Origin of the sequence: Roseburia sp. AM23-20, assembly GCF_003470905.1 — a bacterium.
Lineage (GTDB): Bacteria > Bacillota > Clostridia > Lachnospirales > Lachnospiraceae > Roseburia > Roseburia rectibacter.
In genome coordinates this window covers 115,343-168,932 of record NZ_QRHS01000004.1, presented here as the reverse complement: position 1 = coordinate 168,932, position 53,590 = coordinate 115,343, and the positions used below count along the sequence as shown (strand labels likewise).

General features: G+C 42.5%; 45 protein-coding genes, 4 tRNA genes and 2 pseudogenes (1 of these 51 only partly in view). 42 read left to right on the top strand and 9 right to left on the bottom strand.

The genetic code is table 11. From position 1 onward, the window contains the following. The first annotated feature begins 156 nt into the window (after nucleotides 1-156). From DW650_RS05735 to DW650_RS05700, 8 genes are all read left to right on the top strand, one after another. Nucleotides 157-229: transfer RNA gene (locus DW650_RS05735), tRNA-Asn, on the top strand. A 48-nt stretch (nucleotides 230-277) separates the two neighbouring features. After that, nucleotides 278-349: transfer RNA gene (locus tag DW650_RS05730), tRNA-Glu, on the top strand. A 15-nt stretch (nucleotides 350-364) separates the two neighbouring features. Further along, nucleotides 365-435 (top strand) — tRNA-Cys (locus tag DW650_RS05725). 199 nt (nucleotides 436-634) lie between these two features. Continuing rightward, nucleotides 635-2,782, top strand: a complete 2,148-nt coding sequence (locus DW650_RS05720) for a methyl-accepting chemotaxis protein (RefSeq protein WP_118209299.1) — start codon at nucleotides 635-637, stop codon at nucleotides 2,780-2,782. A 177-nt stretch (nucleotides 2,783-2,959) separates the two neighbouring features. Beyond that, complete coding sequence (locus DW650_RS05715) at nucleotides 2,960-3,472, top strand: RNA polymerase sigma factor (RefSeq protein WP_118209298.1); 513 nt, start codon at nucleotides 2,960-2,962, stop codon at nucleotides 3,470-3,472. A 58-nt stretch (nucleotides 3,473-3,530) separates the two neighbouring features. Beyond that, a complete protein-coding gene (locus DW650_RS05710; protein WP_243102864.1) occupies nucleotides 3,531-5,726 on the top strand; it encodes a beta-propeller domain-containing protein in 2,196 nt (731 codons plus the stop codon). Nucleotides 5,727-5,855: 129 nt separating this feature from the next. After that, nucleotides 5,856-5,926 (top strand) — tRNA-Cys (locus tag DW650_RS05705). A 130-nt stretch (nucleotides 5,927-6,056) separates the two neighbouring features. Next, on the top strand, nucleotides 6,057-6,878 hold the full coding sequence (locus tag DW650_RS05700) for an alpha/beta hydrolase (RefSeq protein WP_117920872.1): 822 nt from the start codon (nucleotides 6,057-6,059) through the stop codon (nucleotides 6,876-6,878). A gap of 4 nt (nucleotides 6,879-6,882) precedes the next feature. Here DW650_RS05700 and tyrS read toward each other — a convergent pair whose 3' ends face one another. Next, the gene (gene tyrS / locus DW650_RS05695; RefSeq protein WP_117920871.1) at nucleotides 6,883-8,109 is read right to left on the bottom strand and encodes a tyrosine--tRNA ligase; all 1,227 of its coding nucleotides are present in this window, start codon (nucleotides 8,107-8,109) and stop codon (nucleotides 6,883-6,885) included. Nucleotides 8,110-8,879: 770 nt separating this feature from the next. Between tyrS and DW650_RS05690 the strand changes: the two genes are divergently transcribed. The 11 genes from DW650_RS05690 to DW650_RS05640 all read left to right on the top strand — a co-directional run bounded on the left by DW650_RS05690 (nucleotide 8,880) and on the right by DW650_RS05640 (nucleotide 18,912). Then, entirely contained in the window at nucleotides 8,880-9,368 is a 489-nt protein-coding gene (locus tag DW650_RS05690) for an RNA polymerase sigma factor (RefSeq protein ID WP_015561507.1), read from the top strand. A 2-nt stretch (nucleotides 9,369-9,370) separates the two neighbouring features. Continuing rightward, entirely contained in the window at nucleotides 9,371-10,849 is a 1,479-nt protein-coding gene (locus DW650_RS05685; protein ID WP_118209296.1) for a DUF4367 domain-containing protein, read from the top strand. A 226-nt stretch (nucleotides 10,850-11,075) separates the two neighbouring features. Then, complete coding sequence (locus tag DW650_RS05680; RefSeq protein ID WP_117920868.1) at nucleotides 11,076-11,525, top strand: MarR family winged helix-turn-helix transcriptional regulator; 450 nt, start codon at nucleotides 11,076-11,078, stop codon at nucleotides 11,523-11,525. Continuing rightward, entirely contained in the window at nucleotides 11,518-12,852 is a 1,335-nt protein-coding gene (locus DW650_RS05675; protein ID WP_118209295.1) for an MATE family efflux transporter, read from the top strand. The genes DW650_RS05680 and DW650_RS05675 overlap by 8 nt, the downstream gene beginning before the upstream one ends. Nucleotides 12,853-13,021: 169 nt before the next feature. After that, nucleotides 13,022-13,852: an HAD family hydrolase gene (locus DW650_RS05670; RefSeq protein ID WP_118209294.1), complete on the top strand. Its 831-nt coding sequence runs from the start codon at nucleotides 13,022-13,024 to the stop codon at nucleotides 13,850-13,852. A 73-nt stretch (nucleotides 13,853-13,925) separates the two neighbouring features. After that, the gene (locus DW650_RS05665; protein WP_117920865.1) at nucleotides 13,926-14,765 is read left to right on the top strand and encodes a hypothetical protein; all 840 of its coding nucleotides are present in this window, start codon (nucleotides 13,926-13,928) and stop codon (nucleotides 14,763-14,765) included. A 187-nt stretch (nucleotides 14,766-14,952) separates the two neighbouring features. Further along, nucleotides 14,953-15,510 carry a biotin transporter BioY gene (locus DW650_RS05660; protein WP_117920864.1) on the top strand — a complete coding sequence of 186 codons (558 nt, stop codon included), beginning with the start codon at nucleotides 14,953-14,955 and terminating at the stop codon, nucleotides 15,508-15,510. A 41-nt stretch (nucleotides 15,511-15,551) separates the two neighbouring features. Then, nucleotides 15,552-16,547: a biotin synthase BioB gene (bioB, locus tag DW650_RS05655; protein WP_118209293.1), complete on the top strand. Its 996-nt coding sequence runs from the start codon at nucleotides 15,552-15,554 to the stop codon at nucleotides 16,545-16,547. An 82-nt stretch (nucleotides 16,548-16,629) separates the two neighbouring features. Then, the gene (gene bioD / locus DW650_RS05650; protein ID WP_118209305.1) at nucleotides 16,630-17,313 is read left to right on the top strand and encodes a dethiobiotin synthase; all 684 of its coding nucleotides are present in this window, start codon (nucleotides 16,630-16,632) and stop codon (nucleotides 17,311-17,313) included. A gap of 71 nt (nucleotides 17,314-17,384) precedes the next feature. After that, nucleotides 17,385-18,575 carry an adenosylmethionine--8-amino-7-oxononanoate transaminase gene (gene bioA, locus DW650_RS05645; protein WP_118209292.1) on the top strand — a complete coding sequence of 397 codons (1,191 nt, stop codon included), beginning with the start codon at nucleotides 17,385-17,387 and terminating at the stop codon, nucleotides 18,573-18,575. Nucleotides 18,576-18,696: 121 nt separating this feature from the next. Then, nucleotides 18,697-18,912, top strand: a complete 216-nt coding sequence (locus tag DW650_RS05640) for a hypothetical protein (RefSeq protein WP_117920861.1) — start codon at nucleotides 18,697-18,699, stop codon at nucleotides 18,910-18,912. A 3-nt stretch (nucleotides 18,913-18,915) separates the two neighbouring features. Here the strand turns inward: DW650_RS05640 and DW650_RS05635 are convergent, their stop codons facing one another. Both DW650_RS05635 and DW650_RS05630 read right to left on the bottom strand, forming a co-directional pair. After that, nucleotides 18,916-21,297: a transketolase C-terminal domain-containing protein gene (locus DW650_RS05635; RefSeq protein ID WP_118209291.1), complete on the bottom strand. Its 2,382-nt coding sequence runs from the start codon at nucleotides 21,295-21,297 to the stop codon at nucleotides 18,916-18,918. After that, nucleotides 21,297-22,418 carry a 2-oxoacid:acceptor oxidoreductase family protein gene (locus DW650_RS05630; RefSeq protein ID WP_243102863.1) on the bottom strand — a complete coding sequence of 374 codons (1,122 nt, stop codon included), beginning with the start codon at nucleotides 22,416-22,418 and terminating at the stop codon, nucleotides 21,297-21,299. The genes DW650_RS05635 and DW650_RS05630 overlap by 1 nt, the downstream gene beginning before the upstream one ends. A 217-nt stretch (nucleotides 22,419-22,635) precedes the next feature. On the opposite strand from DW650_RS05630, the gene DW650_RS05625 reads away from it, so the two are divergent. From DW650_RS05625 to DW650_RS05550, 16 genes and pseudogenes are all read left to right on the top strand, one after another. Beyond that, nucleotides 22,636-23,763 carry an SLC13 family permease gene (locus DW650_RS05625; RefSeq protein WP_118209289.1) on the top strand — a complete coding sequence of 376 codons (1,128 nt, stop codon included), beginning with the start codon at nucleotides 22,636-22,638 and terminating at the stop codon, nucleotides 23,761-23,763. Between the two features lie 7 nt (nucleotides 23,764-23,770). Continuing rightward, nucleotides 23,771-24,637 carry a DMT family transporter gene (locus DW650_RS05620; RefSeq protein ID WP_243102862.1) on the top strand — a complete coding sequence of 289 codons (867 nt, stop codon included), beginning with the start codon at nucleotides 23,771-23,773 and terminating at the stop codon, nucleotides 24,635-24,637. Between the two features lie 192 nt (nucleotides 24,638-24,829). Beyond that, nucleotides 24,830-25,657: a glycerophosphodiester phosphodiesterase gene (locus DW650_RS05615; RefSeq protein WP_118209287.1), complete on the top strand. Its 828-nt coding sequence runs from the start codon at nucleotides 24,830-24,832 to the stop codon at nucleotides 25,655-25,657. Next, on the top strand, nucleotides 25,654-26,631 hold the full coding sequence (locus tag DW650_RS05610; RefSeq protein WP_243102861.1) for an alpha/beta fold hydrolase: 978 nt from the start codon (nucleotides 25,654-25,656) through the stop codon (nucleotides 26,629-26,631). The genes DW650_RS05615 and DW650_RS05610 overlap by 4 nt, the downstream gene beginning before the upstream one ends. A gap of 5 nt (nucleotides 26,632-26,636) precedes the next feature. Continuing rightward, a pseudogene (locus tag DW650_RS20595) lies at nucleotides 26,637-27,535 on the top strand (MFS transporter). Continuing rightward, nucleotides 27,516-28,211 (top strand): GTP pyrophosphokinase, encoded by a 696-nt coding sequence (locus tag DW650_RS05600; protein ID WP_199654204.1) that lies wholly within the window; start codon nucleotides 27,516-27,518, stop codon nucleotides 28,209-28,211. The pseudogene DW650_RS20595 and the gene DW650_RS05600 overlap by 20 nt, the downstream one beginning before the upstream one ends. 159 nt (nucleotides 28,212-28,370) lie before the next feature. After that, entirely contained in the window at nucleotides 28,371-29,384 is a 1,014-nt protein-coding gene (locus DW650_RS05595) for a substrate-binding domain-containing protein (RefSeq protein ID WP_118209286.1), read from the top strand. Between the two features lie 134 nt (nucleotides 29,385-29,518). Continuing rightward, nucleotides 29,519-30,373 (top strand): phosphate ABC transporter permease subunit PstC, encoded by an 855-nt coding sequence (pstC, locus tag DW650_RS05590; protein WP_118209285.1) that lies wholly within the window; start codon nucleotides 29,519-29,521, stop codon nucleotides 30,371-30,373. A gap of 15 nt (nucleotides 30,374-30,388) precedes the next feature. Continuing rightward, a complete protein-coding gene (gene pstA, locus DW650_RS05585; RefSeq protein WP_117920854.1) occupies nucleotides 30,389-31,282 on the top strand; it encodes a phosphate ABC transporter permease PstA in 894 nt (297 codons plus the stop codon). 38 nt (nucleotides 31,283-31,320) lie between these two features. Beyond that, complete coding sequence (gene pstB, locus DW650_RS05580) at nucleotides 31,321-32,073, top strand: phosphate ABC transporter ATP-binding protein PstB (RefSeq protein ID WP_118209284.1); 753 nt, start codon at nucleotides 31,321-31,323, stop codon at nucleotides 32,071-32,073. Nucleotides 32,074-32,165: 92 nt separating this feature from the next. Then, the gene (gene phoU, locus DW650_RS05575) at nucleotides 32,166-32,822 is read left to right on the top strand and encodes a phosphate signaling complex protein PhoU (RefSeq protein ID WP_118209283.1); all 657 of its coding nucleotides are present in this window, start codon (nucleotides 32,166-32,168) and stop codon (nucleotides 32,820-32,822) included. Nucleotides 32,823-33,000: 178 nt separating this feature from the next. Beyond that, nucleotides 33,001-34,761: a Na/Pi cotransporter family protein gene (locus DW650_RS05570; protein ID WP_117920851.1), complete on the top strand. Its 1,761-nt coding sequence runs from the start codon at nucleotides 33,001-33,003 to the stop codon at nucleotides 34,759-34,761. Between the two features lie 88 nt (nucleotides 34,762-34,849). Then, a complete protein-coding gene (locus DW650_RS05565) occupies nucleotides 34,850-35,521 on the top strand; it encodes a response regulator transcription factor (protein ID WP_117920850.1) in 672 nt (223 codons plus the stop codon). Then, entirely contained in the window at nucleotides 35,518-36,831 is a 1,314-nt protein-coding gene (locus DW650_RS05560) for an ATP-binding protein (protein ID WP_118209282.1), read from the top strand. Before DW650_RS05565 ends, DW650_RS05560 begins: the two co-directional genes overlap by 4 nt. Nucleotides 36,832-36,924: 93 nt before the next feature. Continuing rightward, complete coding sequence (locus DW650_RS05555; RefSeq protein WP_118209281.1) at nucleotides 36,925-40,224, top strand: DEAD/DEAH box helicase; 3,300 nt, start codon at nucleotides 36,925-36,927, stop codon at nucleotides 40,222-40,224. Nucleotides 40,225-40,288: 64 nt separating this feature from the next. Further along, nucleotides 40,289-40,519, top strand: a complete 231-nt coding sequence (locus DW650_RS05550) for a hypothetical protein (protein ID WP_118209280.1) — start codon at nucleotides 40,289-40,291, stop codon at nucleotides 40,517-40,519. Between the two features lie 186 nt (nucleotides 40,520-40,705). Here the strand turns inward: DW650_RS05550 and DW650_RS05545 are convergent. The 6 genes and pseudogenes from DW650_RS05545 to DW650_RS05520 all read right to left on the bottom strand — a co-directional run. Beyond that, nucleotides 40,706-40,948: pseudogene (locus DW650_RS05545) on the bottom strand (CNNM domain-containing protein); the annotation flags it as partial. A gap of 286 nt (nucleotides 40,949-41,234) precedes the next feature. After that, on the bottom strand, nucleotides 41,235-41,933 hold the full coding sequence (locus tag DW650_RS05540) for a response regulator transcription factor (protein WP_117920846.1): 699 nt from the start codon (nucleotides 41,931-41,933) through the stop codon (nucleotides 41,235-41,237). Further along, nucleotides 41,926-43,896, bottom strand: coding sequence for a DUF4118 domain-containing protein (locus DW650_RS05535; protein ID WP_158576207.1), 1,971 nt, complete (start codon nucleotides 43,894-43,896; stop codon nucleotides 41,926-41,928). Before DW650_RS05535 ends, DW650_RS05540 begins: the two co-directional genes overlap by 8 nt. 73 nt (nucleotides 43,897-43,969) lie before the next feature. After that, a complete protein-coding gene (locus DW650_RS05530) occupies nucleotides 43,970-44,503 on the bottom strand; it encodes a hypothetical protein (protein WP_118209277.1) in 534 nt (177 codons plus the stop codon). Between the two features lie 37 nt (nucleotides 44,504-44,540). Next, the gene (locus DW650_RS05525) at nucleotides 44,541-45,188 is read right to left on the bottom strand and encodes a potassium channel family protein (RefSeq protein WP_118209276.1); all 648 of its coding nucleotides are present in this window, start codon (nucleotides 45,186-45,188) and stop codon (nucleotides 44,541-44,543) included. 18 nt (nucleotides 45,189-45,206) lie between these two features. Further along, complete coding sequence (locus DW650_RS05520; RefSeq protein WP_241070816.1) at nucleotides 45,207-46,535, bottom strand: TrkH family potassium uptake protein; 1,329 nt, start codon at nucleotides 46,533-46,535, stop codon at nucleotides 45,207-45,209. Between the two features lie 238 nt (nucleotides 46,536-46,773). Here DW650_RS05520 and DW650_RS05515 point away from each other — a divergent pair, with 238 nt between their 5' ends. From DW650_RS05515 to DW650_RS05485, 7 genes are all read left to right on the top strand, one after another. Further along, the gene (locus tag DW650_RS05515) at nucleotides 46,774-47,865 is read left to right on the top strand and encodes a recombinase zinc beta ribbon domain-containing protein (RefSeq protein WP_118209275.1); all 1,092 of its coding nucleotides are present in this window, start codon (nucleotides 46,774-46,776) and stop codon (nucleotides 47,863-47,865) included. Next, nucleotides 47,828-48,244: an O-antigen ligase family protein gene (locus tag DW650_RS05510; RefSeq protein WP_158570868.1), complete on the top strand. Its 417-nt coding sequence runs from the start codon at nucleotides 47,828-47,830 to the stop codon at nucleotides 48,242-48,244. Before DW650_RS05515 ends, DW650_RS05510 begins: the two co-directional genes overlap by 38 nt. Nucleotides 48,245-48,681: 437 nt before the next feature. Beyond that, nucleotides 48,682-49,260 (top strand): manganese efflux pump MntP, encoded by a 579-nt coding sequence (locus DW650_RS05505; RefSeq protein WP_117920841.1) that lies wholly within the window; start codon nucleotides 48,682-48,684, stop codon nucleotides 49,258-49,260. Between the two features lie 44 nt (nucleotides 49,261-49,304). Further along, nucleotides 49,305-50,261 (top strand): calcium/sodium antiporter, encoded by a 957-nt coding sequence (locus tag DW650_RS05500; RefSeq protein ID WP_118209273.1) that lies wholly within the window; start codon nucleotides 49,305-49,307, stop codon nucleotides 50,259-50,261. A gap of 374 nt (nucleotides 50,262-50,635) precedes the next feature. Further along, nucleotides 50,636-51,376 (top strand): S8 family serine peptidase, encoded by a 741-nt coding sequence (locus DW650_RS05495; RefSeq protein WP_118209272.1) that lies wholly within the window; start codon nucleotides 50,636-50,638, stop codon nucleotides 51,374-51,376. Nucleotides 51,377-52,007: 631 nt separating this feature from the next. Next, on the top strand, nucleotides 52,008-52,394 hold the full coding sequence (locus tag DW650_RS05490; RefSeq protein WP_118209271.1) for a zinc ribbon domain-containing protein: 387 nt from the start codon (nucleotides 52,008-52,010) through the stop codon (nucleotides 52,392-52,394). A gap of 11 nt (nucleotides 52,395-52,405) precedes the next feature. Beyond that, nucleotides 52,406-53,590 carry the 5' portion of a hypothetical protein gene (locus DW650_RS05485; RefSeq protein WP_118209270.1) on the top strand. It continues 210 nt past the right edge of the window, so 1,185 of the gene's 1,395 nt are visible here — the first part of the coding sequence; the start codon lies at nucleotides 52,406-52,408; its stop codon lies off the right edge, out of view.

The following is a 53,590-nucleotide window of genomic DNA, read 5'->3' as shown; positions in this document are numbered from 1 at the left end:
GGAAGCACGGTAACGTGTGGAGCTGACTGTTACTAATCGATCGAGGGCTTGACCAAATAGAATCGGAGTTCTGTATGAAGTTTTGAAGGTACTAACTTTTAATACATATGATAAAAATGACGTATCAAATACGTCGTTTTGTTATATATTTAATATTCCTCGATAGCTCAGTTGGTAGAGCACGCGGCTGTTAACCGCGCTGTCGTAGGTTCGAGTCCTACTCGGGGAGTTTTTTTATCCGGTAAATCATAGTTTGTGTTTATCTGGATCATACTCCGGCTCCGTGGTCAAGCGGTTAAGACATCGCCCTTTCACGGCGGTAACACGGGTTCGATTCCCGTCGGAGTCACTTACAATATTATATGGCGACATAGCCAAGCGGTAAGGCACGGGTCTGCAACACCCTTATCATCGGTTCGATTCCGATTGTCGCCTCTGAAAAGTAGAGAGCTTTAGGATTTTCTAGAGCTCTTTGTTGTATTTATAAATATAAACAGAACAAAAAGCGCAATAAAAAGTAAAAATTTACAAAAATTGACTTTTTAAAACTCATTTTTTGTGATATTCTAGTATATATTCTAAATATTATTATGTTGGAGAGGCAGCAGAAGATTCTGCTCAAGAGGGTAGTGTTATGGCCAATAAGAACAAAAAATCACCTGTAAAAGGTGTAAGATCACAAAGGTCAAAAAAAGTTCCGAAACAGACAATGGTTCAAAAAAAGGAACAGAAGAAAGGCGTACTGTTTAGTATACGTGCGAAGATTTTTTTATGTTTTCTGGTTCCGATCCTATTTTTGATTTTGGTTGGGGTATTTTCTTATAAAAAAGCAGCTGCTGGTATGTATGATACATTCCGGGATTCAAATGAACAGACAATCAATATGGCAAACCAGTATATTGATGTAAGTAACTCTTTTATTGAGGCAGAGGCATTAAAGTATGCATTTCAGTCAGATCTTGGAAAATATATGATAGGTCTGTATGAGACTGATTCCACGCAGAAAAAATCTGTTATTAACAGTGTGGGATCAAGTATCCGTGCATCTCAGGCAGGAAATGAGTTTATCAGCAATATACATATTGTGACAATTGAAGATATCCAGATGTTATCCACAAGGGCAGGCGGAACTGCAATGGGTATCTACAAAGAGTATAAGGATGAAATGCTTGGATATTCTGATAATGAAAAAAAATTACCAGAATGGGTTGATTATCATAAGACTTTAGACGAAACCCTTGGTTTAAAACAGTCAGATTATATTATGGCATATCAAACAACGCCACAGTCTGGTAAAGGATTTATTGTAATTGATATCAAAGCATCTGCTATTCAGGAATTTTTAGATAGCCTTGATATGGGAGAAGGTAGTATCATTGGTTTTGTTACTAAGTCAGGAAGGGAAATTATTTCCGAAAAACTTCCGGAAGGTCAGGAGAGTACCAGAGCGGATGGTGAGACAGTATTCTATGGACAGGATTTCTTTAATAATATTGAAGACCAGCAGACTACCAAAGAGGTCAGCATAAATGGAAAGAGCTACCTGTTCTTTTACAGCCGGATGGAGCGTACAAATGCTGCGGTATGTGCACTTGTACCAATGGAGATTGTCAATGGACAGGCAGATGAGATCCGCAATGTGACGATCGCAGTAGTAGTAATTGCATGTATTGTTGCAGTAATGATCGGTATTATCATCAGTACCGGAATACAGAAGAATATGATACGTATTTCCGGAAGACTTGAAGAGGTTGCAGAGGGAAATCTTACAACTAAGGTCAGCGTTAAAGGTCATGATGAATTTAACAATCTTGCAGTTGTTGCAAATAATATGATCAATAATAATAAAAAGCTGGTTCAGAAAGTAAGTGGAGCAACTGACACATTAGAGTCATCTGCGCAGGAAGTAAGACAGGCATCAGATGTTATGAAAGATTATTCTGCGAACATTATCCAGGCGATAGATGAGATTAATGATGGTATAACAAAGCAGTCTGAACATGCAGAAGAGTGTGTAAGAAAGACAGATACGCTTTCAGAGGAAATTCAAAATGTCAGCAGCATTGTAGGCCAGGTCGAGAAACTTGTCTCTGAGGCAGAAAGTATGATTAGTCATGGTATGGAGATGGTTCAGACGTTGGGTGAACGTGCAACAAAAACAACAGATGTAACCATAAAGGTAGAGACCAGTATTGAGGAGCTCAAAAAGGAATCTGAGATTATCAATGAGTTTGTGGAAACAATCACAGATATTTCTGAACAGACGAATCTGCTTTCTTTAAATGCTTCTATTGAAGCGGCGAGAGCAGGAGAGGCAGGAAGAGGATTTGCAGTGGTTGCTGAGGAGATCAGAAAGCTTGCAGATCATTCTGCAGAGGCAGCCGGAGAAATTCAGAACAATGTAACTCATATCAGTGACCAGACGGTAAACAGTGTAGAAAATGCAAAACAGGCACGAGACATGGTTGCACTTCAGACAGAAGCTGTACAGGAAGTTGTTGGAGTTTTTGATGACATGAATCAGTGTATGCAGAAGCTGTTTGATGGATTGAAAGAAATCGTATCCAGTACAGAGCAGGCGGATAAAGAGCGTGAAGATACTTTGGCTGCAGTAAAGAATATTTCGGATATTATTGCAGAAACAGCAGAGGGAACAAAACTGGTTCAGAGTGTTGCTGCAAAACTTCAGGAGAATGTAGATACCATGAATCAGACGGCTCAGTCACTGGGTGATAATATGAATGATCTGAAATCGGAGATTTCAGTATTTAAAACAGAATAAAAGAAATTATGTTAAATGGGGAAAGTATAGAGTGCTTTCCCCATTTTTATGTCGTAAGCGGCGTACTAATCAGCAGGCGGCTTTTTTTATTTTCTTGCAACAAAACCTGCCTTTATTTAGACTATATATATGACAGAAAAATAAGTATCTAATGAAAATCCCATGGAGAAAATATTTATGGAAAATTATCTGAAGCTTGTGTGGCGGGCAAAACGCGGAGACGTGGATGCATTTGCCCAACTGTATGCCGGAATATACGAGGATATGTACCGCTTTGCATTGTATACGTTGCGAAATGCAAGTGATGCGGAGGATGCGGTAAGTGATGCCGTTACTGACGCGTTTGCATCAGTTAAAAAGCTGCGCAGTGAAGAAGCATTTAAGAGCTGGATATTTCGGATTTTATCCAATAAATGCAAGGATCAACTGCGTGAGTATGCGGGCAAAAATGAGACAGGGATTGAGGATACAGAGGAGATTGCGTGTGATTCCGGACCAGAGATGACAGAATGTATACAGATCAGGAAGCTATTTTTTGAACTTGCGGATGAAGAGCGCCTGATCATCAGCTTGCATCAGTTTGCAGGTTATACGAGCCGTGAGATTGCTGAAATATTACATATGAATGAAAATACCGTGCGTTCCAAAGAAAGCCGCGCTTTAAAAAAAATGGAACAGCAGTTGCAATGAATGGTTATCAGAGGTAAATGCAGTAGTGAAAATTTTTCATTACAGAATGGAGGTGCCTATGTCAGAAAAAGAAATCTTAGACAAAATAAAGAAATCTGCCGAACAGGAAGAAATTCCAGAGAGTATTCATCCGGAAAAGATGAAAAGAAAATTAAAGGAGAACCAGAAAAATAAGGTAAAACGAAGAAGCGGGATCACTTATTACGGGGCTGTCGCAGCGGCGGCACTTGTGCTAGTCGTAGGTGTGGCAGGAGGAATCCATGCAGTTACCGGGGGAGAAACAGGGTTTATGACGGCGCCGGTGGGTATAGAAAAAGCGGCATCCGGGCAAAAGTCAGATGAAGGATCAGAAGGCAGCAGCGAATTAAAAGATGGAGCGACTGCAGGCGTAGAGAAAAATGCACAAAAAAAAGATGCAGGATCTTTGTATACAGTCGCAAAAAATTATGGAGAGGTCTATGATGCAATTTGCTCTGGCAGTGGTCAGGAAAAGGAAGCAGACGGAATAGCGGTTGCGGAGGGAGAAAATTCAAGTTCCGGTGATGTTACAACATATATTATGGGCGACACGGCAGATACAGCAGGTGCAGTAGTAGATGGTGTGGAAGATATAGGCAGTACACAAATGATAAAAGGTGCCGGAGCACAGTCAGGGAAGGAAACCGCAGATGTGTCATCTGATACGGCAGAACAGCGGTATTCCGGGACAAATCTGCAGACGCAAGGCGTGGATGAGAGCGATTTTGTCAAAACAGATGGTTCTTATATTTACACGGTAAGCCACAATGAAATATTGATTACGGATATCCGGAAAAAAGCATTAAAACAGACCGGAAAAATACAGATTTCTGAAACTTCATCCGACCGTGTGCTTGAGATGTATGTGGATGGTGATATTTTAAGCGTGATTGTGGAAAGTGAAGATTCCGGACTGGAAATGCAGGCAGATGATACAGAAAATTATACGGAAGACTGTATTTATTATTTCAGGGATGGAACAAAAACGAGGGTGATCACTTATGATATCAGTAATCCAAAAAAGCCTGTAAAGACCGGGTGTGTGACGCAGGATGGAAGGTATCAGACATCAAGAAAGGTCGGAAATATCATTTATCTTTTTACCAATAAAAGAATCAGTATGCCACAACAGACAAAAGAAGAAGCCGTTACGGAAGAAAATGTAAGTGGATGGATTCCGTTAGTCAATGATAATGCGGTAGATGCAGAAGATATTTACGTGGACAATGGTGGTGGAGGAAGCAACAGTCTGCTGATATCCTCAGTAAATGTGAAAAATCCGGATCAGGTTGTGGATAATACCATGATTTTAAGTCAGTATGTGGATATCTATGTGAGTGAAAGTGCGTTTTATGCGTATCAGATAAAAGGTTCCTGGAATGATGCGGTAACACAGATTGCAAAATTTGGGCTTGTTGATGGGAAGATGGATGCTGATGGAGCAGTTTCAGTGAACGGGAGAATTACAGATACATTTGCGATAAATGAACAAAGCGGAAAACTACGGGTTTTAACGACCAGCCAGGATTCAGTGAATGGAGAGGACACGAATAATCTTTATTTGTTTGATAAAAATCTGAGTCTTACAGGCAAGATAGAAGGCCTTGCACAGGGAGAGGAAATCTATGCTGCGCGTTATCTGGGGAATATGGCATATTTTGTTACCTATCGCAATACAGATCCGCTTTTTGCTGTAGATTTATCGGATGATAGAAATCCAAAGGTACTTGGAGAATTAAAGATAAGTGGTTTTTCGGAATATCTGCATTTCTGGGGCGATGATAAACTGATCGGGATTGGATATGAGACGGATGAAAAGACAGGAGAACATACAGGTATTAAGATCACAATGTTTGATATTTCAGATCCTGCAGATTTAAAAGAGGTGGAGAGCCTTGTTTTAAAGGATTATAATTACAGTGAGGCACTCTATAATTATAAATGTGTGCTTGCAGATGCGGATGAAAATCTGCTTGGATTTGCACTGCAGTCTTATGGTGATGGGGAGAGTGTTACGTATCTTTTACTTTCATGGAATGGGGAAAAATTTGAAACTCTGCTGTCACAAAGTCTGACTGATAAGGCGGGAAATCCGGATCAGTCCAAAGCGGCAGATACATCAGCATATAGGGGAATTTATGCGGGAGATATGTTTTATATTGTAAGTACTGAAAAAATCATCTCTTACGACAGAACACAGGAATATTGTATGCAAAAAAGCATAGATTTTAAGTAGAATTTTAAGTAGAAAATGAAAATCGGTCTTGACGCAGAAGTTTTGTTCTGATAAAATCTTAACAGAACTTCTGCGAGAGATTGGAAGTTAAAAATAACAGAAGAGACAGCATCTGTTATAACATCATATGGCGCGGTAGCCAAGCGGTAAGGCTCCGGTCTGCAACACCGTCATCACCGGTTCGAATCCGGTCCGTGCCTCTTAAAACCTCGAAAATATCTATTTTCGAGGTTTTGTTTTTTTTATTCTTGATAATAGAATGTTTATGGAGCATGCATTCTGTTATAGTAAAAGTAATTTATAGCAGAAAATATAAATGGAGAAGAAATTATGTTAACGGAAGTTTTTCATTTACACGAAAAAGGTTCACTTGCGGATGCAAGACTTTGTACTTATATACTGGACGATTCGGATTCCATTGCGATTGATAAGCGTCCTATGATGCTGATCTGTCCGGGTGGCGGTTATGAACACACGTCTGACAGGGAATCAGAGCCGCTTGCCATGCATTTTTTAAGTATAGGATATCATGTGGCGGTGCTGCGTTATTCGGTGGCACCGGCAGTTTATCCGACGGCACTTTTAGAGGCGGCCGCATCCATGAAGCTGATTCATGAGCATGCAAAAGAGTGGCATGTGGATACAGATAAGATCGTTGTCCAAGGGTCTTCCGCGGGCGGACACCTTGCAGCATGCCTTTCTATGTTCTGGCATACGAAGTGGCTGGCTGAGGCTGCCGGTGTGATGAATGAGATATTAAAACCTGCGGCAATGCTTTTAAATTATCCGGTTATCACATCCGGGGAATATGCACATCGTGGATCTTTTAAGCAGCTTCTCGGTGGCAATGAGACAGAAGAAATGTTAGAATTGCTTTCTCTTGAAAAACAGGTGACAGAGTATACACCGCCGGCATTTATCTGGCATACTTACACAGATCAGTCAGTCCCGGTGCAAAATTCCCTGCTTTTGATCGAGGCAATGAAAAAATATGAGATACCGGTGGAATTTCATATGTATCCGGTCGGGAAACATGGTCTCAGTACCTGCAGCAGGCTCACAGCAATGCGGGATGGTACAGGAATCCAGCAGGAGTGCGAGAGCTGGCTGCCGTTGGCAAAGAGGTGGCTGATCGCACTCCGGGATAAGTAAAAAATTATTTTACAATAATTTTTACAAATTTCTTTTTACCACGTTTTACCACGAGTCCGTCAGCACCGAAGGAATCTGCATTGTAAGTGGTCTGGATGTCTGTTATTTTTTCATCGGCAACTGAGACACCACCCTGCTGTACGGCACGTCTTGCGTCGGAGCGGGATGGAGCAAGTTCTGCTTTTACTAAAAGTGCAAGGATATCTAAGTCTCCATCTGCAAAGTCAGCAGCAGTCAGTTCTAAGGTTGGCATGTGGGCAGAATCGCCACCACCTGCGAATAAAGCGTGGGAAGCTTCTTTTGCCTTGTTTGCTTCCTCTTCACCGTGTACCAGTTTCGTCAGCTCAAATGCAAGAATTTCTTTTGCCTGGTTAAGCTGTGCGCCTTCCCAGCTTTCCATTGCATCGATTTCTTCTAATGGAAGGAATGTCAGCATACGGATGCATTTTAATACGTCTGCATCAGAAACGTTTCTCCAGTACTGGAAGAAGTCAAACGGAGAAGTCTTGTTCGGATCAAGCCATACAGCACCGGACTGTGTTTTTCCCATTTTTTTGCCTTCCGAATTAAGAAGGAGGTTGATGGTCATTGCGTAAGCGTCTTTTCCAAGTTTTCTGCGGATCAGCTCGGTACCGCCTAACATGTTGCTCCACTGGTCATCGCCGCCGAACTCCATGTTGCAGCCGTATTTCTGGTATAAGGTGTAGAAGTCGTAGCTCTGCATGATCATGTAGTTGAACTCTAAGAAACTTAAACCTTTTTCCATACGCTGTTTGTAGCACTCTGCGGTTAACATACGGTTAACGGAGAAATGAGCACCAACTTCACGCAGTACATCGATATAATTTAAGTCCATCAGCCAGTCTGCGTTGTTTACCATAAGTGCTTTTCCATCGGAAAAATCGATGAAACGGCTCATCTGTTTCTTGAAGCAGTCACAGTTGTGCTGGATTGTTTCCGGTGTCATCATCTGGCGCATGTCGGTACGGCCGGATGGATCTCCGATCATGGCGGTTCCGCCGCCGATTAAAGCAATTGGTTTGTTGCCTGCCATCTGGAGACGTTTCATTAAGCATAATGCCATAAAATGTCCTACATGAAGACTGTCTGCGGTTGGATCAAAGCCAATGTAAAAAGTAGCTTTTCCGTTGTTGATCAGATCTTTGATTTCTGCTTCGTCAGTTACCTGGGCGATCAGACCTCTGGCAACTAATTCATCGTACAATGTCATAATTGTAAATCCTCCTAAAATTAAATTGAATCGTTTATAACAATAGATCAGCTCTTTTAGAGCAATATTTCCTGTTACATAAAAAAATCCCCGTCCTAAAAAAGGACGAGGATAAAAACCCGTGTTACCACCTTTGTTCGCAGGCAATTCACATTGTCTGCCTTATCGAGTGTCCGACAACACTCAGGCGCTTGTAACGTGCGCCGCTACGTCACAGCCTACTATCGCATCTTTCAAAAATGCGAATTTGGTGTGAAGCTCGGGGATGTATTCGAAATAAGTTTTCCGTGCACCTCTCATCAGCCGGTTGCTTTCTGTTCGTTCCGCTTATTTTTACTTCTTCCCGTCAAAGCTGTTGTTCTGCTTCAATTAACGTCATTATAGGCATGATAAATAAAATTTGTCAAGAAAATAATTTTTTTAAAGCTGCGACCTTTTTTATTTTCCATGCGTCTAATCTATGTAAAGGTTCAGTGGTCAGAATGTTTCCACTGGATGATACAAATAGCATGAAAAATTGTATACTCAGAGGTAAAGGCAGCATGGGATATGCAATGACATGCCCTTCTATGAGCTCATAAGAAACGCTATTGTTCACACACTGTGTGAGCAGTATCAATTACAGCCCATTTGAAATGCATCTTCGATGCATGGGGCTGTAATCTGGCAAAATATAGTCTTTGGCGCACAGTTTGACAGCAAGTGTCAAACTTGCGAGTGAACAGTAACGAAGAAACAACAGAATATGTAAGCCGGCGGAAAGGAAAGTTATGAAAAAAGAAGAATTGGGAGAGCTGATCATCGCATCGGAAGATATGATGTATCATGTGGCGAAAACGCTGCTGTACCGGGATGCGGACTGTGCAGATGCAATTCAGGAAACGATCGTGAAAGCATTTTCCAAATTACACACGTTAAAATCAGATGCCTATGCGAAAACGTGGCTGACCAGGATACTGATCAATGAATGTTATACCGTGATAAGAAAGGAAAAGAAAGTGGTATCGTTAGAAGATTATCAGATGGAGGAACAGGCTGCGGAGACAAAGGATTACTCCGAATTATATGAAGCAATCAGCCATCTGTCAGAGGATGCGAGGCTTTCTGTCACACTGTATTATATGGAAGGGTACAGTGTGCGGGAAATAGCAGGAATTTTAGGCGTGACGGAAAGCACCATAAAAAACCGCCTGTCACGTGCAAGGGCGAGATTGAAAAACGAATTGGAACAGGAAAACAGTTACGGAATGGAGAGTTGAGTATGAATATTGAAAATATGGAGCAGGAATTTCCGAAAATGCCGCAGAGTATGCGGGATATGATAGAAAAAGAAGTAGAAAAACAGGTAAAAATAACACCTCAGAAAGGCTATTTTTCATTGAAAAAAGCGGTGGTGGCGTCACTGGCGGCGACATTTATTCTTGGAACGACGATTTTTGCGGGAACAAAATTATACCGTATGAGCAGCAGTCCGCAGGGAAATTACGGCAGAATGACAGCAATTGAAAAGACAGATGGGACAGAAAATACCGGAAAAACAGATGATCAGGCATCACAGCTTACTGCGCAGGATGCGACACAAAATGTGGCACCGGTTGCAATGAAATTATCTTATCTGCCGGATGGAATGAAAGAGACAGAAGAAGGAAAATACAGCTATGAACAGACACCAGGACAGGGGGGAATCTCCATTGTATTTTATCAGATGGATACAGGGGATGAATCTTTTGGGATGCAGGATGATTATGTGACGGAAAGTGAAAATATCCAGGTTGGAAATCATGATGGTGTCTATATAAAAAAGCAAAATACATCTGATCAGGATAAAGCATTTGATCAGATGATCTATGTGACTTATCCGGAGTATCATTATGTAATGCAGATGTATATCGGTCATGATGTGACAAAAGAGGAAGCCTGCAAGGTGGCAGAGGGGATTGTTTTAGCATCTGCAGAGGAACTTTCGGATGGCACGGTCATTCATCCATATAACTGGAGTGATTATGAGGCGACTGTGGCAGAGGATATGAAAGAGGATTCCGAAGATGGGGAGTTAAAAACAACTGCAACTGCAGATGAAATGAAAAATCTGCATAAGATTGGAGAAGAATTTGCAGTGCAGGGAGAAACTGGCGGAGAAGCTAAGAATCTGTGGATCAAAGTAACAGATGTGAAAGTAACGGATGATACCGGAATCCTTGATCCGGCTTTTGTGGACAGGGATATGATTGGCACAGATGAAAATGGAAAACTGATACCGGATACGGTTTCTTATATCAAATCCGGAGATGGAGTGAATACACTTGATGAGGTTATAAGCAGCAGGGAGGTACCGAAGAAATTAGTATATGTTACGTTAGAATACAGCAATACCGGAGATACAGAGATGAAAGACATTTTATTTTTTAATTCTGTCATGAAAATCAAAGAAGAGAACGGAATTTATGAAATCTGCGGTGCAGAGCAGCCGAAAGAGGGAGAAACATGGGATACGGTCAGCTCTGACAGCAGCAGTTTAGAATATGGTGAGGAGATGAGATATTTTGATGTGACCGGCGGAGAGCGGGGAAATAATTATTTTGACAGTATCAAAGCGGGGGAGACAAAAACGTTACATGTCGGATTTGTTGTGGATGAAGATGTGCTTCCGTATCTTTATTTAAATACCAGTACGTCAGGCTGTGGTTATGAATTTATGGAACAGGATTTAGAGCAGGGACTTGTGGATATCCGGCAGTAAAAAGAGAATATAAAGAAATGACCGAAATCGGACAGAATACCCCGAAAGCAGACAGATCCAATAACTGGAAGCTGCTTTCGGGGTATTTTTATTGGAAAATAAAGAGTTTATCTTGTGTATGAGGTATCAAAATCTTATTGACAATCTATATATACTGCCGTATAATTACCAATGGTAATTACCAAGAGTAATTATATAGAGCAGAACAGAAAAAGGAAGTGAAAGAATGACAGCAGAAAAGATAAAAAGAATGTTAGATGCCTGTTATCTTGCAAAAAGAATCCGGGAACTGCTCCCGGAACTGCCAGAAGGAGTAACACCGGCATATATTCAGTATATGGATGTGATCCACAGTCAGCAGGAGAGTAAGGAAAGAGTAAAAGTATCAGATATCAGTGATACCTTAAAGCTGCCAAGACCGGGGGTTACAAGAACGGTCAAGGAGATGGAAAAAAAGGGTTATCTCACCAAATATGCATCGGAGGAAGATGGGAGAATCACATATGTTGCGATTACAGAAAAAGGTGAAGAATTGTGGGATAAGTACGATAAAAATTATTACAGCCGGCTTTTAAAATATATGGATCATATTTCCGAAGAAGAAGCAGACTGTATGATTCAGACTATTGAAAAATTTTATGAAGTCATGAGTAAAAGGAGAGTTGACATTGAATAATTCAAAATCAGATTTTACACAGGGAAGTATTTTGGGAAAATTACTGCCATTTATGATGCCGATATTAGGTGCACTGGTGCTTCAGGCGGCTTATGGTGCAGTAGATCTTTTAGTCGTGGGAAGGTTTGGAACAACCTCCGGGCTTTCAGCTGTATCGACAGGAAGTCAGGTGCTTAACTTAGTTACGTTTGTGATCACGCAGTTTGCAATGGGTATCACAGTATTGATCGCACGGTATATCGGGGAGAAAAAACCGCAGTATATAGGGGCTTTGATCGGTGGCGCGACAATTATTTTTGCAATCGTTTCTGCGGTGCTTTTTGTAATCATGATTGGGTTTTCACAGCCGATTGCAGTATTGATGCAGGCACCGGAAGAAGCAGTGGAATTGACTTCCACTTATGTGCGCATCTGCGGCGGCGGAATCTTTTTCATTGTTGCGTATAATCTGCTCGCAGCTATTTTCAGAGGTCTTGGAGACAGCAAATCCCCATTATTATTTGTTGCGGTTGCCTGTGTGGTTAATATTGCAGGAGATCTGATTTTAGTTGCAGGACTGCATCTGGATGCAGCTGGAGCTGCGATCGCAACGGTAGCAGCACAGGCAGTCAGTGTTGTGTTTGCATTATTCCTGCTGGTAAAAAGAGAACTGCCATTTGAAATCAGTAAACACGATTTTAAAATCAATATGCACTGTGTGAGAGCCTTAAAGATCGGTCTGCCGCTTGCCTTGCAGGAATTTCTGACGCAGATATCTTTTCTTGCACTCTGCGCATTTGTCAACCGACTCGGACTTGAAGCGTCTTCCGGATACGGAGTTGCCTGTAAGATTGTCAATTTTGCAATGCTCATCCCAAGTTCCCTCATGCAGTCCATGGCATCCTTTGTATCGCAGAATGTGGGTGCAGGCAACGAAAAGAGAGCAAAAAAGGCAATGTTTACAGGCATGGGTGTTGGACTTGTGATCGGATGTATCGTATTTACACTTGTCTGGTTTAAAGGAAATCTTCTGACTGGAATTTTTACAACAGATGCAGCCGTTGTGCAGAATGGTTATGATTATCTAAAAGGTTTTGCGCTAGAAACGATCGTGACAGCTATTTTATTCAGCATAATCGGTTATTTTAATGGACACGATAAGACAGTCTGGGTTATGGTGCAGGGGCTTGTCCAGACACTGCTGGTGCGCTTGCCGTTAGCATATTATATGAGCATCCAGCCGGACGCAAGTCTTACAAAGATTGGTTTTGCGGCTCCGGCAGCAACGATATTTGGAATTGTTCTCAATGTGATCTATTATTTATATGCGAACAGAAAGCAGCAGTGATTACAATCTATTTTAAATAAAGCTTTGATGTAAGGAGGAATGTATATTGAAAGCCTGTGAAATGCATGATAAGATAAAATAATAGTGTAAATGATCAGGTTAGGAAAGGGTCCGTCGGTAAAAAGGAACTTTAGAGTGTAGACGAATTTACGGACTGGTGATGTGGAAAATGGATAAAAAGGTAGTATTTCTTGATGTAGATGGAACCATGGTCAATGAAAAAGGTGAGATTCCGGAGTCTGCACAGTATGCAGTCCGGACGGCGCAGGCAAACGGCCACAGGATGGTGGTATGTAGCGGACGCAGCCGTTTTCAGATTTATGATGCACTGTTGGAACTCGGATTTTCAGGGATCGTCGGCGGAGCCGGAGCTTTTGTGGAAGACGAAGGAAAAGAGTTTTATCATGCCTATATTGATGAGGAGCACAGAAAAAGCAGTTTTGACTATTTAGAGAGTAATGGATTTTTATTCTGCTATCAGGCGGATGACGGCGTGGTGCTAAACCAGAGAAGCTGTGATGGCATGTTAAAGGTTTACCGGGATGCCGGAATGAGTAAAGAGCGCTTAGACCGTCTGATCGGACGGATGCATCTGACCGAGAAGCCATGGGAAAATGAAAAAAATGAGAAGATCATTTATTATGGTGCACCGTTTCCGGTTGCTAAGGTACATGCGGATATGGAACCGTATTTTGATGCGGTGGCGATCAGCCTGGATGGAATGGGCGATTTTGCGGGCGAGATCGGAATTAATGGAATTAATAAGGCGACCGGTATGGAGCGTTATTTAAATCATGTCGGCATTTCACGGGAGAATTGCATTGCAGTTGGTGACGGACCGAATGATCTCCAGATGATGGAGTACGCCGGGATCAGTGTTGCAATGGGGAATGCCAGAGATGAGGTAAAAAGGTTAGCGGACATGGTAACAGACCATATTGATGAGGATGGAATTTTACATGCATTTGAGCGGCTTGGGCTGATAAACGATTGTATTTGATGGAAAATGATGATACCATGAAATGGTGCAAGTAAAATCACGAATGAAGTCGTGATGAGATCGGAGGAGCCCTATGGATAAAAAATCAGTTCAGGCAGTTTTAGTCACTATTTTTTCCGGGGTGTTATTTTTGGAAAGTATGTTTGCAGGCGGGGTCGCAAGTGAGGAGACTGGTAAAGTCTTAGATGCCATGCGGGGGCTGCGCAGAGTAAATAATGTGCATTATCTGGTGACGAACAGTTATTCCGGAAATCAGGATATTGTGCAGCAGACGCAGGAAGTCTGGGCTGATCTGTTAGATGAAACCTGGATGGTGGAATATAAGAATACAGATGCAGATGGAGCCATGACGTATGTGAAAGAATTTTGCGATGGTGTTACGGTAAATTCCTACCAGGCAGGAACCTGGAGTGAATGGAATGGTTACAGCACGACAACAGATATCCCCAATTATCAGGCACTTACCAATCCGGGTTATCGGGAGGAAGATATTGTTTCTGCAGAGACGGCAGATTTGGATGATGGAGCAAAGCAGATCATCTTTTCTTTGTCTGGGCAGCAGTTAAAAGAAAAAAGAGATCAGGCACTTGACTTAATAGAACCGGCGGGGTTTAAGGAACAGGACGATACAGAACAGATGGATAAGATGTCTGTTTATTATGAGCAGTATCAGAAGACCGGTTACCAGAATGAGCGTATTGTATATACCATTAATAAATCAGGTGTTCTGACTGGAATGGAATACAGTTTTGATGTAAAACGTCCGAAAGTAGTGATAAAAGGCGGTGTGCAGAAGCTCGAAGGGGAAGAGCAGTATGCAATGGGTGTAAAGATCGAAGTGCTTTCTTATAATCAGGCGAATATTCCCAAAGTGATAAGGAAATGTGCGGCGGATGCCGGGTATGACAGGTAAAGCATACATGTATGTCTTATGAATACTGATATTGAAAATGTTTAAAAGTGTATATTGTATGTGATTATGATGATACAAATTGTTTTAATAAAATGGGATAATGTTAATTTATAAAATAAAAAGAGTTGACATTATCCCATTTTTTAACTAATATTGTTAACTATAAGAACATTGGAGGTTAACAAAGATGAAAACAAAAGGTGTGATTTACTGTGGACTATTCACGGCACTGATCGCAGTTGGAGCATTTATCAAGATCCCGATACCGGTCGTGCCGTTTACCCTGCAATATCTGTTTACAATGCTGGCGGGGCTGCTGCTTGGATCAAGGCTTGGAACGTTGTCTGTGCTCTCGTATATGCTGCTTGGACTTGCCGGACTTCCCATTTTTTCAGAGGGGGGCGGAATCTGGTATGTGTTTAAGCCGAGTTTTGGATATATCATCGGATTTGCCGTAGGAACATTTGTAACCGGGTGGATCGCAGAACACATGGAAAAAAAGACCATAACGCGGTATCTGATTGCAAACCTGGCGGGACTTTTCTGCGTGTATGCAATCGGCATGATTTATTACTATATCATCTGTAACTTTGTGATCGATACGCCGATCGCCGTAGGACCATTGTTTTTGTACTGCTTTGTTCTGGCTGTACCGGGGGATATTGCTTTAAGTATTCTTGGAGCAGTGGTGGCAAAGCGTGTCAGACCGGTGCTTGCATATGAGGTGGTGAGAATGAGATCGTGAAAAATTCACGGTATCCGACAAAATGAGAGGGAGAAAAGGAAATGAATGCACTTACATTAGCAGAAGAAATTATTAACGGAAGAAGAATCACAAGGGAAGATGATCTGTCATTTTTTCTGACCTGTGATTTAGAGGAGCTTTGTGAGGGAGCAGACAGGATCAGAGAAGTAAGGCTCGGGGATAAGGTAGACCTGTGCTCGATCATCAACGGGCGCAGCGGAAGATGCCCGGAGGACTGTAAATATTGTGCACAGTCGGCACACCATCATACAAACTGTGAAGAATATGATTTCCTTCCGGAGGAAGAGATTTTGGCGGCTTGTAAAATGAACGAGAGGGAAGGTGTTGACCGTTTTTCCATCGTTACGGCGGGAAGAGCACTGACGGGAGAGGAATTTGACAAGGCGATCCATGCATATGAGACGATGAAAAAAGAATGTAAGATCGATCTGTGTGCATCTATGGGGTTCCTTTCTGCAGAGCAGCTGCACAGACTGCATGAAGCGGGTGTCACCAGTTATCATCACAATATTGAGACGTCAAGACGTAATTTCCCGAATATCTGCACGACACATACTTACGATATGAAGATCGAAACTTTAAAAAAAGTAAAAGCAGAGGGCATGTGCGCCTGCTCCGGTGGAATCATCGGCATGGGAGAGACGTGGGAGGACAGGCTGGATATGGCGATCAGCCTCGCAGAACTTGGAATTGACTCCATCCCGATTAATGCGCTGATGCCGATTCCGGGAACACCATTAGAAAATCTGCCAAGATTGTCAGAAGCTGATATCCTGCGCACAATCGCATTTTTCCGTTATATCAACCCGGATGCCAATATCCGTCTTGCAGCGGGAAGAGCACTTTTGACAAACGATGGGGAGATCGCATTCCAGTCAGGAGCTTCCGCATCCATTACCGGAAACATGCTGACGACGGTGGCATGTGCAACAATCCGCAGTGACAGACGGCTGCTTGAGGATTTAGGCCGCGATGTCACACCGGAATACTGGAAAGAGAAAAAAAAGGAAGCATAGAAATGCGCAGTATATATTGGGAAAGCGTTACAAAAAGTTGTGCAGGAATGAGGAAGTAAAATGCACAGAAAAGAGGATGGATATGAGCAAGGCTTTATTTATCACAGGAACAGGTACGGATATCGGAAAAACATATGTGACAGGACTGATCGTAAAAAAACTGGCAGAAGCCGGGAAATCTGCTGCCTACTATAAAGCGGCAATGAGTGGAAATGACCGTCGGGAGGATGGCTCTCTGATACCGGGGGATGCTCTTTTTGTGCAGAAAATGTCGGGGATTGCGCAGCCGCTTGAGGAAATGTGCCCTTATGTATATGAACATGCATATTCACCGCATCTTGCTTCAAGGATCGAGGGGCATCCGGTGCAGATGGATGTGGTGAAAAATGGATATAAAGCTGTATGTGATACGTATGATTATGTGACGGTGGAGGGAAGCGGAGGTATTTTATGCCCGATCTGCTTCGATGAAGCGAAGATCCAGCTGGAAGATGTGGTGTCAGAGCTTGGACTTAACAGTATTCTGATCGCAGATGCAGGACTTGGTACGATCAACAGTGTGGTTCTGACGGCAGAATATATGAAGGCGCATCATTTGCCGTTAAAAGGAATCATATTTAACCATTATCATCCGGGTGATGTGATGGAGGACGACAATATTTATATGTGCGAATACATGACAGGACTATCTGCGCTTGCGAAGGTGCAGGACGGTGACACGGAGCTTAAGATGGATGTGGAAACACTTGCGGCATTATATGAATAAGATACCTGGTTTGGTTATTTACGGAATATGTATCTGAAAACAGCAGGAAATGATAGAAAAGAGGAAAAAATATGATCTGGTATCCATATGAACAGATGAAAACAATGCGGGAACCGTATAAAATTTTAGATGCAAAAGGTGTTTATCTTTACACAAAAGATCAGAAACTGATCGATTCAGTATCGTCCTGGTGGTGCATGATCCATGGATATAAGCATCCAGAACTGACCGCTGCCATCAAGGAGCAGGCAGATCATTTCTGCCATGTGATGCTTGGCGGACTGACACATGAACCGGTGCAGAAGCTTTCGGATAAATTGCAGGAATATTTACCGGGAGATTTAGACTATTGTTTTTTCTCGGATTCCGGAAGTGTTGCAGTGGAAGTTTCCTTAAAAATGGCATTGCAGTACAACACAAATCAGGGCAGAAAACGTCCGCTTGTACTGGCATTAGAGCATGCGTACCATGGGGATACATTTAAGGCAATGGAAGTAGGGGATGATGAGGATTATCATTTTGCGTTTGAGGAAAAAACAGGAGTGGTTCACATTCCGACAGAAATACCGGCATTAGAGGAGGCATTTGAAAAATATCATGACAGGTTAAACTGCTTTATCGTGGAACCGTTGCTGCAGGGAGCTGGCGGGATGCGTATGTATGATATTTCTTTTCTGAAACGCGCACGGGAATTGTGTGATCAGTATGACGTGCTTTTGATCTTTGACGAAGTTGCAACGGGATTTGGAAGAACCGGCAACCGTTTTGTTGCAGATCTGGTGCTGCCGGATATTTTAGTGCTTGGAAAAGCATTGACCGGAGGTTATATCGGACATGCGGTAACAGTGGCAAACCATAAGGTATTTGATGCATTTTACAGTGATAATGACCGCCATGCGCTGATGCATGGACCGACTTTTATGGGAAATGCGCTTGCCTGTGCCGTAGCTCTGAAAGGAATTGAGATCTTTGAGCGGGAAAATTATATGGGAAAAATCAAACACATTGAAGAAATCTCACATCGTGAGATGGACGGATTTACCGATCAAAGAATCAAAGAAGTGCGTGTGATGGGTGGCTGTACCTGTGTGGAAGTATATGATAGTGCGACACTGGAAGGATTCCAGCAGTTTGCATACGAGAGAGGCGTTTTTTGCCGTCCGTTCTTAAAATATATGTATTCCATGGTTCCCTATATTATAGAGGAAGACGAACTTGTGCAGATTTTTGATGTGATGAAAGAATGGTTTCGCAGAGGTTAAAGCAGGGACTTGACATTAGACAGACAACTGTTAACATAGGATTAACAAAACTGTTATTGCAGACATATCACAATTACAGTGATTTAAGGCAAAAATTCTGTATGAAAAAGGAGAGAGGACTATGTTAACAGCGCTGTTTATTATTTTGATGTTTGCTGTGTTTGGTAAAATGATCATATTTGCATTTAAAGCATCCTGGGGGATTTTAAAAGTTTTACTTACGATCATTATCTTCCCATTGTTTCTGATCGGGTTATTTTTCTCAGGACTGGTTTATATTGCACTGATACTGCTTTTGATCGCAGGAATCGTGTCGGTGGTTAAATCTTTGACATAAAAGCTACAGCAGTGGATGTCCGGCACGCGCCAATAGACGTTCATAGCGCCTGTCGACCTCTGCCTGGATCTGGTCTGCAACTGGTTTATATTCTTCGGTGGCGAGATGTTTTGTACGCCCCATCATGGAAAACCATTCCGTGACGGGGATTTTTTTATGCGCTTTCTGTGGGTCATAGCTCAGTGATGTGATGCCGCGTTCAATTTCATAGAGCGGAAAATAACAGCAGTCTACGGCGGCAGCAATAACTTTTCGTTCTGTGTCGGGGCGGTCATTCCAGTTTAGTGGGCAGGCGGAAAGCGCTTTTACATAGGCAGTGCCAGATTCCCTTGCGTAGGCAGCGGCTTTTGCAGCTTTTTTGATAAAATCATTCGGGTTCGACTCTGCAACGGTTGCCACATAGGGCAGGTGGGTTGCAGCCATGATCTCCGGCATGTCTTTGTGAAAAAAAGTTTTTCCAAATTGTGTTTTTCCGAGATGGGAGGTGGAACTTTTTGCACCCATCGGGGTAGAGTAGGAGAGCTGGTAGCCGGTATTCATATATCCGCCGTTGTCATATTCAAATATGAGCAGATGATGACCGCGCAGCGCAGTCCCAAGCGCGGAACCCATGCCGATATCCATGCCGCCGTCACCGCTTGCCATGATAAAGGTGATTTCACCTTTAGGGTATTCGCCGCGTTTTTGCCGTTCTTCAAACACTTCCACCAGTCCGCTTAGAGTTGCAGCTCCATTTTGAAACAGGTTGTGGATATACGGAATGCGGAAAGCTGTTTTAGGATATGCAGTGGTTGTCACCATGCCGCATCCGGTCTGGAAGAGAAAGACCACATTTCCCTCGATGCCTTTTAACAGAAGGTTTAAGTTTACCGGGATGCCGCATCCGGGGCAGGTTCCGATTCCGGGGGCGATACGTTTTGGCATGGCGGTGGCATCTTTGATGAGTCCGCCTTTTACGATCATTTTTCCGGTTTCGGGATCAAAAGTGCAGGCTGTGACACCCGGAGACTGGCGTTCTTTTGTGAGCGGCGCAAAATATTGTGGCTGTGGATTTCCTGTCTTGCCCGGTGTAATACCGTAATAATCAAAAGATTTGGCGTCAGAAGAAAGTCCTTCACGAAACAGTGAAACCGCATCTTCTACAAAAAAGTCCTTACCGCCAAGACCGTAAATACGTGTCAATACGCGGATCGGATGCGCAGAGTCCGTGGTATCCTGCAGTGCGGCGCGCAGCTCTAAGGACATATTTCCGCCGCCGGCTCCGTAGCTGTCCTGGCGGTCTGCGGCAACGATCGTCTGCGCATGCATACAGAGTTTACGCAGTTCATCCGCTGGAAATGGGCGGAGTACATTTAAGGTAATAACGCCGGCGCGGATGCCTTCTTTACGCAGTGTATCGGCGGCAACGGTTGCAGTGTGAAAAGAAGAGCCAAGCAGAAAAAGGATAATATCTGCATCTTCATACCTGTATCCGCGGCAAAAAGTATACATTCTGCCGGAGAGGGAGGCAAACTCATCAAACAGTACCGGGAGTTTTTTTCTTGTTTCTTCCATGGCAAGGGAAAGCTGGTATTTATTGTTGATGATATCCGGTTCATTCATATAAGAGCCGACAGAGATCGGATGATTCAGGTCAAGTACACTGAAAAAATGATTTTCACCGGTTGAGTCATTTCCTGCAAAAGAAGAAATATCCGGATTGTCGCAGGAAAGTTTTTTACCGATAAAATTCTGTACAGTTTCATTATCAGAAAAAACCATACATTTCTGTTTCTGATGGCTAGTAAAGAAACCGTCAAAGGCAACGGCAACCGGCAAATTTACTTTTTCGGCAAGTTTTAAGGCAATCAGGTTGAAGTCATAGACCATCTGCGGGTCATCTGCAAATAAAATGATCCATCCGGTATTGAGCAGATACATGATGTCGCTGTGGTCACCTTTGATGCATAGAGGACCAGACACAGTACGGCAGGCTACGTTCATGACCATTGGCATACGTGTCCCGGACTGCACCGGAAACTGCTCTAAGGCGTAGAGCAGACCGTTGGCGCTTGTGGCATTAAATACACGCCCGCCGCCGGCAGAGGCACCATAACAGATACCTGCGGCACTGTGTTCTCCTTCAGCGGCGATCAGGCGGATATCGTGTTCTCCTCTTGCGCCGGACAGGTCAAGATTTTCCGCAATCTGTGTGGAGGGCGTGATCGGATAATAACCCATAATATGATAATTGATCTGTTTTGCAGCGTAGGCGGCAAGTTCATTTCCACTTTCATAGAGTTCGCACTGCGCAGCAGTTTTCTTTACGAAAGTCTGCGATTTTTGTTGTGGCTGTTGATCTGAAATTAGAAAAGCCTGTGTTGTTGATTGCTGCTGATCCGACATTATACGATACCTCCGTCAATACGTTTTTCATCAAGATAAGAATCACTGGTGATCCAGGAGTTTGCACCTGTCTTCTGATACTGGATGCCTGCAGGCAGCAGATCCTGATCCGGCATAGAATATGGTTTTTCCGGGTAATCTTTTTCAAGCGCCTTTACGAGGGCATGTGTCGGACAGACATCGACACAGCGCAGACATCCTTTGCAGTGCCGGTAATCAAGCCCCTTGTTTACCATGGAATTTTTTCCTTTATAAGTGCCAGGAGCAAACTGAAATACCATATCCGGGCAGGTGGAGTCACACAGTCCGCAGTTGATACAACGTTCCTGCAGAAAGAGAGGAATATAACCTTCACGGGACGGGGAGAGATCGTTTGATACGGTGCTTCCGGGACGCGTATTGATCCCGCCGATCGGAGCATTTTTATATCCCCAGACATAGGTCTCTTTTGCGAGAGCAGAGGAGGCGGGGGAGTCTAAGACCATGTCAGAGGCGTGTTTGGATCTATGGGAAAGTTTTTGTTCGGAAGTTTTTTCATACCCCATTTTTAAACCAAGCAGGTTTGCTTCGATCAGAGCCGGATATTTTTTCCCAACCGTATTTTTGCAGAGTGATTCGACAGATTCCATCGGGATAAAGGGACAGGCTCTGGCGATTGCCCCGAGCATGACCATGTTGATGCGGGATCTGGATTTCATGGCGATAGAGAGTGCGTCCAGACAATATAGTGTTCCAATGGAAATATTGTATTTTTCTGCCGCTTCATCGCATGACAAAGGTGTATTTAGAACAATTTTTGTGTCGGCGGAAATTCCGTCTAATACCGGATAAGTACCGATCAGTCCTTCGTGGAAAATGCCAAGTACATGCGGTCTTAAGACAGGACTGTTGATGCGAAGCGGGGTGGAAGCAGGACTCCAGCGGATATAGGATTTTACCGGCGAACCGCGTTTTTCGGAACCGTAGCTGGAAAAACTCAAGGAGTTTAAGGAAAGGTATAAGGCACCGAGTTCGCCGAGCATTTTTCCACAGAGATTTGCGCCGAGACCGCCGATACTCTCTAACCGTATTTCAAAATAACCGTATTCATTTGTGACAGGGAGTGTTACAGCTGGGTACATAAGATCCTCCATTTTTGTCCGGTTTTGTGACATGTAAATTTGCATGCACAGCAGTCATTAGGTAAAATATCAATGATGCTTATAGTGTGCACGGAATGCAGGAAATTATGTACGGCTTTTTTTGAAAATGTGTACACATGTTAGTTGACCTGGTATCTTTACATTCGGGGGGAAAGTGATTAGAATAGACAGGTAAGTTTTATGGGTGGTGTTATATATGAAAGAAAAAATCATAGCATTTGTAAAAAAAGAAACAGTGCTGGCCGCTGCAGCAATTTTAGCGGTAATATCCGCTTTTTTTGTGCATCCGGATCAGCAGTATGTGAATTATATTGATTTTCGTGTACTGGGAATATTGCTTTCACTGATGATCATTATGGCGGGGGTACAGAATAACGGGATTTTTGATGAAATCGGGCGGAGGCTTTTAGCGCATACGAAAAATACAGCCCAACTGGCATTTGTGCTTGTTTTTTTGTGTTTTTTTTCCAGTATGGTCATTACAAATGATGTTGCGCTTCTGACGTTTGTTCCGTTTGCACTTCTGACTTTGCAAAAATGCGGTCAGGAGCGTCTTATGGTTCCGGTCATCGTACTTCAGACGATAGCAGCAAATCTTGGCAGTATGCTGACGCCGATCGGAAATCCACAGAATCTGTATCTTTATAATCTCTCCGAAATGAATGTCGGGGAATTTATCGTATTTATGCTTCCATATACCGTTATTTCCGGTGTACTGCTTGCACTGACTATTTTTGTTTTAAGTGCGAGAAAAAGGAAGATCAGACTGACCGAATGTCATTTTTCGGAAGAGAAAAAGGAAATGAACAAAAAGCTGACAGTCATGTATGTGGTTTTGTTTGTGATGGCACTTCTTGTTGTGGCAAGAATCCTGCCATATTATATTTTGCTTGCGGCAGTGGTTTTAGCGGTATTTCTGGCAGATAGAAAGGTGCTTGCACAGGTGGACTATTGTCTGATCTTTACCTTTATCGCTTTCTTTATTTTTACCGGAAATATCGGACGGCTGCCGGTGTTTCAGAAAACATTGCAGACATTGGTAAATGGAAGGGAGCTTTTCGTTGGACTTGTGGCAAGCCAGGTGATCAGTAATGTCCCGGCGGCATTGTTGTTATCTGGATTTTCAAGTGATTTAAAGCAGCTTTTACTGGGCGTGAATTTAGGAGGGCTTGGTACACTGATCGCTTCCATGGCGAGTCTGATCTCCTATAAGATCTATGCACATAATTATAACCGAACCAAGGGGTATTATCTGTTGTGGTTTCATCTGGCAAATATCATATTCCTTGCTGTGCTTGTGCTGCCCGCACTGGTAATGAGGTGAAGCAGAAATGAGGATTAAAATGCGGGAAAAACAATTAGATAAAGAAAGTATGAAGGGAACCATCTATGTGCTGCTCTCTGCAGTATGTTTCAGTACTGGAGGTGTTCTGATAAAATCAATTCCGTGGAGTTCCATTACGATCCAGGGAATCCGCAGTATTTTTTCATTTATGCTGATCGCCTCTTATATGGTGATCACAAAACGAAAATTTGTATGGAATAAGACGGTACTGTTTGGTGCTGTCTGCAATACAGTTATGGCACTGACATTTGTCTCTGCGACAAAGATGACAACGGCGGCAAATGCGATCGTGCTCCAATTTACAGAGCCGATCTTTGTGATCCTGCTGATGTGGATATTATATAAGAAGAAACCGAAAAAGGCGGCAGTGATCGCGTGCGCGGTCGTGTTCGCAGGGATATTGTGTTTCTTTTTAGATTCCTTAAGTGCCGGCGGAATGGCAGGAAATCTGCTTGCTGTATTTTCAGGATTTACCTATGCATTGGTTATGATGATGAAAGGTTTCCCTGGCTCTGATTTTGAGTCGTCACTTTTAGCATCCCATGTTATGAGTTTATGTATCGGTTTGCCGTCGTTTTTAGGGGAGACCGATCATTCTGCGAAGGCATGGATCTGCATTATCCTTCTCGGTGTGATCCAGTTTGGATTATCCTACATCTTTTTATCGAGGGGCTTAGATTGTGTTTCACCGGTTACGGCATCCTTAACTTCTACATTAGAGCCGATCTTGAACCCGATTCTTGTTGCGATCTTTTGCGGAGAGACGATCGGACGCACGGCGTTTATCGGGGCTGCGCTCGTGATCGGGGCTGCTGCATGCTATAACGTTTATGAGGCTGCGCATAAGGATTAGAATCATCAGGGAAAAAGGAATCACAGGAAGAAATAAAGGCATGTTACAGAATCACAGAAATGTGGTTCTGTATTTTTTTACCCATTTTTTACATAACCCCCCACACTCATTTTACAATATCCGCTTAGGATATAGGGTAAAGATGAGAGAAATAAAAGAATCAATGCCGGACGGGCGGATTTTAGTGCGCAGATGGAAGAAACCGGCAGGAATGGAGCAGAGATGGAAAGAACACTCGTGTGGGGACACCGTGGTGCGAGCGGATACGCACCGGAAAATACAATGGCAGCTTTTGAGAAAGCGGTGGAGCTTGGCGCAGACGGGATCGAGCTGGATGTGCAGCTTACAAAAGACGGAGAACTTGTTGTCATCCACGATGAAACGATTGACCGTGTGAGCGATGGAAGCGGCTGGGTAAAAGATTTTACTTATGCGAAGTTGATAAAGCATAATTTCAACCGCACGCATCCGGAATATGAGCATGCACAGATTCCCATATTAGAGGAAGTATATGCGTTGATAAAGCCAACAGATCTGACAATTAATGTGGAAATCAAGACAGGTGTTGTATTTTATCCGGAGATTGAGGAGCGGGTGTTAGACCTCACAGAGCGTATGGGACTGATGGAACGTGTGATTTTTTCTTCATTTAATCATTATTCCATACAAAAAATCAAGGAGATCAATCCACAGGCGAAGACCGGAATGCTTTATGAAGACGGGATTGTCAATCCAGTCAGTTATGCATCTTATGTGGTAGGCGCAGATGCACTGCATCCGGCACTTTATAATATTCAGTATGAAGGATTCATGGAGGAGTGCAGGAGGCAGAAAAAGAAAGTCCATGTATGGACTGTAAATGAGGAAAAATATATGCGGCTTGTCTGTGCGGCACGTGCCGATGCAATGATCACAAATTACCCGGACCGCGGCAAAAAAATTGCGGAAGAGTACAGTGATGGGAAATTGACACCGGAGCTGGTGAAATTGTTGAAGCATAAAGAAATGGCGGCGTTATGAATGCGGCAGGCAGTCTGTATTTTGCAGACGAAGGATACCGGAACTGGCAAAAAAATCTGGTGGAACCATATTTAAAGCAATATCGGAAATATGGCTGCTTTCACAGTTATGACGGGGCAGTCATTTTTTATCAGCAGTATTTTAATGCAGAGGCGGACACCTGTATTGTGATCTCACACGGATTCAGCGAGTTTGCGGAAAAATATAACGAGGTTATTTATTATTTCTTACAGCAGGGCTGTTCTGTTTATATCTTAGAACATCGTGGGCATGGTTATTCAGAACGTGAAGTCCCGGATGCACAGAAAGTATATATCCGCAATTTTGAAGATTATGTAAAAGACTTAGACTGCTTTATGAAGAAAATGAATTACCGGATGGAGCAGCACAGGATTCTTTTTGCACATTCTATGGGCGGTGCGATCGCAGCGCGGTATGTTGAGGAACATCCGAAAGTATTTGAACGAGCAATCCTTTCCTCACCGATGTTTCGGATGCAGACTGGAAAATATCCGTGGTGGGCAGCAAAAATGACGGCAGCTTTTTATGTGAAAACAAAAAGAGGTGATCGTTATGCTGCAGGACAGAGCGGATTTTCCGGCAGACCGGATTTTGAGCATAGCAGCTGCATTTCAAGAGAACGCTATTACTATATTTTTGGTCAAAGACTGGAAAATTCCAGGTACCAGACGAATGGAGGTACATATGGATGGCTTCTGGCATCGATGAAGGCAACAGAGGTACTGATGCAAAAAAAGAACTTAGAGCGCATTAAGATTCCTGTTTTGATCTTTATAGCAGGAAATGATCATATGGTAGATAATCGTGCGATCGCAGTTTTTGCAAATCATGTGGATACAGCTTCATTGGTCTGTATGCCGGCATCCAAACATGAAATTTTTAATGCAGATTATAAAACAAGATGCAGATATTATCATGAAATTTTTGATTTTATCATGAAGAATCGAGGTTAGTGAAAATGAAACAGAAATTGAATAAACTTGAAAAATACTGGGTAATGTATGATGTCGGAAACTCTGCCTTTGCACTTTTAGTGTCCACGATCATACCGATCTATTTTAAAAATATGGCAACACAGAACGGCATATCTGCTGCTGACTCTACGGCATATTTAAGCTATGCGATCTCAATTTCCACTTTGATCGTGGCAATTTTAGGACCGGTGCTCGGAACGGTTGCAGATGGAAAGAACCGGAAGAAACCATTATTTACACTTTTTATGATGGTAGGAGTTATTGGATGTGCCGCACTTGCACTTCCGAAGAGTGCCATGTTATTTCTGGTGGTATTTGTGATCACCAAAGTCGGATTTTCCGGCAGTCTCATCTTTTATGATTCCATGCTCGTGGATGTGACGACAGATGAGCGCATGGATGATGTATCCTCGCAGGGATATGCATGGGGATATATCGGAAGCTGTGTGCCGTTTATGCGCTCTGGCTTGATGCGGCGTGGAAATTCTGGATGATGGCAACATTTGTTGGTGTATTTCAGGGAGCGATCCAGGCATTATCGCGTTCTTATTATGCGAGGATCATACCGAAAGAAAAATCCAGTGAATATTTTGGAATTTTTGATATTTTTGGAAAGGGAGCATCTTTTATGGGAACGATGCTCATGGGAATCTCCACGCAGATTTTTCATACTTCAAAAGCCGGTGTTATCGTGATCGCAGCAATGTTTGTGATCGGGTTTGTCGTTTTTAAGCTTCAGGCAAATGCGATGCAGCACAAAGAAAAGGATTTTGCACAGAAAAATGTACGGGATGAGTTCGAAGCAGAAGATCAAAATGATTATTATGAAGACGAAGATGATTACGAAATAGGAGATATGGATTTTGCCGAAGAAAGATTCTAAAAAACAGAAAAAACGCATAGGAATAAAAGAGAATTTAGCGGGAGCAGATACCTTGCTCATGGAAAAACAATTAAAAGAACAGATTGAAGCACCTATGGTACGGATTTCTTATACATATGCGATGGATGTGGTGCAGGCAAAATTAAAAATGATCAATGCGGACCTGACAGAGCAATTTGACCGTCAGGTTATTCGTACTATGACGGGACGGATCAAGCAGACAGACAGTATTGTAAAAAAACTGATGCGGAAGGGAAGAGAGGTAACGTTTCAGGCAGCGGTAGATACTTTAAACGATATTGCCGGAATCCGTGTCGTCTGTTTTTTCTGTGATGATATTTACCGCGTGGCGGATTATATAAAGAAACAGAAGGACATTAAACTGCTCAAAGAGAAGGATTATGTAAAAAATCCCAAAAAAAGCGGTTATCAGAGCATCCATCTGATCGTGGGTGTTCCTGTTACTTATCTGGAAAAAACAACAGAGGTGCGGGTGGAGATACAGATCCGTTCGTTTGCCATGGACTACTGGGCAGAACTGGATAACCAGATGTGCTACAAGAAAAATGCAGGACAGATTGAAAATGTGGAGCAGGCAACAAAAAATTATTCTGATGTGATCGCAAAAGTAGATAACCAGATGTTAGAACTGCGCAGACAGATCGAGAAGATGTAAAAGTAAGCGAAACATTTACCATTATTTTACATACATTTTACTAAACCTCTCTCATGTATTTTACATAAGTGCTTTAAAGTAAAAACTGTCAAAAGGAAATGAAAAGAAAACAGCAGGAAAGCAGACAACCTGCAAATTGAAAAAAGAGAGGATTAAAAAATGAAAAAGAAAGTAATGTGTATGTTATTAACAGGTATGATGGCAGCCAGTATGATCGCAGGTTGTGGTAACAGTGGAAATGCAAGTGCAAATGCAGGAGCAGATACAAATACAGATGCAAGCACAGACGCATCAGGCGCTGCAGATAATTCCACAGATCAGTCAGCAGATGTCACACCAGATACGACAGCAGCAAGTGCGGCAGCAGAATCCGGAGATTTTGACAACAGTGAGTACATCAACGTTGTATCCCGTGAGGATGGTTCCGGTACAAGAGGCGCTTTCATCGAGCTGTTCGGTGTAGAAGAGAAAAACGATGCCGGTGAGAAAATCGATAATACAACAGATGAAGCGATCATTACAAACAGTACGGATGTTATGTTAACAACTGTTGCAGGTGATGAGTACTCTATCGGATATGTATCACTTGGTTCTTTAAATGACAGTGTAAAAGCAGTTTCCATCGATGGAGCAGAAGCTACCGTAGATAATATCAAGAGTGGAGATTATACGATCGCAAGACCATTTAATATTGCAACAAAAGGAACACCAAGTGATGTAGCACAGGATTTTATCAACTTCATCATGAGTGCAGACGGACAGGCAGTTATTTTTGATAACAAATACATCCCGGTAGATGACGGTGCGGCAGCATTTGAGTCAAACGGTGCAAGTGGAAAAATCGTTGTAGCAGGATCTTCTTCCGTAACACCTGTTATGGAAAAATTAAAAGAGGCATATGCTGCAGTCAACAGCGGTGCAGAGATCGAGATTCAGGAGAGTGATTCTACCACAGGTATGACAGCAGCTATGGATGGAACCTGTGATATTGGTATGGCTTCCCGTGAATTAAAAGATTCTGAGACAGAGGGTGGCTTAACAGCAACCGTGATCGCTATGGATGGTATTGCAGTGATCGTAAACAATGACAACCCGACTTCAGATCTTTCCAAAGATACTGTAAAAGGCATCTATACAGGCGAGATCACATCCTGGGATGGCGTAACAGAGTAATACGGATAAACATAAACCACTTAACTTTATAGAATTCCTCATTATAAAACTTTAAGCAAAGACCGGGAGAGACAGTTACTCTGCCGGTCTTTGCATAAATAATGTACACAGCTTTTATCAGTTTGGAGATAACAATGAATCATATTAAAGAAAAAGTAATGGAAGGTGTTTTCCTTTTTACGGCAGTCATATCCATTATCGCAGTAGCCTTAATCTGTGTGTTTCTGTTTGTAAACGGTTTTCCGGCAATGCAGAAAATCGGCGTATGGCAGTTCTTGTCGGGAAAAGTATGGAAACCGACGAATAACATATTCGGAATCTTTCCGATGATCTTAGGAAGTATTTATGTAACCGGAGGAGCTCTCCTGATCGGTGTTCCGATCGGAATTCTGATGTCGATCTTTATGGCACGTTTCTGTCCGGAAAAACTGTACCGGATATTAAAACCGATCGTGGATCTTTTAGCAGGTATTCCTTCGATCGTATACGGATTTTTCGGTCTGGTTGTGTTAGTTCCATTTATCAGAGAGCATTTTAAAGGAAATGGAAACAGTATCTTAACAGCGTCGATCCTGCTTGGAATTATGATACTGCCGACGATTATAGGCGTATCGGAATCAGCGATCCGTGCCGTGGAAAACAGCTATTATGAAGGAGCACTTGCACTTGGTGCAACACATGAGAGAAGTGTTTTTACTGTAATCGTTCCAGCAGCAAAATCCGGTATTATGGCAGCGGTCGTGCTCGGTGTCGGACGTGCGATTGGTGAGACAATGGCGGTTATGATGGTTGCAGGAAACCAGGCAAGAGTGCCATCGAGTATTTTTAAAGGAGTCCGTACCTTAACGGCAAATATTGTAATGGAAATGGGATACGCAACGGATCTTCACCGGGAAGCATTGATCGCAACCGGTGTGGTACTGTTTGTGTTTATCCTCATCATCAATGTCTCTTTCTCTATTTTAAAGAGACGTACAAAGGATAATTAGAAAGGGCGGAATCAGATGGAAAAACATATGGAATCTGAGATTGCTGCGATCAATCAGCAGTCTTTGAAAGACAAGATCAAATCATATATGAAACATCCGGGTTCATTCATATTGCTGCTTTTAGTGCTGATAGCAGCAGTGCTGACCGTAGGCGTTTTAGTGTTTCTGGTGGGGTATATTTTAATCCGCGGTATCCCGTACTTAAAACCATCGCTGTTTGCATGGACATATAACTCAGATAACGTGTCAATGCTTCCGGCAATGATCAATACACTGTTTATGACAGTGCTGGCACTTTTGTTATCCGTGCCGTTTGGCGTAGGTGCAGCGATCTACCTTGTAGAATATGCAAAAAAAGGAAATAAGCTGGTTGGGATCATTCGTGTTACGGCAGAGACGCTGTCCGGTATTCCGTCTATCATTTATGGACTGTTTGGTATGCTGTTTTTTGTGACTGCATTAAAGTGGGGGTATTCGATGATGGCAGGTGCTGCAACACTCGCGATCATGGTACTCCCAGTCATCATGAGAACGACGGAGGAAGCCCTTTTGTGTGTCCCTGATTCATTTCGCGAAGGAAGTTTCGGACTCGGCGCAGGAAAACTGCGTACCATATTTAAGATCGTACTACCAAGTGCAATTCCGGGTATTTTATCCGGCATCATCTTAGCAATCGGACGAATCGTAGGAGAGACGGCGGCACTTATTTATACATCAGGCACAGTTGCAAATCTTGCGGGATTTTTCGATTCCGGACGTACCCTGGCAATTCACATGTATTCGCTGTCTCGTGAGGGTATGCATACAAATGAGGCATATGCGACAGCAGTTGTACTTCTTGTCGTGGTACTGATCATCAACGGGGTATCTTCCCTGATCGCAAAGAAGTTTGAAGCACCGAAGCAGTGATGTGAAAAAGATTTGCAGGCAAAAATAGAGGAGAAAACATGTCAGAAAAATTTAAAATTTCAAACCTTGATTTATATTATGGTGATTTTCATGCATTAAAAGATATCAATATGTCGATCGGCTCGAATGAAATTACCGCTTTTATCGGACCGAGCGGCTGCGGAAAATCCACCTTTTTAAAAAGTTTAAACAGAATGAATGATTTAGTGGAAGGATGTAAGATCACCGGAAGCGTTCTTTTGGATGGAGAAGATATTTACAATGGCATGGACGTCAATCTTTTAAGAAGGCGTGTCGGGATGGTATTCCAGAAACCAAATCCGTTTCCAATGAGTATTTATGACAATATTGCCTATGGGCCGAGAACACACGGTATCCGTTCCAAGGCAAAATTAGACGAGATTGTGGAAAAATCCCTGCGGGATGCAGCAATCTGGGATGAAGTCAAAGACAGACTGAAAAAAAGTGCACTTGGTATGTCCGGTGGACAGCAGCAGAGACTCTGTATTGCAAGGGCACTTGCAGTCAATCCGGAAGTTATCTTAATGGATGAGCCGACTTCTGCGCTTGATCCTATTTCAACATCAAAGATCGAGGATCTTGTCATTGAACTGAAAAAACAGTATACGATCATTATGGTAACGCATAACATGCAGCAGGCAGTCCGTGTATCGGATAAGACGGTATTTTTCCTTTTAGGAGAAGTCATTGAAGCCGGTGATACAGAGCGGTTATTCTCAGTTCCGCAGGATAAGAGAACAGAGGATTACATTACCGGACGTTTTGGATGATACCTCAGGTTTCATTGCTTATAACATACAAAAAGCGTAAGAAAATGCACATTAACATATTACAGTGAAAAGAAAGAAGGAAGTGGAAAATCATGAGAAACAGGTTTGACAGACAGCTTCAGACATTGAATGACGAATTAATAGAAATGGGAGGCCTGATCGAGCAGGCAATCGAGATGGCATGTTCTGCACTTGTGAAACAGGATGTGGAAAAAGCGGAAAAAGCGATCAGCTTTGATGAGGAGATCGATCATCAGGAGCGGGATATTGAAAGTCTTTGTATGAAATTATTACTGCAGCAGCAGCCGGTAGCAAAAGATCTGCGCCTGATCTCTGCAGCACTTAAAATGATCACAGATATGGAGCGTATCGGAGATCATGCATCCGATATTTCGGAGATGACGATCTTAATGGCAGATGCATCCTATGAAACCGGTGATCCGATCAATCTTGACCTTATCAAGGCGATGGCAAAAGAGACAACAAATATGGTGATCAAGAGTGTGGATGCATTCGTGCAGAAAGACATGGATTTAGCACACTGGGTCATCAAAGAAGATGATGTGGTGGATGATCTGTTTAACCAGTTCAGACAGCAGCTCATTAAAAAGATCAATGAAAATGTAAAAAATGGTGAACAGGCAACAGATATGCTGATGGTTGCAAAATATTTTGAGCGTATCGGAGACCATGCGACCAATATTGCAGAGTGGGTAATTTATTCTATTACCGGGCAGCATGAAAATTAAAAATAGACAAAAATAAATGGTTTCTTAAAGATTTTACATAGATTTTACATAAAGTTGACGGCGAATTTACATACTCCTTTTTATGCTAATTGCAAAATGACGAAAAATGCTGTATAAATAAATTATATGTCAAAAAAACGTAAAGAATAAGAAAAGCGGCATACAAAAGGAGATTGAGATGGATATTTTTGGAGTACTGACCCTCATTGGCGGATTGGCACTGTTCCTGTACGGAATGAATGTAATGGGTGCCGGACTGGAGAAGATGTCAGGAGGTAAATTAGAGAAGATCTTAGAGACTCTGACATCAAACCCGATCAAGGCAGTGTTGCTTGGTGCAGGTGTAACGGCAGTGATCCAGTCGTCATCGGCGACGACGGTTATGGTGGTTGGTTTTGTAAATTCCGGTATTATGAAGCTGTCACAGGCAGTCGGCATCATTATGGGTGCAAATATCGGAACAACGGTAACGTCATGGCTTTTGAGCTTAAGTGGACTGCAGGGGGATAACTTTTTTATCCAGATGTTAAAACCATCCTCCTTCTCACCGATCCTTGCAATGATCGGTATCATACTTTGTATGTCGAAAAAGAGCGACAAGAAAAAAGATATCGGCGAGATCTTACTTGGATTTGCAGTATTGATGTACGGTATGGAGAGCATGAGCGGGGCGGTAGAACCGCTTGCAGACGTGCCGGAATTTACGAATATCTTAACGATGTTCCATAATCCGTTCCTTGGTGTATTAGCAGGAGCTGTACTTACTGCGATCATCCAGAGTTCCTCTGCATCGGTCGGAATTTTACAGGCACTGTCTGTAACAGGAGCATTTACCTATGGTTCTGTGATCCCGATCATTATGGGACAGAATATCGGTACCTGTGTGACGGCGATGATCTCAGCAGTCGGCGCAAACAGAGGTGCAAAGAGAACGGCATTCGTGCATCTTTATTTTAATGTGATCGGTACGATCCTGTTTCTGGTATTGTTTTATACAGGCAATGCGCTGATCGGATTTGAATTTACCAATGAAGTCGTTGGAGCAGCGGGAATCGCAATGATCCACACCATATTTAATGTGTTCGCAACCCTGGTTTTACTTCCATTTACAAAGGGATTGGAGAAACTGGCATACTTAACGATCCCGAAAACTGCAGAGGAACAGAATCAGAAAGAGGATGTATTTGTGATCTTAGACGACCGCTTCTTAAGCAGTCCTGCATTTGCAATTGAGCAGTGTCACTCTCTGGCAAACCAGATGGCGAAGATCACACATGAAGGATTTTTAGAGGCTATGACCGTACTCGATGAATACTCCGAAGAAAAGGTCGGGGATGTTATTGCAAAAGAAAATATCGTAGATACCTATGATGATAAACTCAGCGCATACTTAACAAAGTTAAGCAGCCAGAATTTATCTTACAAAGACAGTCTGAAGGTGACATCTCTGCTTCACTGTCTGACAGATTTTGAGCGTATTTCCGACCATTCCATCAACGTAGTGGAAAATGCACAGCAGATGGTAAAAGAGGGAGCCGTATTTTCTAAGAAAGCAAAAGAAGAAATGCTGGTATACAGTGCGGCACTCCGCGATATCTTAGAGCGTACCACAAATGCGTTCGTGGAGGGGGATGAAGCACTGGCACGTACGGTAGAACCGTTAGAAGAAGTTATTGATGAGTTAAACAAGAAAGTAAAGAAAAACCATATGAAGCGTCTTAGAAAAGGGAAATGTACCATTGAGCTTGGTCTTGTATTGTCAGATCTTGCAATGAACTATGAGCGTGTTGCAGACCATTGTTCGAATATCGCGGTATATATGATGCAGTTAGAGGATACCCAGTTAGAGGAACACAGTTTTACCGAGCAGATGGATGCTGAGGAGAGTGCAGAGTTTACAAAACAGTTAAACGAGTTCGAGAAGATGTATCAGATTTAAGGGTGAAGGATTTTTAGCAATCGAATATTTGCATGGAACACAGTTGGTGTACAAAAAAGACGCTTGAAAATGGAGATTGAGGGAAAATATGGCAACAATCTATATAGTGGAAGACGATATTAATATTCGTGAAATTGAGCGGTATGCACTCAAAAACAGTGGCTATGAAGTGGAAGAATTTGAGGGCAGTGCACCATTTTTTAAGCGTCTGGAAAAAAATATTCCGTCACTGATCCTTTTAGATATCATGCTTCCGGGGGAGGACGGACTGGATATTTTAACAAAGATAAGGGCAGATAAGGCAACTGCAGAGGTTCCGGTCATCATGGTAACGGCAAAGACAAGTGAACTTGATAAAGTAAAAGGACTTGATCTTGGAGCGGATGATTATATCACAAAACCGTTTGGTGTGATGGAGCTGATCTCCCGTGTGAAGGCAATGCTTAGAAGAACAAGCCGCGTGCATGAAGATTCACAGCTGATTCATGAAGATATTCTTATGGATATGGATAAACATGCTGTTACCGTTGCAGGGCAGACGTGTGAACTGACGTTTAAAGAGTTTGAATTACTGAAGTACCTGATGCTCAATCAGGGAATCGTTTTATCAAGAGATAAGATCATGGATCAGGTATGGGGTTTCGAGTATGAGGGTGAGAGCCGTACCGTTGATATGCATATCAAAACACTGCGGCAGAAACTTGGTGCAGCGGGAAGCTGTATCAAGACCGTGCGGAATGTGGGGTACATGATAGAATGAAGAAAAAGATCAATATCGGGTTTATGTTGATTGCGGCAATCGCCATTGTGGTGACTGCCGTTTGTTCTATGTTTCTGTTTTATCAGATTTTAGAAGAACAGATATTTGATGATCTAAAGGCAAATGCACATGTTGTTTCAGTGATAAGTCCGGATCAGTTATCGAAAGATATCACTTATTCTTTGGAAACCGATGGACTGCGCATTACATGTGTGGATGAAAATGGTGATGTGGAATATGACAGCATGGAAGATGTATCTTCCATGGAAAATCATAAAGAACGTCCGGAGATCGCAGAAGCAATGAAAAATGGTGAGGGAAAATCAATCCGTGTCTCATCCACTTCGTCGAAGCATACTTTTTATTATGCACTCAGAAAAGAAGATGGAAGTGTTGTGCGTGTGGCAAAAGAGAGCGGAAGCATTTATCATCTGGTGTCTACGATGTCGGGGCTGATCTTGGCGGTTGGACTGATGGTATTTCTGATGTGTGTATTTTATTCATACCGCCTGACGCGGAGACTGATGGCACCGATCGAGAAGATGGCAGACAATATTGTTCTCGTGGATGAGACAGAAGTTTATGAGGAAATGCAGCCATTTATTTCCATGATTAAAAAGCAGCATATGGATATCTTAAACCATGCGCAGATGCGGCAGGAGTTTACGGCCAATGTCTCACATGAATTAAAAACGCCGCTGACGGCTATCTCCGGATATGCAGAACTGATCGCAAGCGGAATGACAGGCGGTGAGGATACCGTGCATTTTGCAAATGAGATCCATAAGAGCGCGGAGCGGCTGCAGTCGCTGATCAATGATATTATTAAGTTGTCAGAATTAGATGACAGTGATTTAAAACTTGAATTTGAGACGGTTGATCTGCATGAGCTTGGAGAGCAGTGCGTCAGCTCCATGCAGATGCAGGCAGAGAAAAATGAGGTGACATTGCAATTAGAGGGGACGTCTGTTCCGATGAGCGGGAATAAGACACTGCTTGAGGAACTGTTGTTTAACCTTTGCAGTAATGCGGTGCGCTACAACAAAAAAGGCGGCAGTGTCACGATCGTGACTGCCATCGAAAATACAAGACCGGTACTGATCGTAAAAGATACCGGTATCGGAATCCCAAAGGAACAGCAGGAGCGTGTCTTTGAGCGTTTCTACCGTGTCGACAAGAGTCGGTCAAAATCTACCGGCGGTACAGGTCTTGGACTTGCCATCGTAAAACACATTGTTGCCCAGCATGATGCACAGATTTCAATGACGAGTGAAGTCGGTGTGGGAACAGAGATCAAAGTTGTGTTTTAAAAGCAGTTTTTAGTAAAAAAATCTAACCGAATCCTCAAATTTATGCTACAATAAAAAGATGCAAGAAATATACGATTGAGGAGCAAAGCAGACATGTTTTCCATATCAGACATTAAACAGGAAGCATATCCGGCAGCATACCGCCGGGGAAAGGAATTGTATGAGCAGGGACTTGTACAGGAATTTTCCTATGATGTATACACGGAGGATGGCGTTCCAAAGGCAGAATTAACTGGAAAAGTAAAAGGACAAGTCGAGGATCATTATGATGTCCGGCTTGTGATAGATGAAGAATATGCGGAAGTTTCAGAGAGCCGCTGCAACTGTGAGGCATTCTGTAACTATGAGGGCATCTGCAAACACTGCGTTGCCATTGCACTCGCCTATGTGAACCGCAGACAGGCGAAAGATATCTTAAATGCAAAACTTGGAGTAAGCGAGAAGACAGAGCAGAAGGACATCCACACGGAAAAAGAGTTAAAAACGGATACTTCATTAAAAAATCTGTTAAACCGTTATTCCATGCGTGCAGGTTCTACTTATCTTCTACCGGAAAATATTTACGGTAAGGTGGAGTTAGAGCCATACTTTAAAATGGAATACAGTTACGCGACAGTAGAATTTAAGATCGGAATGGAACAGAAATATGTTCTCAAAAATATTTCTGCATTTTTACATTCGATCAAAATTAACGAAAAAGTCCGTTATGGAAAAAAACTGGAATTTTATCATCATTTAGATGCATTTACGGAATCTGCAAAACGCATTATCACATTTATGGAACAGCAGGAAATGGACAAAAGGCGTCAGAGCCAGTTCCATGCGTATTATGCGTATACAGGCAGCTATGAGCGCACAATGGAGTTAGATGGTGTGGGAATCGACCGCTTTTTTGAGGCAGTTGGTGACATGCCGTTTGAGGCGGAGGTAGGATTTTTACCGGAGGATACCTATACGTTTTCACCGGAAGAGAAAAAGCCGAAACTGGTCATCCGTCAGGGTGGTTCCGGAATCTTTCTGCTGCTGGAAGATGATTCTGTGATCATAGGTGAAAAATATTTTTATTTTTATGATGCGGATATGATCTACCGCAGTCCTGCAGGAATGAAGGAGACAGTCGGGGAGTTTTTTGAATTTATGCACCGTCAGACCGGGGGACAGGCCTATATTGCTGCAGATGAGCTTGCCATGTTCTGCCGTGATCTTCTTCCATTGCTCAAGAAATATTTTAAGGTGGAGAAAGAGGCCGGATTTGATGAGAGCCTTTATGTGCCGCCAAAGCCGGAGTTTGAACTTTACTTAGACAGACAGGATATGAATACGGTAGGCGCGAAACTGATGGCTGTTTACGGGGATGATAAATATAATGTCCTTGAGAAGATCGCACCGGGGGAAGTGCGTGACCTTGCAGAGGAACTCCGCATCAAAAATCTTGTAGAACCGTATTTTAATGAATACGCCATGGCACAGACCGTGTTTGTGCTGTCACATAATGAGGAAATGCTTTACCAGCTTGTTTCAGGCGGTCTCAGAAGACTGGGCGAATTTATGACCATATATACGACGGAGAATTTCCGTAATTTAAAGGTTGTATCTTCACCGGCTGTTTCTGTGGGCATTTCGTTAAAGAGCGATCTTCTGGAATTAAAAATTCATTCCGATGAAATGTCACGGGAAGAACTTGCATATCTGCTTTCAAAATATGACCGGAAAAAGAAGTATATCCGTCTGAAAAACGGTGATTTTCTAAATATTGAAGAAGATGGACTGAGTACGTTAGCGGAAGTCAGCGAGGATCTGCGCCTGACAGAAACAAACCTGAAAAAAGGCACTGTAATTGTTCCAAAATACCGCGCAATGTATCTTGATGCGGCATTAAAGAACAATCAGCTTCTATCGATCGAGAAAAATAAAGAGTTCAAGGGCATGGTCCGCAATATGAAAACGATCGAGGACAGTGACTATGAAGTGCCGGAAACGTTAAATTCGATCATGAGAAGTTACCAGAAGAATGGTTTCCTGTGGTTAAAGACACTCCGTGAAAATGGATTTGGCGGTATTTTAGCGGATGATATGGGACTTGGAAAGACGCTTCAGGTCATCAGTCTCCTGACAGCAGAACAGGAAGAGATGCAGTCCGGGGAAAAGGAGCTGCGGCGTTCGCTGATCGTGTGTCCGGCATCTTTGGTTTATAACTGGCAGAAGGAGATCTCGCGGTTTGCCCCGCAGTTGCAGACTGTCATAGTAGCCGGCAGTGTACCGGAGCGTGCATCGATCATAAGACACAGTAAAGAGGGCGAGATCCTTATTACCTCGTATGATCTGTTAAAGCGAGATGCAGAAGTGTACCAGAAATTTGTATTTGCGATCCAGGTCATTGATGAAGCCCAGTATATCAAGAATCCGTCCACCCAGGCGGCAAAAGGTGTGAAAAAGATCACTGCAGCATTCAAACTTGCATTGACCGGAACACCGATTGAAAACAGGCTCAGCGAGCTGTGGAGTATTTTTGATTATCTGATGCCGGGATTTTTATATACTTATCAGAAATTCCGGGAGGAAATTGAACTTCCGATCGCGGTAAATCAGGATGCAAACAAGATGGAACGCTTACAGCGCATGATCCGTCCGTTTATTTTAAGACGTCTGAAGGGAGATGTATTAAAAGACCTTCCGGAGAAGATCGAAGAAAATGTATTTGCAAGGTTAGATGGCGAGCAGATGCAGTTATATGATGCTTACGCGACCAGAATGAAACAGATGTTAAGTCAGCAGAACGACAAAGAATTTCAGAAAGGAAAGATGCAGATCCTTTCCGAACTTACAAAACTGCGTCAGCTCTGCTGTGATCCGGCTCTTTTGCTGGAAGATTATCAGGGAGAATCTGCAAAGACGGATATGTGTATGGAACTGATCGTAAATGCAGTCGGAGCAGGACACAAGATCCTTTTGTTCTCACAGTTTACATCCATGTTAGATCGTCTGACAGAGCGTCTGAAAAAGGAAGGTATTGATTATTATCTTCTGACCGGTTCTGTCAATAAAGAAAAACGTATGCAGATGGTAGATAGTTTTAATAATGATGATGTTCCGGTATTCTGTATCAGCTTAAAAGCAGGTGGAACCGGATTAAACCTTACCTCTGCGGACATCGTGATCCACTATGATCCATGGTGGAATGTTGCGGTACAGAACCAGGCGACAGACCGTGCACACCGTATCGGACAGAAGCACGTCGTGACAGTATACAAACTTGTGGCGGAGGGAACCATCGAGGAGAAGATCATCGATATCCAGGAGCGCAAAAAGAAACTTGCCGAGCAGGTACTTGAGGGCGAAGGAATGGATTCTGCAAGTTTCACCAAGGAAGAAATTCTTGAGTTGCTTGGCTGATAGGAGATAACCAGTAAAAAAAGCAGTAAGGGAAAAGAGAAAAACGGCAGGACATTTTAATGATTTGCTGCTGCCGGTGATCCTGGTATTGTGTGTTTTGCCATTTGTGGTGTATTTAGCGGAGTATGATACCGGATTTAGCCAGTATAACTGGAATTCAGATTACAGCATGATACCGGATTTTTATACCTGTTACCGGAGAAGTATTTTCCTTGTGGACGCATGGATTTTGTGCTGGTTTACATATACGAGAGCGGCGATCGTGGCACTGGTTGTGGTCGCGGCAGATATTTAAGCAGGGTGCTGGATCAGAAGAAAGATAACCGTTTAGAGTCAATCGTTACGTCCCAGGATGGCGTGACAATCACTTATGAAGGTAAATCTTACCGTTTCTTCAGCTTTTGGATAATGGACAATTACATTGATTGGAGCACTCTTTCTTGCGATACCACGCACCTCCCTCGGTATTTCAGTCTATGAGAGAGAAGTTATCCGCCGCAAATGCGGAACCCAGGAAGTCAGACAATGTGATGGCCACCTGAATGGTTGCCAGAAACTTGGCAGGCTCTCTTGTCAGACGGAACAGGCGTTTTGCTCGTTTATCTCCTTGACCCGCCATCCTTTCCAATTTTGTTTCGTTTATGGAAAGTACCGCAATCTCTGCACAAGCAAAAACTGCATTTAATGCAATCAATATAATCTGTAATAAAAACAATACTAACATTTTAACCTTTTTCTGCAATAACAATATACTATCTTCAAAAAAAGCAAAAGACACATCCCATGCATGGATTCCAATGCACGAGTCGTGTCTTAACTTCTATATCTGAACAAATAGATTTTGTAATTGCATCGGTTAGGGTCAGGACAACTGTCGCTTGTATCCATTTTGTGATTCCACCTTCTTTCCCACAATATAATATTTTTTATTATAGAATAGCTCTCTGGCTATGTCACCAATTGCTCCATCAACAAAGTGTAAGTAGAGATTTTTTAACTGTTTCTTAGCATTATTCCACTTTCTGCATCCTATATCCAACGCCAATATGAGTCTGGATGAATTGTGGAGCGCCAGGGGTTTTCTCCAGCTTTTTTCGCAGAGTTGCCATAAAAACACGCAGAGAACCAATGTCATTCTCCCAACTGCTTCCCCATGCATTTTGTAAAATAAAACGATGTGTCAATACCTTGCCTGTGTTTCGTGCAAGTAAACACAGCAGCTTGTATTCCGTTGCAGTCAGAGACAGCTCATCGTCACCCAGATAAGCACAACCCACAGAATAGTCAATTCGAAGTGGACCGTTTTGATAGACCGCCTGTTCATTGCTCACATTTTGCATCAGCGCAAGGCGGCGCTGGGTAACACGCAGACGTGCTAGTAATTCTTCAACAGAGAACGGTTTTGTTAAATAATCATCTGCACCAGCATCCAGTGCATCAATTTTATCATTATCCTCAGCTCTTGCGCTGATAACAATGATTGGAACGTTTGACCAGCTACGGACACGGCGTATTACTTCCACTCCATCAATATCTGGTAGTCCCAAATCCAGTAAAATTATGTCAGGATTATGAGAAGCTACTTCCATCACGGCTCCTTCACCGGTGCCTGATGCAATAAAGCGGTAATCATGTGCTCTTAATGTTGTAGTTATTAGATTGCGTACCGGAGCATCATCCTCCACAACGAGGATTTGAAAGTTATTCATGTATTATTACCTCCTCCAGCGGAAGGGTAAAACGGAACACAGAACCATGCGGTAAATTGTCCGTAATGTGGATTGATCCGCCATGTGCCTCCACAATAGCCTTGCAGAGGTACAGACCCAGTCCAAGACTGCGGCGATTATCCGCTATTTTATGTTCGCCGCTGTAAAATTTATCAAATATTTTTCCTTTTTCCACGTCGCTGATGCCCTTGCCGGTGTCAGCGATTTTGATTTCCGCCATCCCGTTCTTGCATTCAGCACTGATACTAATCAAGGTGTCCGAAGGTGTGTATTTCAGTGCATTGTCCACAAGATTGATGATGACCTGTACGATCAGCTTTGCATCTGCCCGTACCATCAGTAAATCATCCCCATAATTCAAAGTGATGGAATGCTTTTTTGCATTGGGGCGGATATGCTGCATCGCTTCCTCGATGATTTCAGAAACCAGCTCTGGAGAGGTTTTCAGCATCATGCGACCTTCTTCGATACGAGTAGAGTACAAAAGATTTTCCACCAGGTTGGTCAACCACATGGAGTCATCGTAAATATCTGCATAAATCTGCTGTTTGGTTTCATCATCAAAGCTATGACTGTTGTGTAAAAGATTGCCTGCATTACCGGAAATCGTTGTCAGCGGAGTGCGTAAGTCATGGGAGATGGTTCGCAGCAGATTAGCTCTAAGTTGTTCACTCTCTGCCAGAATTGCTGCAGCTTCTTTTTCCCTGATATTCTTCTCATTTTCCAGTGCAAGCGCTGTTTCACCGAGAATAGACAAAAGGATGCCCTGCTCTGATGCATCCAAAGCACCTGCCATTGCATCAATTCCCACGACACCATATATTCGTTCATTGACACGAACAGCAAAATACAGATACTGTGCATCTGGGAAGTTCTTTGTTGTAGCTCCGGCATTATGATTGTTCTGAAGAACCCACTCTGCAATCGCAAGTTCTGTTTCTTCATCGTAAAAGCGCTGTTCATCCGAAATGAAACGTATCGGCTCAGATAATCGTCCACCTTCGTGGTCAAAAATGACTATACTTCGTCCGAGCAGCTTGTTGATCTGCTGTCCGGCAGTTTGCAGAATGGCTAATTTGTTTTCTGCCTTAGACAAAAGCTGATCTGTATCAAAAAGTACCTTTGTTCGTTTGGCGATTTTCTCTGATTGTCGTGCCTGTTCTTTATATCGAATGGCAAATGTACCTGTGATGTACGCCGTTAAAAACATAACTACGAATGTTACCGGATAACCGGTATCGTAAGCTGCGAGCGAGAATCGAGGTGCTGTAAACAGATAATTAAAGATAAATACACTGACTATGGATGAAATCAAGCTGTATATCTGATGGGATGTGGCAATAGATGTCAACAACACACCAAGAATATACACCATTATAATATTTGCATCGGTAAAGCCTATCTCGTGAAACAACAAACTGAGTAATGTTGCCGCAAACAGAATCAGAGCGCTCTTTACAGTGTTTTTTATGATTTGCTCGTGATGGTATTTCCTCGCCTTTTTGGGATGATAGGTCGTATCTGCTGCTTTATCTGGAATGATATGAATATCCAGCTCTGGTACATAGGACAACAGAAGTTGTGTTAATGTCGGCTTTCCAAACAGATGCTTTTGGATAGCGGAGCTTTGGCCCAAAACAATTCGAGTAATACCGGAGATGCGGGCAAACTCTGCAATTTGGTACGGAACATCGTCGCCATATACCGTTTCGATAGTCGCTCCAAGCTGTTCAGCCAGCTTGCGGTTTTCCTCCAATCGCTTTTTGTTTTCGTCGGTAGCCACTGCAAAATCCGGTGTTTCAACGAATAATGCTGTAAACTGACTGTCAAAGGCTTTTGCCATTCTTGCGGCGGTACGAATGATCTTTGCATTGGACGGTGCCGACGACAGACAGGCGAGGATATGATCCTGCTTGCTGTTAATGTTATTTAGTTTATTCATTATCCTCACCTCCAATTTTGTAATAGATTCTACCATACAAAAGTCCTGATTTCTACCTCGAAAATGTGAACGATCAGTCTAAATAGTCAGCATATCCGCATTTTAGTCTACAATGTTCCATTTCCAATGCTGTAATTACTCGGTCACGATTTTTGGATTTCAAACTCTTTTTCCAAACAACACGAATCCATTTTTCCTCATCCAAATTTTCAACCGTTAGACCAAGCGTGGTTACCAGCATCTTTGTCTTTTCGTATGGAATCCGAACAGAAGCATATTGTTGCCCCAAAGGTTCTGTGCTGTCATCTGCCAGAAGAAGAATGTCGATACGTTCGTTTATTAGCTTATCTAAGAGATGATTGATTTGTCCACTACTGAGAAAGAACTCAACATGAGGAGCAGATTCAGAACAGCTCTCTAATGCAGATGCAATGGAATTCAACAGCATCGGGGTTTCTGCTGCAATATGAATCTTGCATTGGCTATTTCGGTTACCTTCGGCGATTAGGCGTTGGTTTTCTTCAATGAAATCTCCGAATCTTGCAACAACATAGTATCCAAATGCAAAAGTTGCCAACAGAATTAGTATTAAAAATAGATCCTTCATCAAGAACACCTCCTTAGCCTGATTAAAAAAGGATTGATTATATGCGGAAGCACTTGTGGACGGCTTTTTCCTGTCCTAACACAAGAATCGATTTATTTCGACCAAGCGCGGTATCCGGCGTAATGCTCATATTTAATCTTCCGTTCTCACGGATACCAAGGATGTTGATGCCAAACTTTTTACGAATGTCTAACTGTACAATGGTTTTTCCGTTCCACTCAAGTGGGGTTTCCAATTCGAAAATAGCGTATTCGTTATCCAGTTCAATGTACTCCAAGATATTCTCAGAGGAACAACGGACTGCTGTCCATGCAGCCAACTGCTTTTCAGGGTAGACCACTTCATCTGCGCCATTACGTAGCAGAAACTTTTCCTGTATCTCACGAGATGCACGGGCAATAACCTTTTTAGCGCCCAATTCTTTCAGCAGATAAGCGGTTTCCAAAGAGTTTTGGAAGTTATCTCCAATGGCAACAATACAGGAATCGTAATTGCCAATACCCAGAGAAGCGAGGAATTCTTCATTGGTGCTGTCCCCAATCTGTGCATTGGTAACATAAGGAAGCAGTGCATTTACACGTTCCTCACTGGTATCTACTGCCATAACCTGATGTCCCATAGTGTGCAGCTTCATAGCAATAAACTTGCCAAATCGTCCAAGACCAATCAATAATATCGATTTCATAACAGAACCTCCTTGTTCTTAACCTACCGAGATTTTCTCGACAGGGAGTTTTGATAATGTGTTTTTTGTTGCCGGCAGTGTAGCGAAGATCAGCGTCAGCCCACCAACTCTGCCGATATACATCTGTGCAATCAGAATCAGTTTGCTTATAGCCCCAAGTTCCGGTGTGATACCCAGTGTCAAACCGACTGTGCCAACCGCCGATGCACTTTCATACAGGCAAGTTACAAGCGGAAGATTTTCCAGTTTACTGATTGCTATGCCACCAAGAAGAAATAACGAAATATACATAAAGAACACCGTTGCCGCATTTTTTACGGTATCATCATCGATGCGTCGCCCGAAGAAACAACCATTCTGACGTTTTTGAAAGACTGCCGCTGCGACAGATATCATTACTGCAAAGGTAGTAACTTTCATACCTCCTGCCGTAGAACCGGGCGCACCGCCGATGATCATCAACAATGATGTAATCATCTGTCCAGTTTCGCTCATTGCATTCAAGTCCACGGTGTTAAAGCCTGCTGTTCTCGGCGTAACAGCTTGGAACAAGGCTCCCCAAAAGCGTTCTGCAAACGGAAGATGTGCCAGTTCGAAAAAGAAGAAGTAGACCGTTGGAATCAGTATCAATCCTGAGGTAACAGTAAGGATAACTTTGCTTTGCATACGGTATCGCTTTATGTGGATGCCGTTGGTGCAAATATCTCTCCAAGTCAAAAATCCAAGTCCGCCGATGATAATCAGTAGCATGATTGCCAGATTGATAATTGGATTTGCAGCATATCCCATCAAAGAATTAAACAGAATACCATCATTTACAATGTCAAAACCGGCATTACAGAAGGCTGAGATAGAGTGAAATACTGCCATCCAAAGACCTTCGCCAAATCCGTAATCCCCGATGAACACAGGAGCCATGATCGCTGCGCCCAAAAGCTCAATAATTACGATGCCTTTCAAGATGAAACCAGTGAATCGGACAATGCCGCCAACCTGCGGTGCGGAAATTGCATCCTGCATTGTGCTTCTTTGCATCAAGGAGATTTTCTTTCCTGCTGCCATTGTAATCGCAGCAGCTACTGTGATAACGCCCATGCCGCCGATTTGAATTAACACAATAATGATTGCCTGCCCAAACACTGTCCAATGTGCCGCCGTATCATAAACCACAAGTCCGGTCACACAAACCGCCGAAGTCGATGTCAGCAGACAATCCAGAAACGGTGTAATCTCTCCACCTTTACTGGATACCGGCAGCATCAGAAGCAGCGCACCCAACAATATGACAGCGGCAAAACCGAGAATGATCATCTGTGAGGAGGATAATTTACGTTCCAGTTTCCCCATCTCAACACCTCCAACGTTCGTTTTCTTAATTGTATTATTGCATTTCAACCATAAAATGGGTATTAGCGTGCCGGTTATGGCATTAAATTCGCATTAAGATAAAGACCATCACTGGTTCTCAAATAGAGAACCGTGATGGCCTTCATTTTTAACAATATATCAATTCATTTAAGACGATTTCTTCCGCAGCATTGCGGATGAAGATGCCTATCAATTCTTTACTCAGCATGATACGGACTTGTTTTCAGACAAAGATGCCTTTGACAACAAGCATGGTATTATGGCGTACAACCGTACCGATCAGGAAAAAGGCAGAGCAACAAAGTACCTTCCTGCAAGTGAATGGATTGTATCTGTTGGCAAGCATCCGCGGCTGATTCCGGGTAAAGTGTGGGTACAGATTCAAGAATCTTTGGAATGCAATAAATCCAAATCCTTTAGAAAGCCACGCAGTAATGAAGCGCTTCTGACTGGCTTGCTATTCTGTAGCTGCGGTGAGCGTATGTATCCGAAAATGAGCAAGCGCAAAACTGCGGATGGAAAAGTAATTTATACCTATGTATGCAAAATGAAGGAACGCAGTCAGAGGTCTGTATGCAACAGCAAGAATGCCAATGGCAATACATTGGATATGGCTGTGGTCGAGCAGATTAAAATGCTTGCGGAGGATAAGGATACTTTCATTGCACAGTTGGAACAGAGCCGTAGATTCTATACCGGCAATCGCATGGACTATGAGCAGCGACTTGATGAAATGAGAAAGGAAAAGGCAGAAACCGAGAAGAAAATCAATTCTCTGGTAGACGCCCTTGTAGATATGGGCGACAGCCCTGCCAAGGCGCATGTAACCAAACGAATTGAGCAGTTGAACGAGGAATACCAGTCCCTTGAAAAACGTATTCAGGAACTGGAGGGTCTGACCACACAGCATGCTCTCAGCGATATTGAGTTTGACTTGATGCGTCAGCTGCTGACTGTCTTTAAGGATGGCATTGATGAAATGACCATAGAGCAGAAACGAGCAGCCATCCGCACCATCGTGCGTAAGGTTATCTGGGACGGAGTCAACGCTCATGTGGTTCTGTTTGGTGTGCAGGACGATGAAATCGAATACCCGGAAATCGCTTCTGTTGCTTCTGATAATACAGACGACGAGGACGAAAACGAGGAATTGGTGGCATTTTCTGATGTAGACTACGAAGATGACAATACGGAGGATGACCGCCTGGGAAAAACTAATCCCCTTAGTGTATCAAAAACGCATTGGGGGGAGGATAGCAAATGCAATACAGATGGATGCAAAAGAAGAATTAATATTTTGGCTGGATGATTATACACTGGAATTTTCAAAACTTGCTGCGGGATATTATTATGAGACAGAATGGGGAAAAGCGGATGAGATGGTGGAAATACCGCATGCTAATTTCCACGGACTGGAATATTTAGGAAGCGGCCGCCTTTACATCTGGTCAAGGATACTCCCAATGTTAAAACATTATATCTTAAAAGGGAGCGGTCCGGACACCTTTGCAGAAGTGTTTCCGCAAAATGATTATGTTGGAAAGATGATCTATGCGGAGAGCACCGGCAGGATCATGGAGCGTGCGCACAATGATTTCCTCGCGCACTGGGTGCAGACAGGATTGCTGTCACTTCTTGCACTGCTGTTGTTTTATGTGTTCCTTGGAATCGCGCTTGCAGCGGTGTAATGTTTTTTTAACGAAACATTCATTGACAAATCATGGTGTATAAGATATGATGTGAAAACAGCGTTTGGCATAAGTGAAAAACTTATGATGAGCACAGGCTGTTTTGAAGGAAAGCAGTCTGTGAAACCGTGAGGGAGTAGTTCGCGTGATCGCGTGGTTTGTCAACATACCGGTTTCTTTTGGTGGGCACACACGAAAAGAACCTGGCAAATCTTAAAGAATGAGACTCATGTATATTTTTGTAGGGATATCTGCGAGGATATCCGGTACAGGAATATACGTGGAGTCTCTTTTTTTGTCATATTTATTTGAGAAATATTATCATTTAAAGTATGTCAGAAATTGGAAATCACTGCAGGAATGACGCATACAGTACAAAATAACTGAGGAAACATCACGGAAAATGTCTGATACAAAAAGAAAGCGGGTAAAAAAAGATGGCTATTTTTATTGAATTGTTCCTGATGGGCGTCGGGCTGTCCATGGATGCATTTGCAGTGTCGATCTGCAAAGGACTTGGGATGCGTAAGGTCAACAAGAAACAGGCACTTGTGATCGGGTTATTTTTTGGAGGATTTCAGGCATTGATGCCTCTTATCGGATGGCTTTTGGGAAGTCAGTTTGAAAAATATATCACAAGCATTGACCATTGGATCGCATTTATACTTCTTGGAGTGATCGGTGGTAAAATGATCATCGAATCCATAAAACCGGATCAGGAAGAGGATGAGGTAAAAGAACTGGATGCGCCACTCGATCTCAAAGAGATGTTTGTGCTTGCAGTTGCGACAAGTATTGATGCACTTGCAGTCGGGATCACATTTGCATTTCTGGACTATCCGATCGTGGAGGCAATCACGATCATTGGAATCACCACCTTTTGTATCTCGATTGGCGGGGTTTATGTTGGAAACTTTTTTGGAAACAAGTACGAAAAGAAAGCAGAGTTTGCCGGCGGACTGATCTTAGTATTGCTCGGTGTCAGAATCCTTTTGACACATCTGGGAATTTTATAAATAACAGGATATAAATAACAGGAAAAACGAAGGAGGAAATGTGTATGGTGGCGATGATGCAGTCAATAGCTTTATTGATGGTGGGATTTGTTTTATTGATCAAAGGTGCAGATTTTTTTGTTGAGGGAAGTTCTTCCGTTGCAAGGGCGCTGCGGATTCCGTCTATGATTGTCGGACTCACGATCGTTGCAATGGGGACGAGCCTGCCGGAACTTGCTGTCAGTGTAACAGCTTCCGTTGCCGGTAACAATGCATTGGCAGTCAGCAATGTGATAGGTTCTAACCTTTTTAATTTAATGTTTGTATGCGGGGCATGTGCATTATTTGCACCGTTGATCGTACAGAAAGATACATTAAAAAAAGAAATACCAGTTTCTGTTCTGTGCGCGGTGCTTTTGTTTGTTCTGGGAATTTCCGGCATGGAGATAGGAAGAACAGATGGTGTGATATTGTTACTTCTTTTTATTGGATTTTTGGTATGGATGGTACGGTCAGCATTAAAAGCGCATGCGGCATCGGCAGAAGCAGAAGATCCTTCCGGTGAATATAAAATTTATCCTGCATGGAAATGTGCATTATATATTGTGGGTGGTGCAGTGGCTATTAAATTTGGCGGGGATTTTGTTGTAGATGGTGCGTCAGCGATTGCCGTAAAAGCCGGGTTAAGCCAGAATCTGATTGGACTTACGATCGTTGCAATGGGAACCAGCCTGCCGGAATTCGTCACCTCTGTGGTAGCTGCAAGAAAAAATGAAGTTGATATGGCATTTGGAAATGTGATCGGATCAAATATTTTTAATATTCTGTTTATTCTGGGAGTGACAGCAGCGATAAGTCCGGTAGCGTTTATTATGGAAAATGTGGTGGACAGTATACTTCTGGTGCTGGTAAGCATTCTTGTATGGGTGTTTGCATGGAGCAGGCTTCATATAGAGAAAAAAGAAGGTGTGGTGCTGCTTGCATGTTATGCAGGATATCTGATATATATCTGTACGAGATAAGAAAGATAATGTATAAGATGAAAAAGGTGTTTATTGAAGAAATACAGGGAAAAGAGTATAATTCTGTTTTGACAGTTTAAAAAATTAAATCGCTCTCATCAATTGCTACTTCAAAACTAAGTTTTTCACAAACAGTATTCAATCAACATATAAAGATGGAAAGCGAAAAAATTCTAAATATAAAGTTACAGAATCATTTAATTGGCTAAAGTGTTATTATCCTTGGAGTTATACAGACACAATTGGTGTTGCATGGAGTGGAGGTTTTGCCTATAGTACAAATTCAAAAAGCATAACGTATTATAATATGCTAGGAACACCACCATCGTTTAAATGGGCTAAAACATCAAAAGGAAGTAAACAAGCATTAGCAGATGGAACACCAGCGAAAGGATGCAAATATAATTTTTGCTTCATTATTTATACAGACTGCAGGATGCGAACAGACTGAATATTGGAAAAATAAAATACATATAGAAGATGTTTGGAAGGAAACATATGGAAATGAAACCATTATTGTGGGAATTATAGATAGTGGTATAGATATTACATCTTCTGATTTACAAAGTGTAATATATCATAACGATCAAGAAATTTCTAATAATCAAGTTGATGATGTGGTTAATGCAATTAAATATGGATATAATAAGGGAATTCGTCTTTTTAATTGTAGTTGGGATATGGAAGTATATAGTGAAAAATTATATACAATAATGAAAGAATGTTCAGATGTAATTTTTGTTTGCTCAGGTGGGAAAAATAGTTCTAATGTAGATGTACAACATGTGTATCCAGGTTGTTTTGAGTTACCCAATGTTATATGTGTAGGAGGTTTGGGGATAAATGGTAAAATATATGAGTTTTCTGGATATGGAGAAAAAATTGATATATATGCTCCGGCGGAGAAAGTATATTGTTTAATGCCGGAGGATACATATACTTATTCCGAAGGTGTGTCTATTTCAGTAGCATATGTTACAGGAATAATTGCATTGGCAAAAAGCATAAATCCTACATTGAAATGTGAAGAAATAAAAAATAGATTGCATAAGTGTTACAATGAGGAATTAAATATACCAGTATTAGACGTAAAGAAGATATGTATTCAGGAGTGAAATAATGGATAGAATCATAATTTTAATTATAGTATATCTTATTGCATGCTATATATGGAAAAAGATTGATTGTTCAAGACATAGGAAAATACATAATGCAGTGTTATTTATATCAAGTATAATGGTAATCATCGGTTGTATAACACCATTAAATTCCACATATATAATTTTGTGCGCAATCATATTGATATTATTAGATTGTCTGGTAAAAAAAGTATGGACTGCATAAGGTAATATTTTTTAACGAAACATTCATTGACAAAAGCCGGAGCAGATTTTGGTGACTTTGGGAGAAAATTAGAAAATCTTGGTCTGCCGGTCACGTCACTCCGAGAAAACCTACATCAGGCACATTTAGATTGCCTTATTTTCGTACAACGGAACAAAAATTACTCCGGCTTTGCGAGGGATGCCACTCATAAGCCTGCGACACAACATTTGAACGGGCAGCTCATATCAATCGTACTGTGTAATCAGCAGCGATTAACCCCATTTTATATAAAGTTAAGACCTTATTTATTGAAGATATATTAGGAAAAGAGTATAATGTGCGTAAGCAATGAGCAGTGTCAAAACAGGTACTGCGTAGTATAGAAATAATCAGGAAACCAATTCAGGGAGGTAGCACAGTATGGAGTTTTTTGATAAGTTAAGCGAGACAATCGTGAGTGCAGGTAAGGATGTTGGTCAGAAAGCGAAGGATGTATCCGGGATCGCAAAGTTAAAGATGGATATCAGATCCAAAGAAGATTTTGTGGAAAAACAGTATGCGGAACTTGGAAAAGCATATTATGAGAAACACAAGGATGAAGAGAGCGTAGAAGGCGAAGAAAAGACACCGGAACAGGAGCACTTTTTCCTGATCACGGAGGCGCTTGGAGAGATTGAGCGCATGCGCGCAGAAGTATTTAAACTTCAGGGAGCCGTGGAATGTCCGAAATGTGGTGCCAAAATGCCACAGGGAGCAGCATTCTGCAGTAGCTGCGGAACAAAAATGGACGATATATTTGAGGAATAGGAGCCGGATGCGTGGAAAATCAGAATAAAGCCCGGGCAGATCTGCGTCAGTTAATGCCTTTTTTCATTGTGGCTTTTGTGGGGATTATTTATCATCTGAGGATCCGTCCGATGGCGGGAGATGATGTATTTTTTTCGCAGGCAACGTCAGAGCTTGGATTGTGGAATTATCTGATACAGCGTTATGAGACGTGGACATCCCGGTTTGTGATAGAGTTTCTTCTTGTCTGGATCATAAAGTATCCAATTTTGTGGAGACTCATTGATCTGACGCTTTTTATTTCGTTTCCGGTATTAATCTCAAAAATATTTGATGGCGGAAAACTGATGGACTGGTGTGCGGCAGCGGCGGTTCTTTTATATCCGTTTCATGATATGGGAACGGCAGGCTGGATTACCACAACGGTAAATTATTTCTGGCCGGTCTGGGGAATGTTCTTTGTTGGATTTCTGCTGAAAAAAATGCTGGTACATAAGAAAATCAATATTGTGGAAGGCATTGCAGGGGTACTTGTCTGTGTGATCGCAAGCAGTCATGAGCAGGTAGCGGTGATCCTGTTTGTGGTTTTTATATTGTATGGCATTTATCTGATTTGTGGGAAATCTAAAAAGACGCCTTTGGTGCAGGATTCTGCTGGAAGCACGCTGACAGACAAAAAAGTGATACACAGCAATAATCTGTATCTGGCAGGAATGGTACTTGTTAATATCATAACACTGATCTCAATCCTGCTCTGTCCGGGAAATGCCGGAAGAAATGCGGTCAGCATTGCAGATCTTCCAATTTTTGAGACATATGGATTTGGAGATAAATTGTATCTTGGTCTGCTCAGTATTGAGCGTGTGTTTATAGCAAACTGCGATGCCGTATTTCTGACAGTTGCATTGGTGCTTGCAATGCTTGTCTATGTAAAAACGGATGACTATAAAAAGACCATTATTTCTGCGTTACCGGTCTTGATTTTATTCGGACAGACGGCAATGCGTACTGCTTATCCGGGATTATCAGGTCTGTTTGTCATGCCGCAGGAGATCACAGAATGGAGCTGGGGCACGCTTTCTACCTGGCTTCCGATGGTGTATCTTGCAGTCACAGTGGCGGCGATGCTTTATGCATTGTGGATTATCCTGGGAGAGCAGCCGATAGAGTATATTTACGCGCTTCTTATGTTGGGATGCGGATTTGGTGCAGGCATG

Coding starts and splice junctions, on each gene's coding strand:
- DW650_RS05720 (WP_118209299.1), top strand. CDS start 635: ATGGCCAATAAGAACAAAAAATCACCTGTAAAAGGTGTAAGATCACAA.
- DW650_RS05715 (WP_118209298.1), top strand. CDS start 2,960: ATGGAAAATTATCTGAAGCTTGTGTGGCGGGCAAAACGCGGAGACGTG.
- DW650_RS05710 (WP_243102864.1), top strand. CDS start 3,531: ATGTCAGAAAAAGAAATCTTAGACAAAATAAAGAAATCTGCCGAACAG.
- DW650_RS05700 (WP_117920872.1), top strand. CDS start 6,057: ATGTTAACGGAAGTTTTTCATTTACACGAAAAAGGTTCACTTGCGGAT.
- tyrS (WP_117920871.1), bottom strand. CDS start 8,109: ATGACATTGTACGATGAATTAGTTGCCAGAGGTCTGATCGCCCAGGTA.
- DW650_RS05690 (WP_015561507.1), top strand. CDS start 8,880: ATGAAAAAAGAAGAATTGGGAGAGCTGATCATCGCATCGGAAGATATG.
- DW650_RS05685 (WP_118209296.1), top strand. CDS start 9,371: ATGAATATTGAAAATATGGAGCAGGAATTTCCGAAAATGCCGCAGAGT.
- DW650_RS05680 (WP_117920868.1), top strand. CDS start 11,076: ATGACAGCAGAAAAGATAAAAAGAATGTTAGATGCCTGTTATCTTGCA.
- DW650_RS05670 (WP_118209294.1), top strand. CDS start 13,022: ATGGATAAAAAGGTAGTATTTCTTGATGTAGATGGAACCATGGTCAAT.
- DW650_RS05665 (WP_117920865.1), top strand. CDS start 13,926: ATGGATAAAAAATCAGTTCAGGCAGTTTTAGTCACTATTTTTTCCGGG.
- DW650_RS05660 (WP_117920864.1), top strand. CDS start 14,953: ATGAAAACAAAAGGTGTGATTTACTGTGGACTATTCACGGCACTGATC.
- bioB (WP_118209293.1), top strand. CDS start 15,552: ATGAATGCACTTACATTAGCAGAAGAAATTATTAACGGAAGAAGAATC.
- bioD (WP_118209305.1), top strand. CDS start 16,630: ATGAGCAAGGCTTTATTTATCACAGGAACAGGTACGGATATCGGAAAA.
- bioA (WP_118209292.1), top strand. CDS start 17,385: ATGATCTGGTATCCATATGAACAGATGAAAACAATGCGGGAACCGTAT.
- DW650_RS05640 (WP_117920861.1), top strand. CDS start 18,697: ATGTTAACAGCGCTGTTTATTATTTTGATGTTTGCTGTGTTTGGTAAA.
- DW650_RS05635 (WP_118209291.1), bottom strand. CDS start 21,297: ATGTCGGATCAGCAGCAATCAACAACACAGGCTTTTCTAATTTCAGAT.
- DW650_RS05630 (WP_243102863.1), bottom strand. CDS start 22,418: ATGTACCCAGCTGTAACACTCCCTGTCACAAATGAATACGGTTATTTT.
- DW650_RS05625 (WP_118209289.1), top strand. CDS start 22,636: ATGAAAGAAAAAATCATAGCATTTGTAAAAAAAGAAACAGTGCTGGCC.
- DW650_RS05620 (WP_243102862.1), top strand. CDS start 23,771: ATGAGGATTAAAATGCGGGAAAAACAATTAGATAAAGAAAGTATGAAG.
- DW650_RS05615 (WP_118209287.1), top strand. CDS start 24,830: ATGGAAGAAACCGGCAGGAATGGAGCAGAGATGGAAAGAACACTCGTG.
- DW650_RS05610 (WP_243102861.1), top strand. CDS start 25,654: ATGAATGCGGCAGGCAGTCTGTATTTTGCAGACGAAGGATACCGGAAC.
- DW650_RS05595 (WP_118209286.1), top strand. CDS start 28,371: ATGAAAAAGAAAGTAATGTGTATGTTATTAACAGGTATGATGGCAGCC.
- pstC (WP_118209285.1), top strand. CDS start 29,519: ATGAATCATATTAAAGAAAAAGTAATGGAAGGTGTTTTCCTTTTTACG.
- pstA (WP_117920854.1), top strand. CDS start 30,389: ATGGAAAAACATATGGAATCTGAGATTGCTGCGATCAATCAGCAGTCT.
- pstB (WP_118209284.1), top strand. CDS start 31,321: ATGTCAGAAAAATTTAAAATTTCAAACCTTGATTTATATTATGGTGAT.
- phoU (WP_118209283.1), top strand. CDS start 32,166: ATGAGAAACAGGTTTGACAGACAGCTTCAGACATTGAATGACGAATTA.
- DW650_RS05570 (WP_117920851.1), top strand. CDS start 33,001: ATGGATATTTTTGGAGTACTGACCCTCATTGGCGGATTGGCACTGTTC.
- DW650_RS05565 (WP_117920850.1), top strand. CDS start 34,850: ATGGCAACAATCTATATAGTGGAAGACGATATTAATATTCGTGAAATT.
- DW650_RS05560 (WP_118209282.1), top strand. CDS start 35,518: ATGAAGAAAAAGATCAATATCGGGTTTATGTTGATTGCGGCAATCGCC.
- DW650_RS05555 (WP_118209281.1), top strand. CDS start 36,925: ATGTTTTCCATATCAGACATTAAACAGGAAGCATATCCGGCAGCATAC.
- DW650_RS05540 (WP_117920846.1), bottom strand. CDS start 41,933: ATGAATAACTTTCAAATCCTCGTTGTGGAGGATGATGCTCCGGTACGC.
- DW650_RS05535 (WP_158576207.1), bottom strand. CDS start 43,896: ATGAATAAACTAAATAACATTAACAGCAAGCAGGATCATATCCTCGCC.
- DW650_RS05530 (WP_118209277.1), bottom strand. CDS start 44,503: ATGAAGGATCTATTTTTAATACTAATTCTGTTGGCAACTTTTGCATTT.
- DW650_RS05525 (WP_118209276.1), bottom strand. CDS start 45,188: ATGAAATCGATATTATTGATTGGTCTTGGACGATTTGGCAAGTTTATT.
- DW650_RS05520 (WP_241070816.1), bottom strand. CDS start 46,535: ATGGGGAAACTGGAACGTAAATTATCCTCCTCACAGATGATCATTCTC.
- DW650_RS05510 (WP_158570868.1), top strand. CDS start 47,828: ATGGATGCAAAAGAAGAATTAATATTTTGGCTGGATGATTATACACTG.
- DW650_RS05505 (WP_117920841.1), top strand. CDS start 48,682: ATGGCTATTTTTATTGAATTGTTCCTGATGGGCGTCGGGCTGTCCATG.
- DW650_RS05500 (WP_118209273.1), top strand. CDS start 49,305: ATGGTGGCGATGATGCAGTCAATAGCTTTATTGATGGTGGGATTTGTT.
- DW650_RS05495 (WP_118209272.1), top strand. CDS start 50,636: ATGGAACACCAGCGAAAGGATGCAAATATAATTTTTGCTTCATTATTT.
- DW650_RS05490 (WP_118209271.1), top strand. CDS start 52,008: ATGGAGTTTTTTGATAAGTTAAGCGAGACAATCGTGAGTGCAGGTAAG.